Source organism: Kribbella sp. NPDC004536 (genome assembly GCF_042873835.1).
Taxonomy (GTDB): domain Bacteria; phylum Actinomycetota; class Actinomycetes; order Propionibacteriales; family Kribbellaceae; genus Kribbella.
Genome location: NZ_JBIALY010000001.1, coordinates 1,903,740 through 1,961,410, shown reverse-complemented (window position 1 = coordinate 1,961,410; position 57,671 = coordinate 1,903,740). Strand labels below are relative to the sequence as shown.

General features: G+C 67.7%; 50 protein-coding genes and 1 pseudogene (2 of these 51 cut by a window edge). 35 read left to right on the top strand and 16 right to left on the bottom strand.

Annotated features, from left to right (window positions below):
• From ACFYRU_RS09675 to ACFYRU_RS09645, 7 genes are all read left to right on the top strand, one after another.
• Positions 1-175 carry the final stretch of a FadR/GntR family transcriptional regulator gene (locus tag ACFYRU_RS09675; RefSeq protein WP_387655276.1) on the top strand. Its footprint begins 533 nt before the window's first position, so 175 of the gene's 708 nt are visible here — the last part of the coding sequence; its start codon lies beyond the left edge, outside the window; it ends in the stop codon at positions 173-175.
• 15 nt (positions 176-190) lie between these two features.
• Positions 191-1,462, top strand: coding sequence for an ABC transporter substrate-binding protein (locus ACFYRU_RS09670; protein ID WP_387655274.1), 1,272 nt, complete (start codon positions 191-193; stop codon positions 1,460-1,462).
• Entirely contained in the window at positions 1,459-2,334 is an 876-nt protein-coding gene (locus ACFYRU_RS09665) for a carbohydrate ABC transporter permease (RefSeq protein ID WP_387655271.1), read from the top strand. Before ACFYRU_RS09670 ends, ACFYRU_RS09665 begins: the two co-directional genes overlap by 4 nt.
• Positions 2,321-3,130, top strand: a complete 810-nt coding sequence (locus ACFYRU_RS09660; RefSeq protein WP_387655268.1) for a carbohydrate ABC transporter permease — start codon at positions 2,321-2,323, stop codon at positions 3,128-3,130. Before ACFYRU_RS09665 ends, ACFYRU_RS09660 begins: the two co-directional genes overlap by 14 nt.
• Before the next feature lie 94 nt (positions 3,131-3,224).
• Positions 3,225-4,019: an SDR family NAD(P)-dependent oxidoreductase gene (locus ACFYRU_RS09655; protein WP_387655265.1), complete on the top strand. Its 795-nt coding sequence runs from the start codon at positions 3,225-3,227 to the stop codon at positions 4,017-4,019.
• The gene (locus tag ACFYRU_RS09650; protein WP_387655263.1) at positions 4,016-5,230 is read left to right on the top strand and encodes an enolase C-terminal domain-like protein; all 1,215 of its coding nucleotides are present in this window, start codon (positions 4,016-4,018) and stop codon (positions 5,228-5,230) included. The genes ACFYRU_RS09655 and ACFYRU_RS09650 overlap by 4 nt, the downstream gene beginning before the upstream one ends.
• Positions 5,227-7,260 (top strand): hypothetical protein, encoded by a 2,034-nt coding sequence (locus tag ACFYRU_RS09645; protein WP_387655261.1) that lies wholly within the window; start codon positions 5,227-5,229, stop codon positions 7,258-7,260. The genes ACFYRU_RS09650 and ACFYRU_RS09645 overlap by 4 nt, the downstream gene beginning before the upstream one ends.
• A 3-nt stretch (positions 7,261-7,263) precedes the next feature.
• Here ACFYRU_RS09645 and ACFYRU_RS09640 read toward each other — a convergent pair whose 3' ends face one another.
• Entirely contained in the window at positions 7,264-7,932 is a 669-nt protein-coding gene (locus ACFYRU_RS09640; RefSeq protein ID WP_387655258.1) for a GntR family transcriptional regulator, read from the bottom strand.
• 173 nt (positions 7,933-8,105) lie between these two features.
• Between ACFYRU_RS09640 and ACFYRU_RS09635 the strand changes: the two genes are divergently transcribed.
• Positions 8,106-9,749, top strand: coding sequence for a phage tail tip lysozyme (locus tag ACFYRU_RS09635; RefSeq protein WP_387655255.1), 1,644 nt, complete (start codon positions 8,106-8,108; stop codon positions 9,747-9,749).
• An 18-nt stretch (positions 9,750-9,767) separates the two neighbouring features.
• Positions 9,768-10,382, top strand: a complete 615-nt coding sequence (locus ACFYRU_RS09630; RefSeq protein WP_387655253.1) for an S-layer protein — start codon at positions 9,768-9,770, stop codon at positions 10,380-10,382.
• Between the two features lie 340 nt (positions 10,383-10,722).
• Here the strand turns inward: ACFYRU_RS09630 and ACFYRU_RS09625 are convergent, their stop codons facing one another.
• Complete coding sequence (locus tag ACFYRU_RS09625) at positions 10,723-11,595, bottom strand: dimethylarginine dimethylaminohydrolase family protein (RefSeq protein ID WP_387655251.1); 873 nt, start codon at positions 11,593-11,595, stop codon at positions 10,723-10,725.
• A gap of 157 nt (positions 11,596-11,752) precedes the next feature.
• Here ACFYRU_RS09625 and hisC point away from each other — a divergent pair, with 157 nt between their 5' ends.
• The gene (hisC, locus tag ACFYRU_RS09620) at positions 11,753-12,832 is read left to right on the top strand and encodes a histidinol-phosphate transaminase (RefSeq protein WP_387655248.1); all 1,080 of its coding nucleotides are present in this window, start codon (positions 11,753-11,755) and stop codon (positions 12,830-12,832) included.
• Positions 12,833-13,217: 385 nt separating this feature from the next.
• On the opposite strand, the gene ACFYRU_RS09615 is transcribed toward hisC, so the two are convergent.
• The 3 genes from ACFYRU_RS09615 to ACFYRU_RS09605 form a co-directional block, all read right to left on the bottom strand.
• The gene (locus tag ACFYRU_RS09615; protein WP_387655245.1) at positions 13,218-14,102 is read right to left on the bottom strand and encodes a hypothetical protein; all 885 of its coding nucleotides are present in this window, start codon (positions 14,100-14,102) and stop codon (positions 13,218-13,220) included.
• Positions 14,103-14,586: 484 nt separating this feature from the next.
• Positions 14,587-15,189 (bottom strand): hypothetical protein, encoded by a 603-nt coding sequence (locus ACFYRU_RS09610; RefSeq protein WP_387655242.1) that lies wholly within the window; start codon positions 15,187-15,189, stop codon positions 14,587-14,589.
• A 414-nt stretch (positions 15,190-15,603) separates the two neighbouring features.
• A complete protein-coding gene (locus tag ACFYRU_RS09605) occupies positions 15,604-16,542 on the bottom strand; it encodes an EamA family transporter (RefSeq protein ID WP_387655239.1) in 939 nt (312 codons plus the stop codon).
• A gap of 535 nt (positions 16,543-17,077) precedes the next feature.
• On the opposite strand from ACFYRU_RS09605, the gene pdhA reads away from it, so the two are divergent.
• From pdhA to ACFYRU_RS09575, 6 genes and pseudogenes are all read left to right on the top strand, one after another.
• Positions 17,078-18,241: a pyruvate dehydrogenase (acetyl-transferring) E1 component subunit alpha gene (gene pdhA / locus ACFYRU_RS09600; protein ID WP_387655236.1), complete on the top strand. Its 1,164-nt coding sequence runs from the start codon at positions 17,078-17,080 to the stop codon at positions 18,239-18,241.
• A gap of 3 nt (positions 18,242-18,244) precedes the next feature.
• The gene (locus tag ACFYRU_RS09595; RefSeq protein ID WP_387655233.1) at positions 18,245-19,222 is read left to right on the top strand and encodes an alpha-ketoacid dehydrogenase subunit beta; all 978 of its coding nucleotides are present in this window, start codon (positions 18,245-18,247) and stop codon (positions 19,220-19,222) included.
• On the top strand, positions 19,222-20,577 hold the full coding sequence (locus ACFYRU_RS09590; protein WP_387655231.1) for a dihydrolipoamide acetyltransferase family protein: 1,356 nt from the start codon (positions 19,222-19,224) through the stop codon (positions 20,575-20,577). Before ACFYRU_RS09595 ends, ACFYRU_RS09590 begins: the two co-directional genes overlap by 1 nt.
• A 157-nt stretch (positions 20,578-20,734) precedes the next feature.
• Positions 20,735-20,890: pseudogene (locus tag ACFYRU_RS09585) on the top strand (MerR family DNA-binding transcriptional regulator); the annotation flags it as partial.
• A 157-nt stretch (positions 20,891-21,047) separates the two neighbouring features.
• Positions 21,048-21,407 (top strand): hypothetical protein, encoded by a 360-nt coding sequence (locus ACFYRU_RS09580; RefSeq protein WP_387658138.1) that lies wholly within the window; start codon positions 21,048-21,050, stop codon positions 21,405-21,407.
• 44 nt (positions 21,408-21,451) lie between these two features.
• Positions 21,452-22,282 (top strand): EamA family transporter, encoded by an 831-nt coding sequence (locus ACFYRU_RS09575; RefSeq protein WP_387655229.1) that lies wholly within the window; start codon positions 21,452-21,454, stop codon positions 22,280-22,282.
• Here the strand turns inward: ACFYRU_RS09575 and ACFYRU_RS09570 are convergent.
• From ACFYRU_RS09570 to ACFYRU_RS09560, 3 genes are all read right to left on the bottom strand, one after another.
• The gene (locus ACFYRU_RS09570) at positions 22,279-23,112 is read right to left on the bottom strand and encodes a carbon-nitrogen hydrolase family protein (RefSeq protein ID WP_387655226.1); all 834 of its coding nucleotides are present in this window, start codon (positions 23,110-23,112) and stop codon (positions 22,279-22,281) included. The two genes, ACFYRU_RS09575 and ACFYRU_RS09570, sit on opposite strands and share 4 nt — an antisense overlap.
• 180 nt (positions 23,113-23,292) lie before the next feature.
• Positions 23,293-24,042 (bottom strand): MBL fold metallo-hydrolase, encoded by a 750-nt coding sequence (locus tag ACFYRU_RS09565; protein ID WP_387655224.1) that lies wholly within the window; start codon positions 24,040-24,042, stop codon positions 23,293-23,295.
• Between the two features lie 311 nt (positions 24,043-24,353).
• Positions 24,354-25,742 (bottom strand): S8 family serine peptidase, encoded by a 1,389-nt coding sequence (locus ACFYRU_RS09560; protein WP_387655222.1) that lies wholly within the window; start codon positions 25,740-25,742, stop codon positions 24,354-24,356.
• 254 nt (positions 25,743-25,996) lie between these two features.
• Between ACFYRU_RS09560 and ACFYRU_RS09555 the strand changes: the two genes are divergently transcribed.
• The 4 genes from ACFYRU_RS09555 (at position 25,997) to ACFYRU_RS09540 (ending at position 29,893) form a co-directional block, all read left to right on the top strand.
• Positions 25,997-26,722, top strand: a complete 726-nt coding sequence (locus ACFYRU_RS09555; RefSeq protein ID WP_387655219.1) for a GntR family transcriptional regulator — start codon at positions 25,997-25,999, stop codon at positions 26,720-26,722.
• A complete protein-coding gene (locus ACFYRU_RS09550) occupies positions 26,719-28,035 on the top strand; it encodes a nitrate/nitrite transporter (protein ID WP_387655216.1) in 1,317 nt (438 codons plus the stop codon). The genes ACFYRU_RS09555 and ACFYRU_RS09550 overlap by 4 nt, the downstream gene beginning before the upstream one ends.
• Positions 28,036-28,109: 74 nt before the next feature.
• Positions 28,110-29,090, top strand: coding sequence for an ATP-binding cassette domain-containing protein (locus tag ACFYRU_RS09545; protein ID WP_387655213.1), 981 nt, complete (start codon positions 28,110-28,112; stop codon positions 29,088-29,090).
• Positions 29,087-29,893: an ABC transporter permease gene (locus ACFYRU_RS09540; protein WP_387655211.1), complete on the top strand. Its 807-nt coding sequence runs from the start codon at positions 29,087-29,089 to the stop codon at positions 29,891-29,893. The genes ACFYRU_RS09545 and ACFYRU_RS09540 overlap by 4 nt, the downstream gene beginning before the upstream one ends.
• A gap of 4 nt (positions 29,894-29,897) precedes the next feature.
• On the opposite strand, the gene ACFYRU_RS09535 is transcribed toward ACFYRU_RS09540, so the two are convergent.
• Positions 29,898-30,215: an ArsR/SmtB family transcription factor gene (locus tag ACFYRU_RS09535; protein WP_387655208.1), complete on the bottom strand. Its 318-nt coding sequence runs from the start codon at positions 30,213-30,215 to the stop codon at positions 29,898-29,900.
• Between the two features lie 71 nt (positions 30,216-30,286).
• Between ACFYRU_RS09535 and ACFYRU_RS09530 the strand changes: the two genes are divergently transcribed.
• The gene (locus tag ACFYRU_RS09530; RefSeq protein WP_387655205.1) at positions 30,287-31,438 is read left to right on the top strand and encodes an MFS transporter; all 1,152 of its coding nucleotides are present in this window, start codon (positions 30,287-30,289) and stop codon (positions 31,436-31,438) included.
• Here the strand turns inward: ACFYRU_RS09530 and ACFYRU_RS09525 are convergent.
• Positions 31,425-32,777, bottom strand: a complete 1,353-nt coding sequence (locus tag ACFYRU_RS09525; protein ID WP_387655202.1) for a serine hydrolase domain-containing protein — start codon at positions 32,775-32,777, stop codon at positions 31,425-31,427. The genes ACFYRU_RS09530 and ACFYRU_RS09525 overlap by 14 nt on opposite strands.
• 85 nt (positions 32,778-32,862) lie before the next feature.
• Between ACFYRU_RS09525 and ACFYRU_RS09520 the strand changes: the two genes are divergently transcribed.
• Positions 32,863-36,096: a BTAD domain-containing putative transcriptional regulator gene (locus tag ACFYRU_RS09520; RefSeq protein ID WP_387655200.1), complete on the top strand. Its 3,234-nt coding sequence runs from the start codon at positions 32,863-32,865 to the stop codon at positions 36,094-36,096.
• Here ACFYRU_RS09520 and ACFYRU_RS09515 read toward each other — a convergent pair.
• Positions 36,093-36,719: a TetR/AcrR family transcriptional regulator gene (locus ACFYRU_RS09515; RefSeq protein ID WP_387655197.1), complete on the bottom strand. Its 627-nt coding sequence runs from the start codon at positions 36,717-36,719 to the stop codon at positions 36,093-36,095. The genes ACFYRU_RS09520 and ACFYRU_RS09515 overlap by 4 nt on opposite strands.
• Before the next feature lie 71 nt (positions 36,720-36,790).
• Positions 36,791-37,312, bottom strand: coding sequence for a DinB family protein (locus ACFYRU_RS09510; protein WP_387655194.1), 522 nt, complete (start codon positions 37,310-37,312; stop codon positions 36,791-36,793).
• Positions 37,313-37,412: 100 nt separating this feature from the next.
• On the opposite strand from ACFYRU_RS09510, the gene ACFYRU_RS09505 reads away from it, so the two are divergent.
• Positions 37,413-38,096 (top strand): hypothetical protein, encoded by a 684-nt coding sequence (locus ACFYRU_RS09505; RefSeq protein ID WP_387655191.1) that lies wholly within the window; start codon positions 37,413-37,415, stop codon positions 38,094-38,096.
• 330 nt (positions 38,097-38,426) lie between these two features.
• Here the strand turns inward: ACFYRU_RS09505 and paaK are convergent, their stop codons facing one another.
• From paaK to paaI, 3 genes are read right to left on the bottom strand one after another with little or no spacing between them, the layout of a single operon-like run.
• Entirely contained in the window at positions 38,427-39,701 is a 1,275-nt protein-coding gene (gene paaK / locus ACFYRU_RS09500; RefSeq protein ID WP_387655189.1) for a phenylacetate--CoA ligase PaaK, read from the bottom strand.
• Positions 39,702-39,731: 30 nt separating this feature from the next.
• Positions 39,732-40,931 (bottom strand): 3-oxoadipyl-CoA thiolase, encoded by a 1,200-nt coding sequence (gene pcaF, locus ACFYRU_RS09495; RefSeq protein WP_387655188.1) that lies wholly within the window; start codon positions 40,929-40,931, stop codon positions 39,732-39,734.
• Entirely contained in the window at positions 40,928-41,350 is a 423-nt protein-coding gene (paaI, locus tag ACFYRU_RS09490) for a hydroxyphenylacetyl-CoA thioesterase PaaI (RefSeq protein WP_387655186.1), read from the bottom strand. Before paaI ends, pcaF begins: the two co-directional genes overlap by 4 nt.
• A 64-nt stretch (positions 41,351-41,414) precedes the next feature.
• Between paaI and paaN the strand changes: the two genes are divergently transcribed.
• The 6 genes from paaN (at position 41,415) to ACFYRU_RS09460 (ending at position 49,091) form a co-directional block, all read left to right on the top strand.
• On the top strand, positions 41,415-43,085 hold the full coding sequence (paaN, locus tag ACFYRU_RS09485) for a phenylacetic acid degradation protein PaaN (RefSeq protein ID WP_387655183.1): 1,671 nt from the start codon (positions 41,415-41,417) through the stop codon (positions 43,083-43,085).
• A 129-nt stretch (positions 43,086-43,214) separates the two neighbouring features.
• The gene (gene lanKC, locus ACFYRU_RS09480) at positions 43,215-45,764 is read left to right on the top strand and encodes a class III lanthionine synthetase LanKC (RefSeq protein ID WP_387655182.1); all 2,550 of its coding nucleotides are present in this window, start codon (positions 43,215-43,217) and stop codon (positions 45,762-45,764) included.
• Positions 45,765-46,051: 287 nt separating this feature from the next.
• Positions 46,052-47,419, top strand: coding sequence for a serine hydrolase domain-containing protein (locus tag ACFYRU_RS09475; protein ID WP_387655179.1), 1,368 nt, complete (start codon positions 46,052-46,054; stop codon positions 47,417-47,419).
• Positions 47,416-47,934 (top strand): flavin reductase family protein, encoded by a 519-nt coding sequence (locus ACFYRU_RS09470; RefSeq protein ID WP_387655176.1) that lies wholly within the window; start codon positions 47,416-47,418, stop codon positions 47,932-47,934. The genes ACFYRU_RS09475 and ACFYRU_RS09470 overlap by 4 nt, the downstream gene beginning before the upstream one ends.
• Positions 47,935-47,976: 42 nt before the next feature.
• Entirely contained in the window at positions 47,977-48,540 is a 564-nt protein-coding gene (locus ACFYRU_RS09465; protein ID WP_387655174.1) for a TetR/AcrR family transcriptional regulator, read from the top strand.
• Entirely contained in the window at positions 48,537-49,091 is a 555-nt protein-coding gene (locus ACFYRU_RS09460) for a hypothetical protein (protein WP_387655171.1), read from the top strand. The genes ACFYRU_RS09465 and ACFYRU_RS09460 overlap by 4 nt, the downstream gene beginning before the upstream one ends.
• Position 49,092: 1 nt before the next feature.
• Here the strand turns inward: ACFYRU_RS09460 and ACFYRU_RS09455 are convergent, their stop codons facing one another.
• Positions 49,093-50,172, bottom strand: coding sequence for a hypothetical protein (locus tag ACFYRU_RS09455; RefSeq protein ID WP_387655168.1), 1,080 nt, complete (start codon positions 50,170-50,172; stop codon positions 49,093-49,095).
• 96 nt (positions 50,173-50,268) lie between these two features.
• Between ACFYRU_RS09455 and ACFYRU_RS09450 the strand changes: the two genes are divergently transcribed.
• From ACFYRU_RS09450 to ACFYRU_RS09425, 6 genes are all read left to right on the top strand, one after another.
• Positions 50,269-51,300 carry a zinc-dependent alcohol dehydrogenase family protein gene (locus tag ACFYRU_RS09450; protein WP_387655166.1) on the top strand — a complete coding sequence of 344 codons (1,032 nt, stop codon included), beginning with the start codon at positions 50,269-50,271 and terminating at the stop codon, positions 51,298-51,300.
• A 222-nt stretch (positions 51,301-51,522) separates the two neighbouring features.
• Positions 51,523-52,770 carry an ABC transporter substrate-binding protein gene (locus ACFYRU_RS09445; RefSeq protein WP_387655163.1) on the top strand — a complete coding sequence of 416 codons (1,248 nt, stop codon included), beginning with the start codon at positions 51,523-51,525 and terminating at the stop codon, positions 52,768-52,770.
• Positions 52,771-52,807: 37 nt separating this feature from the next.
• Complete coding sequence (locus ACFYRU_RS09440) at positions 52,808-53,707, top strand: carbohydrate ABC transporter permease (protein WP_387655161.1); 900 nt, start codon at positions 52,808-52,810, stop codon at positions 53,705-53,707.
• Entirely contained in the window at positions 53,704-54,612 is a 909-nt protein-coding gene (locus ACFYRU_RS09435) for a carbohydrate ABC transporter permease (RefSeq protein WP_387655158.1), read from the top strand. The genes ACFYRU_RS09440 and ACFYRU_RS09435 overlap by 4 nt, the downstream gene beginning before the upstream one ends.
• A gap of 120 nt (positions 54,613-54,732) precedes the next feature.
• Positions 54,733-56,367: a hypothetical protein gene (locus ACFYRU_RS09430; RefSeq protein ID WP_387655155.1), complete on the top strand. Its 1,635-nt coding sequence runs from the start codon at positions 54,733-54,735 to the stop codon at positions 56,365-56,367.
• 56 nt (positions 56,368-56,423) lie between these two features.
• On the top strand, positions 56,424-57,671 hold the 5' portion of the coding sequence (locus ACFYRU_RS09425; protein WP_387655153.1) for an NHL domain-containing thioredoxin family protein. It continues 531 nt past the right edge of the window; only the first 1,248 of its 1,779 coding nucleotides appear in the window; it begins with the start codon at positions 56,424-56,426; its stop codon lies beyond the right edge, outside the window.

The window sequence follows — 57,671 nt, the reverse complement described above, 5'->3', positions numbered from 1 at the left end:
ACGGGAACAGCTGGAGATCCTGCACATCCACGGTGACCGCCAGGCTGACCTGGACGAACACCAGGCGATCTACGACGCGGTCCGGTCCGGTGACCCCGACCTGGCCGAACTCCTCACCCGCGAGCACCTGGACGGCGTTCTGGCCGTCATCAACGAACGATTTCAGCAACCCTGAGCTGAGAGGAACACCATGATTCACCGGAAAGCGCTGACCGCGTTGGCCGTCGCCGGAGTGCTGGCGCTGTCGGCCTGTGGTGGCGGCGCCAAGCCTGGCAAGGCGACCGAGGACAAGCCGGTCGACTCGCTGAAGTTCTACAACGACAAGGGCGGCTGGAAGGACGCGTTCACCCAGGTCGGCGCGGCCAGCAAGAAGGACATCGGCGTCGGCATGGAGCCGGTCGGGTACTCCGACTCGAACACGTACACCGCGTTCATCCGGTCCTCGTTCCGGACCAAGGAGAAGGCCGACCTGTTCACCTGGCACACGGGCAAGGAACTTCAGGATCTGGTGGACCAGAAGCTCGTTGCCGAGACCACGGACCAGTGGACCAAGGCGATTGCCGACGGCAACATCCCGGAGCAGCTCAAGCAGTACTTCACCTTCGACAACAAGCAGTACTGCGTGCCGCTGAACGCCGGGTACTGGGTGATGTACTACAACAAGGCCGTCTTCAAGAAAGCCGGTATCACCAAGACGCCGACCACCTGGGCCGAGCTGATGCAGGTCGCGGACAAGGTCAAGGCGAGCGGTGTGAAGCCGTTCTACCAGACCAACATCCTGTTCTCGTTCGTCTGGTTCGAGACGCTGCTGGCCGGGAAGGACCCGGACTTGTACGACGCGCTCGCCGCCGGCAAGGCGAAGTACACCGACCCCGGTGTGGTCGACGTGATGAACGAGTGGAAGAAGATGATCGACGCCGGGTACTTCAGCGACCCGGGCTCGAAGACCGAGCCGCAGGCGCAGCTGAAGAACGGTGACGTCGCGATGGAGAACTTCGGCACCTGGTTCAGCGGCAACCTGAACACGCTGAAGATGAAGGCCGGCACGGACTACGACTTCTTCGTCATCCCGAACGTGAGCGCTTCGTTGCCGAAGACCTCGATGATCTTCGAGACCGGGCCGGTCTGCTCGGCCGCTGCGTCCGACCACGGGTCGACGGTGCAGAAGTGGACCGACTGGTGGGTCACGCCGCAGGCGCAGACGGCGTGGGCGAACTCGCGTGGAGACCTGTCGTTCAACCCGAAGGCCGAGATCAAGGACCCGGGGCTGGCGACGCTCAACAAGGACGTCGGCGGCGACGGGTACCGGCTGATCAACCGGTGGTTCGAGGCGACGCCGGTGCCGGTGGCGAACAAGGCGCTCGAGGTGTTCGGTGCGTTCGTGACCAAGCCGGGTGACCCGATGCCGGGCCTGCAGAAGATCCAGGCCGAGGCGGACGCGTACTGGGCCAAGCAGAAGTGAAGGACCGTACCGGTGCGCGCGCGGCGCCGCTGTTCGGTCTGCCCGCGGTAGCTGTCGTAGCGCTGCTCCTGTACCTCCCGTTCCTGTGGACGACGTACGTCAGCTTCACCTCGTACGACGGACTCGCGTCACCGGTGTGGTCCGGGCTGGCCAACTACAAGGCGATGTTCAGCGACCCCGACCTGGTCGGGGCGCTGGTCAACACGCTGCTGTGGGTGGTCGGCATGATCACGCTGCCGGTAGCGCTCGGCCTGCTGGTGGCCGTACTGACGTACGGCCACAAGTGGGGCACGTGGTTGCGGCTGCCGTTCCTGCTGCCGTACGCGATCTCCGGTGTTGCTGTCGGCGTCATCTGGGGTTTCGTACTGCAGCCGGACGGCGCACTGGGTCAGGCACTCGGGTTCTTCGGGCTCCCGGGTGCCCACGCCGGCTGGCTGCAGTCAGGCCCCGGCAACACGATCATGATGATCATCGCCGTCACCTGGCAGGCCGCCGGCGTCAACGCCCTGCTCTTCGTAGTAGGCCTCCAGTCCATCCCAACGGAACCACTGGAAGCCGCCCGCCTCGACGGAGCCGACGGCTTCGCGTTGTTCCGCCACCATCTGTGGCCACAGCTCAGAGCCATCACCACAGTCGTCATCGGCCTCTCACTCGTCGGAAGCCTGAAAACCTTCGACGTCGTCTGGGTGATGACACAAGGCGGCCCAGGTACGTCGAGCGAAACCCTGGCGCTCTCCATGTACAAGGAGACCTTCGTCCTGAACGACTACGGCCAGGGCGCCGCGATCGCGCTCTTCCTGAGCCTGGTCACCTTCGCAGCCTCGATCCTGTACCTGCGCTACCAGCTGGGAGATGCCCGTGAGCAAGGTTAAGACGGGCGTGCTGCTGGTCCTGGGCCTGTTGTGGCTGGCGCCTGTTTATCTACTCGTCGTCAACGCGTCCAAGTCCGTCGACGGCTACGACGCCAAGACAGTGTGGAAGCCCGCCGGCTTCGACCTGTTCGCGAACTTCGGCGACGCGTGGAGCAAGGCGGCGCTCGGCGACACGTTGGTCTCGACCACGATGTACAGCGTGATCGCTCCGCTGCTCGCGGTCCTCGTCGGCGCGGCCGCCGGCTACGCGATCGTCGTACTCAAGTTGAAGCGCGGGTTCCTGTGGTTCGTGTTCGTCTTCGGCGGGACGATCTTCCCGCTGCAGATGATCCTGATGCCGCTGTTCTCCGGGTATGCGAACTCCGGGCTGTACGACACCCGGGTCGGGATGATCGTCGTGTACACCGCGATCAGCGTGCCGTTCTCGGCGTTCGTGATGCGGAACTTCTTCACCGGGATCGCGCGCAGCGTGTTCGAGGCCGCGGTGGTGGACGGCGGTGGGCTGTTCCGGATCTTCCGCAGCATCTACCTGCCGATGGCGGGCTCGGCGCTGGCCGCGATCTTCATCCTGCAGGCGACATTCGTCTGGAACGACCTGCTGCTCGGCCTCACCCTCAGCCAGTCCGACTCGGTCCGCCCGATCATGCCGGCCCTCACCGGCCTACAGAGCACGTACGGCGGCGCCGCCCTCCCAACGGTCCTCGCCGGCGGCCTGCTCGTATCGCTCCCCACCGTCGTCCTGTTCCTCGCCGCCCAACGCTTCTTCTCCCGGGGCCTCGCCCTGGGTCAGTTCTGATCTCCCTCGGAGGAAATATGCGAACCGCCACACCATCACAATCGCTCGAACGCCGCCCCGGCGAGCGCGCGCAGCGCGCGAACGGAGCATTGTGATGGCCCCGGGGTCCGCCACCTATGCAGCGGCCGCGGGCGACGGTCCGCGCACGGTCGTCGTCACAGGCGGTGCAGCCGGCATCGGCCGCGGCGCGGTCGAGCGCTTCCTGGCCGCTGGTGACCACGTCGTAGTGCTCGACCGCGACACCTCTTCCCTCTCGGTCCTGGGTGATCGGGTGACCGGCGTTCAGGTGGATGTTTCGGATCGGGCTGCGTTGGCAGCAGTTGCGGAAGAGATCGGTGAAGTCGACGCACTTGTTTGTGCGGCGGGCGTGCAACGGTACGGAACTGTTGTCGATACACCCTGGAACGTGTACGACGAAGTGATGGCGGTGAACGTCGGTGGGGTGTTCTTTGCTTGCCAGGCATTCGTTCCGCGGTTGAAGCGGGGCGGGAGTGTTGTGGTAGTCGCCTCGGTTCAGGCGTACGCCGCGCAGACGAGCGTTGCTGCGTACTCGATGGGGAAGGGCGCATTGCTCAGCCTCGTCCGCGCGATGGCCGTCGACCACGCCGCGGACGGTATCCGCGTGAACGCCGTCTGCCCGGGTTCCGTCGACACCCCGATGCTCCGTACGTCCGCCGCCCAGTTCGCCGGCGACCGTACGACCGACGAGGTCATCGCCGACTGGGGCCGGTCGCATCCCCTCGGCCGCGTCGCGACGCCGGAAGAAGTTGCCGAGGTCATCTACTTCCTGTCCTCCCCGGCCGCGTCGTTCGTCACCGGGGCCGACGTGAAGGTCGACGGCGGCCTGACCGCGGGGCTCCCCGTCGTACTGCCGGAGGGCCGGAAGTGAAGATCGTCGACGTACGCGCGACCACGGTGACAATGCCGTTGGAGGCGCCGCTGCGACACAGCAACGGGGCGCACTGGGGACGTTTCGTACGGACCGTCGTGGAGGTCGAGGCCGACAACGGGCTGATCGGCCTGGGCGAGATGGGTGGCGGCGGGCAGAGCGCCGAGGCCGCGGTCGCCGGGTTGAAGGAGTACCTGGTCGGGCACGACCCGGCCCGGACCGAGGCGCTGCGCTGGATGCTCGCGAACCCGACCGCGAGCCTGTACAACAACCGCACTCAGTTGCTCGCGGCAATCGAATTCGCCTGCTTGGACCTGCAGGGTCGCGAGCTCGGCGTACCCGTGCACGCGCTGCTCGGCGGCAAGGTGCGCGACCGCGTACCGTTCGCCAGCTACCTGTTCTTCCGGCATCCTGCTGAGGACGGCACCGGCGAGATCCGCACCGCCGAGCAGTTGGTGGCGCACGCCCGGGAGCTGGTCGACGAGCACGGGTTCAGCGTGCACAAGCTGAAGGGCGGCGTGTTCCCGCCGGACTACGAGCGCGAGTGTTTCCGTGCGCTCGCCGAGGCGTTCCCGGGGCATCGCGTCCGGTTCGACCCGAACGGCGCATTCGGTGTCGAGGAGGCGATCCGGTTCGCGCGCGGCATCGAGGACCTCGACAACGACTACCTCGAGGACCCGACGTGGGGCCTGAACGGGATGCGCCGGGTCCGCGAGAACACCCGGATCCCGCTCGCCACCAACACGGTCGTGGTGAACTTCGAGCAGCTCGCGGTGAACGTCCTCGACCCCGCCGTCGACGTGATCCTGCTGGACACCACGTTCTGGGGCGGGATCCGCCCGTGTATCAAGGCGGCCGGCGTCTGCGAGACGTTCCAGCTCGGCGTCGCCGTGCACTCGTCGGGCGAGCTCGGCATCCAGCTCGCGACGATGCTGCACCTCGGCGCGGTGGTACCGAACCTGTCGTTCGCCGCGGACGCGCACTACCACCACCTGCGCGACGACATCATTGCCGGCGGCAAGCTTCCGTACGTCGGCGGCACGATCGCGGTACCGGACGCGCCCGGCCTCGGCGTCGAGCTGGACCGCGACAAGCTGGCCGAGTACGCCGAACTGTTCCGCGAACTCGGGCCCTACCCGTACGACCGCGATCCGGCCCGCCCGGACTGGTACCCGCTGCTACCGAACACCGATTGGGCAGACCCGTCATGACGATTCCGCGTTCCGCCGACCTGGCGAGCGACGTCCTCACGCACACGTACGACGACATGTTCAACCCGCCCGGGCTGACCAACTTCCTCGGCACCGCCCAGGTCGACCACGACGTGGTCGCGATCCGGAGCGTGAACTTCCCGCCGTACTCGCACGGCGACACGATCACCGCCCAGCTGTACGTCGACGGCCGCCTGGCCCGCTCCCACGGCGGCACCGTGGACGTCGTCTGGCGCCCCGACCAGGTGGTCCGTTCCACCACGATCGCCGACCTGCACATCCGCACCACCACAGCCTGCGCCCCCGGCAGACCGGCTGTCGTCGTCCAACTGGACATTGCTGGCCAACCGGGGCGGTCTGTTCGACTAGGGCTTTCGCTGGCAAGTACCGCGACCCGCTCCTCCTCCGGGTGGTTGCGCCCGGAGCCGCCGTCGGAGCCGAACACACTGCGGTTTGTCGAGAATCGGGTTGTCGGCACCGGGGAGTCCGAATCAGCCGTGAGCATGCAAGGTCTCGACGTTCCCAGCACTGTGGACAGGGGGATGCTCGAAGCCACCGTGCTGTTGGACGGGGCGGGGCAGGGGCGGCTGTCGTACGTGCATGTGCTGGGCGGCACGGTGGAGGAGGCCGCGGAGCACTTCGACGTGTGCGTGGCCGACGTACCAGCCGTGATCTCGGTCGCGGAGAGCATGTGGGACGTGGCGATCGCGGACGCCTTCGACCCGTCGAGCGAAGGCTTCAGCGGGTCCTTGCCGGTGCTGGAGACGTCCAACGAGGCGCTGCGGAAGCTGTACTGGTGGGGTGTGCTCGGCGTGATCTGGTTCCGCCGTGACAACCCCGCGAGCGTGCTCGGGCGCACGTACGACACGTTGATGCCGCGGTACTGGCAGACCACGACGTTCATCTGGGACTACAGCCTGTCGTCGCTGACCCATGCCCTGCTCGACCCGGAGCCGATGCGTAAGCACATCGAGCACTGGATCGACCTGGACATCCACAAGCACTTCGGCACGGAGTGGTTGACCGGGGGGCCGGTCGGCTACTGGTACTCGGTCAACGACTTCGCCATGACCCGTCTGGTACGCGACTACGTACGTTTCACCGGCGACGATGCGTTCCTGGACGCTGCTGTCGGCCCGAAGGCTGTGGGGGAGCATGTACACGACTGGGCGACCGCTTGGCGTGGACTGCGTGGTGAGCACGCGCTTGCGGACTACGGCGGCATCGACAACCTGCTCGAGTGTGTGAGCAGCTACGTGCACGAGGTGGCCAGCTTCAACGCCGCAAACGTGTGGTGCATGAGGGTGGCGGCTGAGATCGCGGATCGGTCGGGTGACGCGGACCGCGCGGCTCTGCTGCGTAAGGAAGCGTCTGCGCAGGCAGGGCATGTCAACGAGCTCTACGTGGATGGCAAGGGCTTCTGGAACGCGCGGCAACCGGACGGCACGCTCGTACCGGTGCGGCACTGCTACGACTTCAACATCATCGGTACGACGATCCCGGACGACCTGTCCGAGTCGCAGTGCGCGGAGATGGTCACGTTCTTCCAGGAAGAGCTGCAGACACCCACGTGGATGCGTGCACTCTCGCCGTCCGATGCAGACGCCGCGTACAGCGTCCGCCCGGACCACCAGTGGAACGGTGCATACCCGGCATGGCCGGCCGACGCAGGGCGCGCGCTGTTCGCACTCGGGCGCGGCGACGTACTGCTGGACTGGCTACCCGGTCTGGCGAAGACCGCGAACCAAGGGCCATGCGGTCAGGCGCACTTCGTCGAGGAGGCGCAGCCCGCGATGGCAGGGGGCGCGGCGAAGGCGCCGTCGCAGTTCCCGTACCTCATCGACTGGTCCTGCTCGTCGTCCGGCGCGTGGGTCAGCCTGGTCCTCGAGGGCATCTTCGGCATCGAGGTAGCCCTCGACGGAACCGTCAGCGCGAACCCACAGGTAGCCGCCCTGGACCCCAACGCCCGCCTCACCGGCCTCCGCGTCGGCTCCCGCACCTACGACGTGACCGCAGACGGCCTGGCCTGACGATCAGCTCGGCGGCATGGCGATGGCTTCGAGGAGCGATTCCTCGGCGCCGGCGAGGTGCCGCCGGAGCTCCGCGACGCACTCGTCCAGCTCACCGCGCTCCAGCAGCCGGATGAGCTTGCGGTGGGAGGCGACCTGCTGACGCGCGTCCTGCCGCAGCGCGTCCACCCGGGCCAGCGCCAGGCGGGCCTCACCGGTGACCGCGTCGGCGGTCGCGATCAGCCGTTCGCTGCCGGTGAGCGCGACCAGGCTGCGGTGGATGGCCAGATGCGTCTCGGTCAACGCCTCGGGATCGGCGCCGTCCTTGGCGGTGGCGGCGAACACCCGCATCGCCTCCCGGACCCGCTCCCGGGCCGCCTCGTCGGCGTCGTACCAGGCACGGATCCCGGCGGACTCCAGTACGAACCGGGCCCGGCAGATGTCCGCCACCGCCTCGGGGTGCAGGATCGCGACGCTGACCCCCTTGTTCGGCTCCCGGACCGCGAGTCCCTCGGTGACGAGCATCGTCATCGCCTCACGGATCGTGCTCCGCGCGACGCCCAGCGCCTCGGCCAGTGGATGCTCGCGGAGCGGCGTACCCGGCTCCAGGTCACCCGCGAACATGGCGGCACGCAGGGCGTCGACCACCCGGTCCACCGTGGTCGAGCGGTCCACCCGCAGCCGTTCGTACATGGGAGGATTCTCGTCCAGACCCGGTCGGTTGTCGCGCCCGCCCCGCCCGGCCCCGCCGAGCCTGTGGATAACTCCCGACACGATGACCCGGTTTTCGGGCACCATTTTCCTCAAGTGGCCGCCCCTTCCGTCGACCGGCGCGGAAGTCCACTCGAGACAGCGAGGAGCAGACCGTGGATGCGAAGAAACTGCTGCCGCTCCTCTTGTCGCCGGCAGTTCTGATCTTCGCGCTGATGCTCGCCATGCTGTTCCTGATGGGCTCGTGCATGAACATCAACGCGCAGGCGGCGTCGTGCGCGATATCCCCGGCGAACGGCGCGGACCAGGCCTCGTTCGCCTGGCCGACCGACAAGCACGAGATCTCCCAGGACTGGTCGGACCCCGACCCGGACACCGGCGACAGCCACTCCGGCATGGACTTCAAGGTCGACGAGGGCAGCAAGGTCTACGCGGTTGCCGACGGCACCGTCACCTCCGTGGCGAACAAAGAGATCGTGCTCAAGCTCGAGGATGCGGTCGAGGCGCACTACAAGTACCTCAAGGACATCAGCGTCACCGACGGCCAGAAGGTCAAGAAGGGCGACCCGATCGCCACCTCGGGTTCCGGCGACGAGGACCCGCCAGGTCTGACCGGCGCGCACATCCATCTCGAGATCTGGATCGACGAGGACGGCAACGGCCACCTCAAGAACCATCACATCGAATCCAAGGACAACCCGTTCGTCGTCCACGACACCGGGGACGCCGGAAACGCCTGCAGTTGTCCGGCCGGTGACCTGTCGGGTGCGAACAACCAGCAGAAGGCCTTCAACTACTTCGTCTCCCAGGGATACTCCAAGGAGCAGGCGGCCGGCATCGTCGGCAACATGATCGCCGAGTCCGGTGTCGAGCCGCAGGTGCTCAACGGGACCCCGGTCTCCCAGGTCACCACGCCTGCTCAGGCAGTCGGGATCTCCAAGGCCTGGGGTCTGGTGCAGTGGTACCCCGGCTCGAAGATGATCAACCCGGCGCGGAGTGCCGGCGCCGACGACACGACGATCGGAAGCCTGGCGTTCCAGCTCGATTTCGTGCACAAACAGCTTCTGGGCCAGGGCCCGCTTCCGGAGAAAGCTGCGGGTGACGCGCTCAAGGCGGCCACAACAGTCGAGGACGCGGCCTTCCAGTTCGCGTACAAGTTCGAGCGGTTCAGCACCTCCACGACCGACCCGGAGTACGACAAACGCCGTGCGAACGCCCGGCATGTGCTGGAGACGTTCGGCGGCGGGGCGCCGGCCGGCGACCCGAAGGCGCCGACGGCCGACCCGTGCGGTGCCGGCAGCGGGAACATCGCAGAGGTCGCGAAGAACCTCGCCTGGCCGCAAGGGCCGCACGACCACTGGAGTGTCGAGGCGAGCGCGGCCAAGCCGGAGTACGTCGCCGCGATGGCGAAGTACAACGACGGCCCCAACGGTGAGACTCCGTACAGTGACTGTGGCCGCTTCGTCGCGACCGTGCTGCACATGAGCGGCGCCGACCCGAAGTTCCCGAACGTGTCCACCTCGGTCCAGAAGCAGTACATGCTGGACCACCCGGAGATCTACGACCACTGGGACACGACACCGCCGGGCGGGATGCAGAAGGGTGACATCCTGAACGGGCCGGGCCACACCTACCTGTACGTCGGCCCGTGGGGCGACGGCAACGGGTGGAACTCGGCGGCCGCGTCGCTCGGCCAGCACGTCCCCACCGGCGACAACCTGTACAACGTCGGCCCGGACGGGTTCTGGGTGTTCCGGGTCAAGGGCGGGACCACGCCGACCACGACGCCGAAGAGCTGAGCAAGGACGGGATGAGCAATGCTTGACGAGAACCGCGGACTGCTGAGGTTCGGCGCCGTCGTACTGGTGATGGTCCTCGTGGTGGTCGGCGGCGTCCTGCTGTTCCGCGGCGGCTCGGACACGAAGCTCACCGTGACGTCGATCCCGAGCGACCTCACGCTGCGGCTGGACGGGCACGAGATCCCGGCGAACGGCCAGGTCAAGGTCAAGTCCGGCAGGCACACGCTGGAAGGCTCACGTCGCGGGTTCCAGAGCTACACCCAGACGGTGGACATCTCCGGCAAGGGGCTCGACTACAGGATGTACCTGTACGCCAACAGCGCCGAGGGCCGCGAGTGGGCGCAGAAGAACCCGAAGCAGGAGCTGGAGCTGGAGCGCGAGGCCGGCAAGCACTACGACGAGATGGTCGCCCGCCTGCGCGCCAAGTACCCGGTGATGGCGTACCTCCCGTACGTCGGCGACGGCTTCGAAGCCACCCAGGCCCCGTCCAAGTCCGACCCCAAGAACCCCGAAGCCATCTCCCTGGCCATCGAGGTCTACGGCCCCCAAGGCCGAACCAAAGCCCTCGAATGGATCCACGCCTACGGCTGGGACCTAGCCACCCTCGACATCATCTGGACCACCGGCAAATAACCTCGCCGCAAGTCCACCGCTCACCCACACCCGCCACCGGCCCCGCTCGCCCTGGCGCCCGCCGCACCCTCACCCGCCCCCAGCCACCCGCAGCTGCGCCATTCGTCCGCTGGCAGGTTGTTTCACCGCTGGCGCGTTGCAACGCTCCAGCAGACAGCTAAGCCGCCAGTCGAACGCTTGCCCGGCCCCCCGGCCACCGCACCGCGCCGTGACGCCGCGCCGCACCGCGCGGCGTGTCCGACCGCTGTGCACTGCCCGTGCGCGACGGGGCAGGTGCTTCCGCCAAGGGCGTCGTGCGCCGGGTGCCGCGTACCGACTTGGCTGGTGATCGGGAGTGGAGTCAGGCGGGGAGGATGAGGTCTCCGCCTGGGGTGGTGATGGTGGCCAGGGGGAAGTCCAGGGGGTTGGTGAGGCAGCGGGCTGAGCCGCCGCCCTTGTGGAACTCGGAGAGGTCGAGGACGACCACCCGGAGGCCGAGCGCGCTCAGGATCTCGTGCAGGCGGGCCGAGCAGGCCGGCATGATGATCGTCTCGCCGACCACGATCGAGTTCGCGGAGAAGGCGAACGCCTCCTCGTCGGTGAGCACGATCGGGTCCGGCACGATCCCGGACAGTTCCGCCTGGCTCGCGGCGTCGAACGCCGGCGGGTAGACCATCGCGTGGGTGCTGTCCACCGGGCAGAACGGCAGGTCGAGGTGGTACATCCCCTCGTGCGCGATCCGCAGCCCGCGGACGCGGATGTTCCACCCGGTCGCCAGGTGCTTGAGCGCCTCCTCGTCGGTACGCGGCCCGTACCCGACGACCAGGCTGTCGCCGAACACGAACGCGTCCCCGGACTCGAAGTGCGGCCCGACACCCTCGCCGCCGACCCGGTCCAGCCGGAACCCGTGCCCGGTGAACCAGTCCGCCGCGCTCAGCGACTCCTTCCGGCGCGGCTCGAACCGCATGTGCGAGAGCATCGCGCGACCGTCCGCGGCGGCCAGGCCGAGGTTCATCGCGTACACCATGTCCGGCGAGTCGGCGCGCTGCTCGAGTACCTCGACCTCGCCGCCGGCGTCCACGATCGCCTGCCGCAGCGACTCCCACTGCTTGAGCGTCAGCGCCGGGTCCGGCTGGTCCTGCGTCGACATGTACGGGTTGATCACGTAGTCGATCCGGAAGTGGTCCGGCCGGACCATCAGATAGCGACGACCCCACTCCAGCGGCTGCCCCATGAACACCCTCCCTGACCGTTGAGATCCTGATTGCAAGATCCCCTGATTGTCCGACAATCAGTCAGTTTGAGGCCAGCCGTACCCGGAGTCAAACGGTGTGCCCGAGGTCGCTCCGGGGAGGGTGGTTCCGGGGTGGTGTAAGGACTAACCTGCGGGCATGACCCCTGACAACGAGGTTCGCTTTCGCGCCTGCCTGGACGACGTCGCGGCTTACAAGCCGGGCCGCCCGCCGGAGCGCTCGGACGGGCGTCCGACGTACAAGCTGTCCAGCAACGAGAACCCGTACCCGCCGCTCCCGGGCGTCCTGGCCGCCGCGACCGAGGCCGCCGCGCAGATGAACCGGTACCCGGACATGGGCGCGGTCGACCTGCTCGAGGCGCTCTCGGACCGGTTCGGCGTACCGGTGAGCGATCTCGCGGTCGGTACCGGGTCGGTCGCGCTGCTCTACCACCTGCTGCAGGCGACGGTCGCGGACGGTGACGAGGTCGTGTACGCGTGGCGTTCGTTCGAGGCGTACCCGATCGCGGTCCAGCTGACCGGCGCCACCTCGGTCCAGGTCCCGCTGACCGCGGACGCCCGGCACGACTTCAAGGCGATGGAGGCGGCGATCACCGACCGTACGAAGGTTGTGCTGGTCTGTACGCCGAACAACCCGACCGGCCCGGTGGTACGACGCGACGAGCTGATCGCGTTCCTCGACGCCGTACCGTCCAACGTGCTGGTCGTGGTGGACGAGGCGTACCGCGAGTTCGTCCGGGATACCGACGTCGTCGACGGCGTCGAGCTGTACCGCGACCGGCCGAACGTGCTGGTACTGCGAACCTTCTCGAAGGCGTACGGCCTCGCCGGGTTCCGCGTCGGGTACGCGATCGGTCACCCGGAGGTCGTCGGCGCGATCCGCAAGTGCGCGCTGCCGTTCGGCGTCAGCTACGTCGCCCAGGCGGCCGCGATCGCGTCCCTCGCCGTCGAGGACGAACTCCTCGAACGCGTCGACGCCCTGGTCGAGGAGCGCCGGCGGGTAGTCGGCGAACTGGAGGCCGCCGGCTGGACCGTCCCGGAGACGCAAACCAACTTCGTCTGGCTCGACCTCGGCGACGACACCCTCAAGTTCGCCGAAGCCGTCCAAGCCGAAGGCGTCTCCGTCCGCCCCTTCCCCGGCGACGGCGTCCGAGTAACCATCGGCGAACCCGAAGCCAACAACCTCTTCCTGAACGTCGCCCGCACCTGGCACCACTAGACGAACTTCCTTCCCCCGCGCGCTACGCGACCGCTAACCTCGTCGCTCCGCTCCTCACCGCGGTCGCTCCGCGCGCTCCCACCCACCCGTGCCTTGCGGGCTGCCGCCCGCGTATTGCCGGCTGCCGCCGGCGTCCTGCGAGCTGCCGCTCGCGTCTGACTGCATGGCGCGCGCCCGCGGGTGAGCGGGGAGGTGGTGTCTAAGCGTTCGTGGTCGTGCCGCGCGGGCGGCTTGCTTCTACCCACCCCGTGAGGCGCTCGCCGTTGGCAAATGCCGCGGACGCGACGGCGACCATGGCCGCAGCTACTACGACCCCGTGGGAAGTCTGGTCCCGCAACCTGTCAAGTCAACAGGGTGGCCATAGTGGTTGGTCCCGGCACGGGCTTCATCGCGTCAGCAGCGACCTCAACTCGCCGCCTACCAAGCGCATAAGTTCAAGGATCTCGTCGGTTGGATGTCCTTGATGCACGACGAAACTGTGGGTCGACTCAGCCAGAGCGATGGCGGCTGCCGCAATCCATAGGTGGGCTGTCTCCAGGTCGATCCGCACTGGCATGACCAGGTCTGCGAGAGGCGTATCGGGAGACAACTCATCAGGGTGGAAATGCATGATCTGGCCGTAGTCGTGATCGTGCAGCACCGACGATGCCAGTCGATACAGTGCCAGGTCATAGTGGGATTCGCTGGCACCGACGAGCGCCCGAACCATCATCATCTCAGCTGGATGCCGTCCGATGGATCGCTTCGCTACTCGACCGTGTCTTCGCCCGCCGATGACCAGTAAGGGCTCACCGAGCTGTCCGGCGAGCGCCTCGAAACGCTGAACCTGATCCTCCAGCCGGACCCTCTGTTCGTGCCCATCCGCGTAGAAGTTCGCTTCCTCCACGAGCGACTCCAGGCGCAGATTTGCCCAACGGCGAACTCGTTCAGCGGCATCGATAGTCGAGTCAGTGAGATATGAGCTCCTGGCCGCGGCGACGATCGCCGGCCGTATCAATGCGATGATGCTGAAGACAGCCTTCTCTACCACGACCAACTCGGCGATGCCTCGCATCATGTCTGCGCTGAGCATGAGCGATCGTGCGGCCTTCAGTGTCACCTGCAGGCCAAGCTCTGAGTGGTCCTCGAGGGTGAACTCCCCTCGCCGGAAGTCGCGCCAGGTGTTGGAGCCTTCTGCAAACGCAGCCGGCCTCTTCGCATACGACTCGGTGGCTTCAACTACGTCCAGCAGGTACTCACGGACCTCCGCGAACGATCGCAACTCTCCCACGGCGACACTCTATGTAGTCCAGTACCGCAGGAGACCGTGCTGGACTCCTGCCGACGGAACGAGCTCGAGGGAGGTGTCGTTCCTGACGAGGCGGGCGAGTCGTCGAGGCCGTTCGCCTGGACGGATGTTCCCGGTCCGCGCCGCGGCATGCCGATCGGGCCAGGGCGTGCGGACCTGCCAGTCGTTCGCGGGCAGCGGCCCGCGAGTCGCCGGCGGCAGCCGGCAATGCCCGGCGCCAGCCGGAAAGATCTCCGGCGGCAGCCGGAAGGTTCCCGGCGATAGCCGGAAGTTCATGTTCCGGGCGCCAGCCCCGGGGGAGGGTGGGAGGCCGCGTAGCACGCGTTGGGGGTCTGTTCCCACACAAAGATGCGGCGCCGGGAGGAGTGAGGCTTGCTCCCGGCGCCGCGGTGGTGCTGGTGTTGCGCCGAATCAGTCAACCCACCGAGGTGGCTGGTTCGGGTCCTGCATCACTGACCAGGGAGGGTCAGTTGTTCTGCTCGTTGCTCTGCTCGCAGGTCTTGAGCGAGTCGACGGAGTTGCCGTCGTTGTCCAGACCGAGGATGCCGGTCGGGTTCGTCAGCGGCACGGTGCCGCCGATGCCCGTGGCGTCGATCTCGTTGTGGCAGACCTGCCACGGACCGACCTTGTTGTCGGAGACGGACACGACGCCGTTGCCGTCGGCCTTGTACCACTTGCGGTTCTGCTCGTTGCTCTGCTCGCAGGTCTTGACGGCGGTGATGCTGTTGCCGTCGTTGCCCCAGCCAACGATGCCGGTGATGTCCTCAGCCGGCACGGTGCCGCCGATGCCGGTACCGGCACCGAAGTTGTGGCAGGCCTGGACCGCACCGAGGTCGTTGCGGTCGATGGCGACCAGGGAGCCGTCCTTCTTGACGCCCCACCAGCGGGAGTGGCCCGCGTCGTAGGCGCCGCCCTGCTGCGAGACGGCCGAAACCGTGTCAGCGAGGCCGGTGTCCTGGGCCTTCTTCTGGGCGTCGTCGAGCATGTTGGCGCCCGCGAAGCTCGCGACACCAAGGGTGGCAACGGTCGCCGCCGCAGCTGCGATGACGATCTTGCGAGTTACCTGCATTTTGCCAGGTTTCCTTTCGGGTTTGACGGATTCGTCTTAGTGGTAACGACGCCTGGCAAACCTGGTTACAACCTTTTTCGTCAACTATCTTCTGGGTTGAGATACCTGATCAAACAGCAATATTCGCGAGCGCAAGTTGAGACAGAAGCCCCCGTAACCAGCGCGTATGTGCGTCGTTGAGTCAGCGCGGGTGACGGATGGCCCGGTGAATCTGAGGATTGTTTCGGTGGGCTCGGTGGCTGCCGAATTGGCAATAGCACGATTCGTCGGAACAATTTGGAACCATTGCCGGAGTTTCGTGCCGTGTTTTTTCGGGGCAGGGCGCGACCGGCAGCCAGGCCCGCTGCCGCGCGCATCGGCAGCGGTGGGAGACCCGGGTCCGCAAGGGCTCGGGTCTTTCCTTTTCCACCGCTGTTACCGGCGGCGGCGCTCCGAGCTGACGACAAGCGCCACGCCGACGATGATCACCGCGCCGCCGAGCAGGATCTGCCAGGTCAGGCTCTCGTTCAGGATCAGCCACCCGAGGAACACCGCGACCGCCGGGTTCACGTACGCGTACGTCCCGACCAGCGAGATCGGCGCGTTCGCGAGCAGGTACGAGTACGCCGTGTACGCCAGCAGCGACCCGAACACGACCAGGTACGCCAGTCCGATCCACCCGCTGCCGTGGATCCGGTCGAGGTGCAGCCGCCCCGGTTCGCCCCGTAGTACGCCCAGCAGCACCATCGCCGTACCGCCGAAGACCATCTCGTAGAGCGCCGTCACCAGCGGGTCCCGCGGCAGGCCGAGCCGCGGCGCGTACCGCGAGCCGGTCGCCCAGCAGATCGTGCCGACTACCAGGATCGCCACGGACAGCGGTTTCGCACTCGTGTTGCCGCCTGACAGCGACAGCAGCGCCGCGCCGCCGAACCCGATCAGCACCCCGGCCCACGTCAACGCTCGCGGCCGTTCGCCGCCGCCGACCCGCAACAGCATCAGCCACAGCGGTACGGCGGCCACCAGCAGCGCCGCGAGACCCGACGGTACGGTCTGCTCCGCCACGGCGACCGCGCCGTTGCCGAAGGCAAGGAGCATGATGCCGACCGCGGCCGCTCCGACGGCTTCCCGGCGGGTGATCCGCAGCCGCCGCCACCCCGACTTGAGCGCGAGCCCGGCGGCCATCAGTACGGCGGCCGTCAGGAAGCGGGAGGCCATCCCGAGCATCGGCGGGATCTCGGCCTCGACCACGACCCGGATCGCCAGGTATGTCGAACCCCAGACGACGTACACCACTGCGAGCGCCGTCCAGATCATCGCGCCGGAGGCCGGCCGGGAACCGGTCTCGACCACTCCGGCCGGGGCGGCAGCCGCCATCTGTGACCCTCCTCGAGCGTGTCAGGGGTGTCCTACAAGAACGATAATTACGCTAGAACCCGCCGTGCCGCCGCGCAAGCGATATCCGGCCAGCAATCCGCCGTTTCCAGCCAGTCCACGTCCATGACGGAGATAACACTCCCGGTGACGGAGATCGTGAGGGAGCCGACTTCGAGGGGGTCCGGCTCGGGAAACTTCGCTGATCGAGACCTACTTGTGACGCATTTCGTCGGCACGCTCAGAATCTGTAATATGAGCGTGCCGATAGGACCAGTGGTTGGACTGGTGTCTCACCGCAGGACCGTTTTCGGTACCGCCGTACCCGCCGGAGTCCAGACAGTTAGCGGATCAGGCACCTGGTCGGTACGGTGTCCGGCAAGATGGGAGTGAGACCGGTGAGGAGGTCCACTGCCAGCAGTGCATCAACCCCTGGAATCACGCGGACCAGCCTTGAAAGCCTCATCCGGCGCAACGGGCCGGCCCCCGTGCAACGTTGCGGTCGCGGCGATCCCGCGCTCGAACCCGAGGAGTGCATGTGAGTGAGTCGGTGCCGGGCCCTGCCCCGGAAGTGTTCGCGCCCCACGAGGCGCCGGTCAGTCCGCCCCAGGCCTCCGAAGAGGTCGAGTTCGTCCAGCTCCTGACGCCCGAAGGCGAGCGCGTCGAGCACCCGGACTACTCGTTCGACCTCGACGACGAGACGATCAAGGGCTTCTACCGGGACATGGTCCTGGTTCGCCGGATCGACGCCGAGGCGACCGCCCTGCAGCGCCAGGGTGAGCTCGGCCTGTGGGCGTCCCTGCTCGGCCAGGAGGCCGCGCAGATCGGCTCCGGGCGGGCCCTGAACAAGAAGGACATGGTCTTCCCGACGTACCGGGAACACGGTGTCGCGTTCTGTCAGGGGGTCAACCCGCTGAACCTGCTCGGTCTGTTCCGCGGCGTCGACCAGGGCGCCTGGGACCCGAAGGACAACAACTTCCACCTGTACACGATCGTGATCGGCGCCCAGACGCTGCACGCGACCGGGTACGCGATGGGCCAGCAGCGCGACCACGCGATCGGCGACGCCGACAACGGCGAGGCCACGATCGCGTACTTCGGCGACGGCGCCAGCAGCCAGGGCGACGTGAACGAGGCGTTCATCTGGGCCTCGGTGTTCAACGCCCCGGTCGTCTTCTTCTGCCAGAACAACCAGTGGGCGATCTCGGAGCCGATCGACCGGCAGACCCGGATCCCGCTGTACCAGCGCGCGGCGGGCTTCGGCTTCCCCGGCGTCCGCGTCGACGGCAACGACGTACTCGCGACGTACGCCGTGACCCAGCAGGCGCTGAAGCGCGCCCGCGAGGGCAGCGGACCGACGCTGATCGAGGCGTACACGTACCGGATGGGCGCGCACACGACCTCCGACGACCCGACGAAGTACCGCCTCAACGAGGACCTGGAGCACTGGAAGCTCAAGGACCCGATCGAGCGCGTGCACGCGTACCTCGCCCGGCACGCCGGGATCGACCACGACTTCTTCGACGAGATCGACGCCGAGGCCGACAAGGTCGCCGCGGAACTCCGGGCCGGCTGCCTGGCGCTCCCGGAGCCGCAGATGACGGACTTCTTCCAGCACGTGTACGTCGACGAGACGCCGCAGCTGGCCGAGCAGCGTGACCAGTACGTCGCGTACGCCGCTTCGTTCGAAGGCGAGGGCTGAGCGATGACCAAGATCACTCTCGGCAAGGCCATCAACGCCGGCCTCCGGGCCGCGATGGAGAAGGACCCGAAGGTCGTCGTGATGGGCGAGGACATCGGCAAGCTCGGCGGCGTCTTCCGGGTCACCGAAGGGCTGCAGAAGGACTTCGGCGAGGACCGGGTGATCGACACCCCGCTGGCCGAGTCCGGCATCATCGGCACCGCGGTCGGCCTCGCGCTGCGCGGGTACCGCCCGGTCTGCGAGATCCAGTTCGACGGCTTCGTGTTCCCGGCGTACGACCAGATCATCAACCAGGTCGCGAAGATGCACTACCGGTCGATGGGCAAGATCCGGATGCCGATCGTGATCCGGATCCCGTACGGCGGCGGCATCGGCGCGGTCGAGCACCACTCGGAGTCGCCGGAGACGCTGTTCGCGCACGTACCGGGGCTCAAGGTGATCTCCTGCGGCGACCCGGTCGACGCGTACTGGATGATCCAGCAGGCGATCGAGTCCGACGACCCGGTGGTGTTCTTCGAGCCCAAGCGGCGGTACCACGAGAAGGCCGAGCTGGACGAGGCCACGCCGCCGACGCTGCCGCTGCACAAGGCGAAGGTGGTCCGTGAGGGTACGGACGCGACGCTGCTCTGTTACGGGCCGATGGTGAAGACGTGTCTGCAGGCCGCGGAGGCTGCGGTCGAGGACGGCCGGAACCTGGAGGTCATCGACCTTCGGACGATCGCGCCGTTCGACCTGGCGACGATCTTCGCGTCGGTTCGCAAGACGCGGCGCGCTGTTGTCGTGCACGAGGCGCCGTACTCGTTCGGCCCGGGGTCGGAGATCGCGGCTCGGGTCACCGAGGAGTGCTTCTACCACCTCGAGGCGCCGGTGCTGCGCGTCACCGGGTACGACACGCCGTACCCGCCGTCGCGGATGGAGGACGAGTACCTGCCGGACCTGGACCGCGTTCTGGACGGCGTCGACCGGGTGATGGGGTACTGATGGGCATCCAGCAGTTCCGCCTCCCCGACGTCGGTGAAGGTCTCGTCGAGGCCGAGATCGTCAGCTGGAAGGTCAAGCCCGGCGACACCGTCAAGCTGAACGACACCGTCGTCGAGATCGAAACCGCGAAGTCGCTGGTCGAACTCCCGGTCCCGTTCGCCGGCGTGGTCACCGACCTGCTGGTGCCGGAGGGTGAGACCGTGCCGGTCGGTACGCCGATCATCTCGGTCCGGACCGAAGCCGCCGGCGACGAACCACTCGCCGACGACATGGTCCCGTCGATCCCCGAGCCGGAAGAATCCGGCGGCCGTACGGCGGTCCTGGTCGGCTACGGCCCCAAAACCACCGAAGCCAAACGCCGCCAACGCAAACCGGGTCCAGGCTCAGCCGCACCGGCCCAGGCTCCTGAGGCGGCTCCGGCTGTCCAACCGCCTGCGCCCGCCGTCGTACCAGCACCTGCTGCGGTTGCGGGCGGGCACGTACTGGCGAAGCCGCCGGTGCGGAAGTTGGCGAAGGATCTGGGGATTGATCTGGGTGCGGTTGCGCCGACCGGTCTGGGTGGTGTGATCACCCGGGCGGACGTCGAGGCGTACGTCGCAGCGCCAACTGCCCCGATGGTTGAAGAACTGCCTGCTTACCAGCCCGTACCGAGCGCACAGGGTGATACGCGGGTGCCGCTGAAGGGTGTGCAGAAGGTGATGGCGCAGGCGATGGTTGCCAGCGCGTTCACCGCGCCGCACGTCACCGAGTGGATCACCGTCGACGTCAGCGCCACCATGGAGCTCGTCGAGCGGCTGAAGAACGACAAGGCGTTCCGGGACCTCCGGGTCTCGCCGTTGCTGATCGTCGCGAAGGCCGTCACGCTGGCGGCTCGTCGTACCCCGATCATCAACGCCGCCTGGGACGAGCCGGCCCAGGAGATCGTGTACAAGGGCGCGGTCAACCTCGGCATCGCCGCGGCCACCCCGCGCGGGCTGATCGTCCCGAACATCAAGGGCGCGGACTCGCTCACCCTCCCGGACCTGTGCCGGGCGCTCAACGACCTGGTCGCCACCGCCCGCGAGGGCAAGACGCAACCGGCGGACCAGGCGGGCGGTTCGTTCACGATCACCAACGTCGGCGTATTCGGCGTCGACGCCGGTACGCCGATCATCAACCCGGGCGAGGCCGCGATCCTCGCGTTCGGCGCGGTCCGGAAGCAGCCGTGGGTGGTGGACGACGAGATCGTTCCGCGCTGGATCACCACGCTCGCGCTGTCCTTCGACCACCGCCTGATCGACGGCGAGAAGGGTTCGATCTTCCTCGCCGACGTCGCGAGCATCCTCGAGGACCCCGCCCGCGCACTGATGTTCTGACGTTTCGCGAAGGGCCGGGCGTGGTCGCCCGGCCCTTTGTCGTGTCAGGCGGACCGCCACCACTCACCAACTGCCTCCACAGCCCCTACCCGCCCCTACCCTCCGCTGCGCGCCGCTTGTTGACCTCAAGCGCTTGAAGTGTGTGACCGTGGCTGGCATGACGGTTTTCACCATCCAGGAGGTCGCTCGGCGCAGCGGGCTGAGCGAGCCGACGCTGCGGTACTACGAGGACGTCGGCCTGGTCGGCCCGATCGACCGGGACGCGCAGAGCGGACACCGCCGGTACCAGAACGCGGACGTCGACGTACTCGAAGCACTCGCCTGCCTGCGCGCGGTCGGCGTCGGCATCGGCGACATGCGTACGTACCTGGCCAACCGCGCCCACCGAACTGGTCGTCGTCAACCCAACCGCGATCTTCGGCCCAACCCTGACCACCGACCTGCGCTCCTCGACCCACCTGATCAAGATGATGCTCGACGGCACCATGGCGGTCGTACCACGCGCCCGCTTCGGAGTGGTCGACGTACGCGACGTAGCCGACCTCCACGTCCGCGCCATGACCACACCCGATGCCGCCGGCAACCGCTTCCTTGCTGTAAGCAACGATCCGGCGACCAGCTTCCTCGAGCTCGCCCAACTCCTGCACGACAACCTTGGTGCGACGACTCCCACAGAGGAAGCCTCCGGCCCCGACCTCCCACGCCCAACCATCCACAACAACCGAGCCCGGACGATGTTGGGCTGGCACCCCCGCCCCCTGGAAACCACCATCCTCGAAACCGCCCGAAGCCTCCGCGACCTGGCCCTCCTACCCCCAGGCATCCTCTGACCGCCACCGCCAACCCGCGGGTGGGGTGGTGAGAGGGTGGCGGGGTGGTGGTGATCTTGGTGGTGCTTGGGGCGGCGGTTCTGCATGCGACGTGGAATGCGATGGCGCACGGCGCGCCGGATCGAGTTGCTGGGCTGGCACTCTTCGAACTGGCAGCCGGCGTCATCGGTCTCGTTGCCGTACTGCTCATGGGTCTGCCGCCGGCCGATACGTGGTGGTACATCATCGCGTCTGCGCTTCTCCACCTCGCGTATCTCGGCGGCCTGTTGGCGTCGTACCAACTGGGGCAGTTCAGCCAGATGTACCCGTTGGCCCGCGGTACGTCGCCGTGGGTCGTGGCGGTGGTCTCGATCGTCGTACTCCACCAGCACCTGGCCGTACTCGAACTGGCCGGCGTACTGCTCGTCTCAGCCGGCCTGATCGCGCTCGTCTTCATCGGCCGCCCCGGTCGCGGCCAGCTCCCGGCGATCTTCGCCGCGATCGTCACCGGCCTGATGATCGCGTCGTACACGGTCGTCGACGGTGTCGCCGTACACAAGATGCCCGTGGCAACATACATGGGCTGGGTCTTCATGCTCCAAGGCTTCGCCGTCCCGCTCGCCGTCCTGCTCTGGCGCGGCCCGCAGACGTTCAACCTCCCACGCTCGGCAATCCTCTCCGGCCTGGCCGGCGGCGTGGTGTCGATGGTCGCGTACGGCCTGGTCCTCTGGGCCCAAACCCGAGGCAGTCTGGCCGCAATCGCCGCCCTCCGAGAAACCAGCATCATCTTCGGCGCGATCATCGGTGCCCTCTTCTTCCACGAACGCTTCGGCCCCAAACGAGCCACCGCCGCCGCAGTCGTCGTCGCCGGCATCGTCCTGATCACCACGGGTTAGAAGCACGTACGGTCGACGCTCCGTGGATCGTCGACCTTCCGCCTGCGGTAGATCTCGCCCTCGAGAGCGGCCTCCCGCCACGGCCGAGCTCGTTCGAACCACATCTCGAAGTCGGATCGATCCAGGTCGGCGAACACCAGCCCCTCGCCGCCGTCGAGTTGCGCGACGTAGCGGCCGTCCGGACCGATGACGCCGGAGTTCATCAGGTGGGCGGTCTGCGAAGGCAGGGCCATGGCGACCCAGTACGTGTTGATCGACGCGAACGCGCGGGCCTTGACCTCGAAGACCTCGTCGACGGGATAAGCGGAGAGCAGTACGCAGTCGACACCGAGTTCGTGGTACTGCGAGAACAGGTCCGGGAAGTTGATCTCGATACAGATCGCCGCACCGAAGCGGAACCCGTCGACCTCGAACACGACCGGCTCGAACCCGGGACTGTAGAAGCTGGTGATTTCGGTGTGCGAGCAGAACCGCTTGTCGTAACGGTCGACGATCGTTCCGCTGTCGGAGATCACGTACAGACTGTTGTGCGGGCGATGCGGCGCGGTCAGGGGATGGGCCGAACCCAGTACGGCCCAGATGCCGAGCTGGGCGGCGAGCGCGGCGATCTGCTGGAGTTCGTCGCGTACGGCCGGCCAGTCGACGTCGTCCCAGTCGTTGACCTGTTCCTTGGCGTACCCGGAGAGAAAGCCTTCCGGGAACTGCAGCAGGCGGGTTTCTTGTGCGGCGGCCTCGCGCATCAGGCGGCGTACCGTACGGCCGTTGTGCCGTACGTCGGCGGTGGCCGTGGTCTGAGCGACCGCGATCCGAAGAGCTGGCGTGCTGGTCATTGTCGTCCCTCGTGCCTCGGCGCACGGTTTCTCAGCAACCACGCCCGAAGCATTCGGACCGACGACAACGACCTGAGACCAAGGTCCCTTTGCCTTCATCACACGCCGTGCTGAGAACGGCGACCGAAGGTTAGGCGCAGGCCACGCCGCCACACATCGTGCCTGCTACTCCGTCCGCCGTCAATCAAGCAAGGCCTTCAGGTTCCGCTGGTGAGGGCCGGCCATCCATTCCTGCTCCATCCGTACGTCGACCGGCTCCTGCCCACGCCGCAGCGCCTCGAGGTACGCCCGATCCGCGGCAAGCCGCGCCGCCGCCTCAGCACCGTTCGCCACAGCCCCGTGTCCCGGCACCACGACGTCGACGTGCTTTACGGCTTCCTCGAGCCGATCGAGCGCCGCCTCGTAGGTATCCAGTTGCCCGTCCTGCTCCGGATCGAGCATCGGAATCAGTACGTCGGACAACATGTCCCCGGCCAGCAGCACTCCACGATCCGCGAGCAGAACCGCAGCATGTCCAACCGCATGCCCGTCATGCTCGATCAACTCGCCCGGCACAGGCCCACCATCCGCCGGCAACGGACTGACCAGCGCAACCAACTCAACCGGCACATCCTCCGCAGTCTCCACAGCCATAGCCCGCGCCTCCTCCCGACCCTCGCTGGCTACCCGCACACACCCAGCAGTCCCGTACCGCGGCACATCCCCGAACCGCGAATGCCACAACAAATGATCAAAATGCGGATGCGTGGAAAACCCACCAACCACCGCAACCCCAAGCCGCTCCACCTCATCAGCCAGCGCGCTCAACTCAGCCCCAGTAATCCCCGGATCAACAAGCACCAACCCGTCATCCCCACGTACGACAGTCGAACTACTCCAAACCCACCCACTCTGCCGAACCCAAACCCCATCACCCACCTGCTTCAACATCCATCCACTGTGTCAGCTCCCCAGACCCGGCACGACCCCTTCGCTCCCTCAGCGTCTGCCGGGCGATGGACTGGTGAGATAGCTGGACAACCTTCGACGACGAACGCCGTCGCCAAATGGGGATGACTTGGTGGGGTAGGACGGCACCTGGTAGTTCTTCCTTTGCCGGCACCCCACTTGTTAGTTCTTCCCTTAGCCAGTGCCTCGCCTGGCAGTCCTTGGGCAGTGCAGCACCTGTCAGTTCTTGTTCGTACTAGTTCTTGAGGGTGAGTGGGGGTCCCGGGCGGTGGACCCCCACTCGGCTTGGGGGGTTAGCGGGTTACTGCGTCGAGGGCGTCGGCTATTCCTTCGCCGTAGAAGGAGTTGTTGGCGGTGGTGCCGGTGCAGCGGGGGTCGGGGGTGGTGGGGCAGGCGGTGTCGTCGGCCTCGGTCTGGAGGGCTCGTTCGATGTCGCGGGGGCCCCACCAGGGGTGGGTGGACTTCATCAGGGCGGTGATGCCGGTGACGTGGGGTGAGGCCATGGAGGTGCCGCTGAGTTTGGCGTAGCCTCCGGGGACGGTGGACAGGACCGAGCTGCCGGGTGCGGCGACGTCGATCTTTCCGAGGCCGAAGTTGGAGAAGCCGCTGCGGGCGCGGGTCTGCGTCGTGCTGGCGACGGTGATGACGCCGGGCAGTTCGGTCGGCATGTCGAGGCAGCCGTTGTCGATGGTCCGGGTGACCGGCGTGGCCTGGTCGTCGGGGCTGCCGCTGTCGGTCGTCTTGTGCGCGAGGTCGTAGTTCGAGTTACCGGCGGCAGCGACCGAGAGAGTGCCCTGGTCCGTGGCCCAGGCGTACGCGCGCCGTACGGCTTCCTGCACCGCGCCCTGGTCGCCGTTGTCGTTGCACCAGAACTCCCACGGGTCGATGAAGTAGCTGTGGTTCGTCACGGCCATGTGGTGTTCGGCGGCCCAGACGATCCCGCAGATCGAGTACTCGGGGTAGATGAAGCCGGCGTCGTTGACGACCTTGACCGAGGCGATCCGTACTCCCGGCGCGACGCCGACGATGCCGATGCCGTTGCGGGCCGCGGCGACGATGCCGGCCACGTGGGTGCCGTGGATGCTGGTCGTCGGCCGCCATCCGCCGGGCGTGGTGTCCGGTACGCCGTTGTTCACGCAGTTGACCGAGTCAGCGGCGTCGAAGTTCGGCGCGAGGTCGGGGTGGGTGTCGTCGACACCACTGTCGTTGATGCCGACCAGTACGTTGCGTGATCCGTCGGTGACGGCGTGCGCCTGATCGGCCTTGATCTGCTGCATGTCCCACTGCTCGCCCTCGCGCGGATCGGCCACCGGGGTCGCGGCGGTCTCGTCGGCGGAGCTGAGGCCGCCGGCACCTTCGGTGACGGCGACGGTCCGAGTGGCGCCGACCGACTGGACCTCGCGGGCGTTGTGCACGCTGCGGAGGTCGATCTTGAAGTCCGGGTTGGTGGACTGTGCGATGACGACGCCGAGTTGCTCGTACGAGACAAGCACCTTCCCGCCCGCGTCCTTGACGGCTTCCTCGGTCTTGCGGACGTGTCCGGGCGTGGCCTTGGTGTTGACCACGTAGTTCATCAGCGGGCCCGCGGCGTGCGCGTCGGTCGTCGCGCCGAGCGACACGCAGACCAGCGCGGCGGCGGACAGGCCGGCGGCCAGCCGGCGGGGACGGGGGAGTCGGGACACGAGGCCTCCTCAGGGGCAGGGCACGGACGGACGGGTCCGGGTAACCCGAGACTCTAGGCCGGATTGCGGGAAGACGGAGTTCTTCATCCACAACACAGGGGAAACCCTGCATGCAGCGGCCAGATCACGCTCAGTTGCCCACACGCTGTGGATCCACCTGTGGATAACTTGGGGAATAACTCGCTTCGACAGTGGATTACCTGTGCATGTAAGATAGATACAACAGAGATACGAGTCGTATGGGTGGGAGTGCAGTGACAGGCGGGGACGCGGCGAACGACGCGTTGGTATTGGGTGACGAGACCGCGGAGATCGCGCGGGTGGTGGTCGAGGCGGCGCCGGGGGTGGACAAGATCCCCGCGGCCGAGCGTGTGTACGCGTACGTGAAGGCCGCCATCCTGGACCGGACGTACCCAGGTGGCGAGCTGCTCACCGAGGGTGAGCTGGCGACCGCGGTCGGTGTTTCCCGTACGCCGGTCCGCGAGGCCCTGCTCCGGCTCGAGGAATCCGGGCTGGTCAAGCTCTACCCGAAGAAGGGCGCCCTCGTCCTGCCGGTGCTGCCGCAGGAGATCGAGGACGTGCTCGAGGCCCGCGAGCTGATCGAGACGCATGCAGCCGCCAAGGTCTGGCCGCGCCGCAAACAGCTGATCGAGGCGCTGACCGAGCGCGTCGACGAGATGCGCGCGCACCGCAAGGCCGGCGACGCGAAGAGCTTCCTGGAGGCCGACCGGGCCTTCCACGAGGCGATCGTCGATGCCGCAGGCAACCAAATCCTGGCCAAGCTCTACAACAGCCTCCGGGACCGTCAGGTCCGGATGGGTGTGCCCGGGATCGAGGTCCAGCCGGCCCGGATGGACAAGTCGATCACCGCGCACCAGGAGATGATCGAGGCACTCGGCGGTAACAGCGTGAAGCGCTTCCGTGAGCTCGTCATCGCCCACATCGAGACCGCCGCGACGGATCTGCGGGGCACGCGGTGAACGAACTTCGCTACCCCCTGGGCGGACGGCGTGCCTGGGCAGTGTGGGCCATTGCTGTCCTCACGTACCTCGTCACCGTCCTGCACCGCGGCTCCATGAGCGTGGCCGGCCTACAGGCCGCAGAACGCTTCCACATCTCCGCATCGGCACTGGCGAGCTTCACCGTCGTCCAGTTGACGGTGTACGCCGCCATGCAGGTCCCCGTCGGCGTACTACTCGACCGGTACGGCTCCAAGCGCCTCCTGATCGCTGCGTCCGCTCTGCTGTTCGTAGCGCAGTCCGCGTTTAGCATGGTCAACTCGTACCCCGCCGCGCTCGCAGCCCGAGCAGTACTAGGTGTCGGTGACGCGCTGGTGTTCATCAGCGTGCTGCGCGTGGTCATGTCCTGGTTCCCCGCGCTACGTCAGCCAGTGATGTCGCAGGCGACAGGAATGCTCGGTGGGCTCGGCGCGATCATGTCGACAGTCCCGATGGCTGCGGCGTTCCATGCGTTCGGCTGGACGCCCACGTTCGCCGCTGCATCCGTACTGAGCCTGGTGACCGGCGTACTAGTACTACTGCTCGTCAAGAACACCCCGTACGACGAACCGCTCCGCCGCGCCAAGCAGCCGCTCCATGAGGTCAAGAAGAACCTGCGCCGCGCCTGGAACGAACCGGGCACACGGCTCGGTCTGTGGACGCACTTCACCACAAGCTTCTCCGGCAGTACGTTCGGCCTGCTCTGGGGCTACCCGTTCCTCGTACAGGGACAGGGGGTCGCCCCAACGACCGCTGCGGCCATGCTGATCATCCCCGTACTGGCAGGCCTCTGCTACGGACCCCTGGTCGGTCGGTACGCCGCCAAGTTCCCGTTCTACCGCTCATGGATCGTGCTGGCGGTCATCGCGGGCTCTGTAGTGATGTGGACCGTCGTACTGCTGTGGCCGGGCCGTGCACCGATGCCCGTACTGCTGGCACTCATCGTCGTACAAGCCGCCGGCGGCCCGGGTTCGATGCTCGGACTCGACTACGCCCGTACGTTCAACCCCGCCACGCGGTTCGGTGCCGCGAACGGGATGGTCAACACCGGCGGGTTCATCGCGACGCTGCTCTGCATCGGAATGGTCGGCGTACTGCTGGACGCTTCCTCCGGCGGCGCTCCGCAGGCGATCGGTGACTTCAAGTTCGCGCTGGCCTTCCAGTACGTACTGTGGGCGATCGGCACGCGGCAGATCCTCAAGTACCGGCGCAGGGCACGCGGCAACCTCGCGCGCTACAACCCCGAGGCGTACCAAGCCCTGCTGGCGAACCAGATCGTCCCGCTGAAGGGCTGAGACAGCGGCGTGCCAGGCCCGTGCCAGCACGCCAGGAGACGGTAGTCCCAGCACATCAAGCTGGGAGGAACCCCATGACCACAACGAACCAGGTCGCCATCGAGGCGGTCGGTCTGGTCAAGAAATATGGCAGTACAACGGCGCTTGCCGGCGTCGACCTGACCGTGCCGACGGGTACGGTCCTCGGGGTCCTCGGCCCGAACGGCGCCGGCAAGACGACCGCCGTCCGCATCCTCGGCACGCTGCTCCGGCCGGACGCCGGGCACGCGACCGTCGGCGGGCACGACGTGGTCCGCGAGGCCGGGAAGGTCCGCGGCATCATCGGCCTGACCGGGCAGTACGCGTCGGTCGACGAGGACATGTCCGGTCGCCGCAACCTGATCATGATCGGCCGGTTGCTCGGGTACTCCCGGCCGCAGGCGCGGAGCAAGGCGGACGAACTGCTGGAGCGGTTCGAGCTGACCGACGCCGGCGACCGGACCGCGAAGACGTACTCCGGCGGTATGCGCCGAAGGCTCGACCTGGCCGCGAGCCTGGTCGGCAACCCGAGCATCCTGTACCTGGACGAGCCCACCACCGGCCTCGACCCGCACGCCCGCAACGGCGTCTGGGAGACGGTCCGGAACCTGGTCCTCGACGGTACGACGGTGCTGCTCACGACGCAGTACCTCGAAGAGGCCGACGCGCTGGCCGACTCGATCGTGGTGTTCGACAAGGGCGCCGTGGTCGCGAACGGGCGACCCGCGGAGCTGAAGGCCCAAGCCGGCCGGCAGTCCCTCGACGTACGCCCGGCTGAGCCGTCGCACATCGAGCGGGTCGCCGCGATCGTCGCCGAATCCGTCGGTACCCGGCCGACCGTCGACGTGGTGAACGCCCTCGTCAGCGTGCCGGTCACGGACGGTTCGTCGATGCCGGTCGTCGTACGGCGGCTGGACGAGGCCGGGATCGCGGTGACCGAGTTGTCGCTGCGGCTGCCCAGCCTGGACGAGGTGTTCCTGGCGCTGACCGGTCACACCACCGAAGAGCCGAAGATCCTGGAAGGAGCGGGCCGATGACCACCGCGACACTTGAAGTACCCGTGCATCGGTCGCGGCCGTTCGCCTGGGTGCAGCAGAGCCTGACGCTGGCCTGGCGCAACATCATCCGGATCAAGCAGAACCCCGAAGCCCTGGCGGACGTGACGTTCCAGCCGATCATCTTCCTGGCGTTGTTCCTGTTCGTGTTCGGCGGGGCGATCTCGCAGGGTGGCGGCTGGCGCGGGTACCTGCCGACGCTGCTGCCGGGCCTGCTGGTGCAGACCGTCGTGTTCGCGACGATGGGTACCGGGGTCGGCCTGAACGACGACTTCGCGAAGGGCGTCTTCGACCGGTTCCGCAGCCTCCCGATCGCCCGGATCTCGCCGCTGATCGGCGCGGTGCTCGGCGACGCCGTCCGGTACTCGCTGTCGATCGTGATCCTGATGGCGAGCGGTTTCGTGCTCGGCTTCCGGTTCCACAACGGGGTCGGCTACGGCCTGCTGGCGATGCTGATCGTGCTGCTGTTCGCGCTGTCGATGTGCTGGATCTGGGTGTGGCTCGGCCTGACCCTGAAGACCGCGCAAGGCGTGCAGGGCGTCGCGTTCCTGGTGATGTTCCCGCTCACCTTCGGCAGCAACATCTTCGTACCGGCCTCGACCCTGCCCGGCTTCCTGCAAGCCTTCGTCAAGGTCAGCCCGATCACCTACCTGGTGGACACCGAACGGGCCTTGATGGGCGGCGGCGCCCTCCAGAAGCCACTCCTGATCACCCTCGCCTGGATGGTCGGCCTGGTCGCAGTCTTCGCCCCCCTGGCAATCCGCGCCTACCGCCGCCGTACCTGAGGAATCAGCTCGCCTTCACCAGTTCGAGCAGGCCAGGGAAGCGTCGGTCGAGGTCGTCGACGCGGACCTGGCTGCGGCGCTCCAGGCCGTACTGCCGCTGCCGGGTCACGCCCGCCTCGCGGAGCACCTTGAAGTGATGCGTGAGCGTCGACTTCGGCCGGTCGAACCCGAACCAGCCGCAGGTGTGGTCGAACGCGTCCGACTCGAGCAGCAGCCGGCGCACGATCTCCATCCGCAGCGGATCGCTCAACGCCGCGAACACCTGCTCCAACTGGATCTCGTCCACCGCGGGCTCCGGCAGCGGCTCCGGCAACGAAGACATCTCATCCTCCTAAGTACGACTTTCATCGTACTACGTGCTAAGTTCGAAAAAAGTCGTACTTAGGAGGAGTCGTGACTCGTTGGGTGTGGTTGGCGGCCTGGCCGGTTGCCGCGGTCTTCGTACTGTCGAACGCCGCGACGCCGTTGTACGTCGTCTGGCAGCGGGACATCGGCTTCTCGAAAGGCACGCTGACCGTGGTCTTCGCGTGCTACATCGTCGGTCTGCTCGGCTCGCTGCTGATCTCGGGCGTCGTCTCCGACCGGGTCGGGCGCAAGCTCGTCCTGCTGCCTGCACTAGGGCTCGCACTGGCCGCGTGTGCCGTCTTCGCCGCGGCGACCAGTGTCGTGATGCTGATGCTGGCGCGGTTGCTCACCGGTGTCGCGGTCGGCGCAGTCGTCTCGGCCGGGATGGCCGCGGTGACCGACGTCGGCCGGAACCACAAGGTCCTGGCCGCACTGCTCGCGTCCTGCGCGATGGTCCTCGGCGCGGGTACCGGCCCGCTCCTGGCCGGGGTTCTCTCCGAGACCCTGCCCGGTCCGACGGTCACGGTGTTCGTCGTGGAAGCGGTGCTGGTCGCGTCCGCGGTCGTCGTTGTACTGCGGCTGCCGATCGAGCGTCCGCCGTACCGTTCGGGCGCGTGGATCCGCGTGCCCGGCGTGCCGTACGGAGTCGGCCGGCGGCTGCTGATGGGGATCGCGGTGTTCGCGCCGGGCATCACCGGGACCTCGTTCGTGCTGTCGCTCGGACCTTCGCTGCTGTCAGGTCTGCTCGGTACGACGAGCCGGATCGTCGCAGGCGCTGTGGCGTTCACGATGTTCCTGACCGCGACCGGGGTGCAGTTCGCCGTCCGGCGGTTGCCGCGTCGGCGGATCCTCCTGCTCGGAGCGGTCGGTACGAGTCTCGGCATGATCGCGCTGATCGTAGCCGTGCACGCGTCCTCCGTGACCGCGTTGGTCGCCGCGGCGCTACTGGCGGGTGCCGGTCAGGGACTGGGACAGTTGGGTGGTTTGTCGCTGCTCAACTCGTCGGTTCCGCCGGAACGGCTGGCCGAGGCGAACGCCGCGCTGAACGTCGGCGGCTACATTCCCGCCGGCCTGCTCCCGGTCTCGGCAGGGTACCTCACGGACGCGGTCGGGCTGACCACCGGCACGACCGCGTTCGCCTCGGTGTTGCTGGCGTTCGCGGTGGCCGGTGGTCTGACCGTTGCCGTCAGCCGGGGTTGATCTCTGCGAAGGACAGCGGTTCGCGGGTGCAGAGGTAGGTTGCCCAGTGCAACTTTGTGGGGTGGCCGGCTGGGTCGCGGGTGATCGTCAGCAGCTCCCCGGTCTCGCGGCCGGAGACGGTTCGGTATGTGTCTTCGGAGACGCGTTCGAAGACGGCCGGGGACTGGTATTCGGCGGCTGCGGGGGACTTAGCCTCGAGTACGCCCTGCTTCACCGAGAAGACGAACGGGGAGCCCTCGGTGAACCACGTGCCGAGTACGCCGGACAGTTCCTCGGGCACTGACGTACCCGGGACCCAGGCCTCCGGCGGCAGCGGGTCGTCCTCCAGGACCTTGATGATCAGGTCGGTCGCCAGCGCGCTCGGGGCCGGTGACGAGGTGGCGCCGAACAGCGCGATTCCCGCCGTACCGGAGGAGCGGTCGACGAACGTCGAGGTGATGTGGCCAGGCATGCCGCCGTCGTGGCCGACGAACAGCCGGTCACCGCGGCGCAGCAGCATGAACCCGAGCCCGAAGGCGAGCTGCCAACGGTCCACGTCGGCCATGATCTGCACCTGGCACATCTCTTCCAGGGTGTCCTTCGACAGCACCTCGTCGACCGGGTCCGCGACGAACATCGCCCACTTGGCCAGGTCGGCGGCCGTCGATGCCAGCCCGCCGCAGGCGTCCATCGCGCCGATGTCCAGCAACGGCTCACGCACCGGTACGTCGGAGAACGGCGGTACGTAGTACCCGGTCTGCGCCGGGCCGCCGTCCATCCCGACCGTCGTGCGCCGCATCTCCAGCGGGTCGAGGATCCGCGCCTTCACCGAGTCGTACCAGGACCGGCCGTCCAGCCGCGCGACGATCTCGCCGAGCAGCGAGAAGACGAGGTTCGAGTAGTGGAACTTGTGGTGCGGCTTGCCGATCCGCTCGGCCGCGTTCCAGCCCGGGACGAGCTCTTCGCGGGACGGGAACTTCATCAGGTCCCACACGTCGCCGACCGGCTCACGCTGCATGCCGCTGGCGTGGCTGAGCATCTGCCGAACGGTGATGCCCTCGTGCTTGCTGTCGGGGATCAGGCGCTCGATCGGGTCGTCCAGGCTGAGCTTGCCCTCGTCGCGCAGTGCCATGATCGCGACCGCGGTCAGCGTCTTGCTCTGCGACGCGATCAGGAACTGCGAATCGGCCGTTGGCGGTACGCCGGGACTATCCAGATCCGCCGATCCGGCCCCGTAGGACCAGGCCAGCGTCCCGGCGCGGGCGACAGCGCCCACCACGCCGGGCACTCGGCCCTTGGACTGACGTTCACTGACGATTCGGGAGAGCGCGAGCTGTGTCTGCGCGGCGATTTCAGTCACGAACCCCGACCTTAAGCCGCCGGATGACAAAAGGCACGGGTGTTTGGTCGGCAGGATGTGCGAGGCTGGTGGAGTGCGCATAGCGGTGCTTGGGCCTCTCGCGATGTGGGCGGCCGACGGGACTCCGCTCGACATCCGCGGCGTACGTCTGCGTGGGCTGCTCGCGCGGCTGGCACTGAGCGCGGGACGGCCGGTCAGTGTGGAGACGCTGGTCGACGGTCTGTGGGGCAGCGAGGCGCCCAGCGCGAACGCACTGCAGTCGCTGGTGTCGCGGCTCCGGGCGAGTCTGCCGGCCACCGAATCGAGCATCTCGGTCCAGTCCGGCCCGGCCGGTTACACGCTGACGATCGGTCCGGACTGCGTCGACGCCCTCCAGTTCGAGGAACTCGTACGGCGGGGTCGGGCGCTGCTCACGTCCGACCCGGAGCAGGCGCACGTACTGCTCACGCAGGCCGACAAGCTCTGGCGTGGTGAGGCGCTGACCGACCTGCGGGACATCCCGTTCGCAGCGGTCGAGGCGGACCGCCTGACCGAGCTGCGAATGGCCGGCGCGGAGGACCTCGCGGAGGCGGCCGTCAGCTGCGGCCAGGCCCGCGACCGGATCGCCGACCTCGAACACCTCGCCGCAACGCATCCGCTCCGCGAACGCGTCCACGAGCTGCTCATTCGCGCCCTGTACGCCGACGGCCGCCAGGCGGAGGCGCTGACGGCGTACGAACGTATCCGGACCACCCTGGCCGACGAGCTCGGTGCCGACCCGGGAAGTCGGCTGCGAGACCTGCACGTCTCCGTACTACGTGGTGACGCGGTCGACCCAACCCCGAAGAGCACTGCCATTCCGGCTCCGGCCCCGTCGGCACCGCGTAGCAACCTGCGGGCTCCGCTGACGAGCTTTGTGGGGCGCCGTGACGACGTGGCCGAGCTCAAACGGCTGCTGAGCAACGGGACCCGCCTGGTCACCATGGTCGGCCCAGGCGGCGCCGGCAAGACCAGACTGGCCACCGAGACCGGCAGGACTCTCGTCGATCAGTCCGGCGACGGCATCTGGTTCGTGGAGCTGGCACCACTGGGTGACGCAGCAGATGTAGCACCCGCGGTCCTTTCCACACTCGGCGCAAGTGAGTTCGTAGACCTGGCACCGGCGCGCTTTGCGCCCAAGCACATCCCCACGAGCCGTGCGGCGACACAGCGGCTCGTAGAGGTGATCGGCGACCGCCGCATCCTGTTGGTGTTCGACAACTGCGAGCACCTCGTCCAGGAGGTCGCAGGGCTTGTCGACTCGTTGCTGGCGTCCTGCCCGCGGCTACGGGTGCTGACGACCAGCCGTGAGCCGTTGAGCATTCCTGGTGAACACCTGCACCCCGTTGGACCGCTAGGGCTGCCGCCAGAAGACACCGTGCCCGACGACTACCCGGCGATGCAGCTGTTCGTCGACCGTGCTCGCGCAGTACGCCCTGACTTCCAGCTGACCGACGCCAACCGCCAGGCGGTCGCGGAGATCTGCCGGCGGCTCGACGGCATGCCCCTGGCGATCGAGCTGGCCGCAGCGCGTCTGCGGGCACTCACGCCGCCGCAGATCGTGGACCGGCTGGCCGACCGCTTCCGGCTGCTCACCAGCGGTTCACGCACGGCCCTGCCGCGCCACCAGACCCTGCGGGCCGTAGTCGAGTGGAGCTGGGACCTGCTGGACCCGGACGAGCAGGCGGTCGCCCGACGGCTGTCCTTGTTCTCCGGCGGCGCCACCCTCGACGCGGCCGAGCAGATCTGCAGCGACGCGACGATCCCCGCGGAATCCGTGCTGGGCGTGCTCGCATCGCTTGTCGACAAGTCGCTCGTCGAAGCCGCTGCCGACGAAAGGTCCGTGCGGTACCGGATGCTCGAGACGGTCCGCGCGTACGGCGCCGAGCAGCTGAACGCGTCCGGTGAGTACGACCGCTTCCGCCGGGCGCACACGGCGTACTTCAGCCGGATGCTCCGCAAGGCGCGGCCGAAACTGCGGACCGGCGAGCAGATCGAGTGGATCGCCCGGCTGACCGCCGACAACGAGAACCTGATCGACGCGCTCCGGACCGCGATCGACACCCGCTCCGCGCGGATCGCCGTCCAGATGGTCGCCGTTCTCGGTGAGTACTGGACGATGAGCGGCCGCCCGGCCGAGGCCGTCAACTGGATGCAGGCCGCACTCGCCGTACCGGGTCCGACCGTGCCGCTGGACAAGGCCGAGGCGCTGTACCTGCTCGCGCTCGGGCGGATGTCGACCAGCGAGGACGCCGCCAAGTCGTTCCAGCAGGCGATCCGCGGTCTCGCCACGGTGCGCTGGATGACCCGCAAGCACCGGATCCTCGTCGACTCCGGCATCGGGCTGTTCACGAACGCGGTCTGGGCCGCGATCCGCCGGGACAAGGCGACATGTTTCGCCGAGCTGGAGGCGGCGGGCCGGCACGAGGATCCCTGGATCCGGAACATGGGCGTGATGACGAGCGCGATGTTCCGCGAGAACGAGGGCGAGGTCGACGAGATGGCGGCCAACCTCGCGGTCGCGCTGGCCGGCTTCCGCGAGCTCGGCGACCGGTTCGGTACGTCGATGGCGCTGCGCGGGCTGGCCGGCTACCAGGCCAACAGCGGGGATCACGCCGCCGCACTGGAGTCGCTGGTCGAGGCGCTCCGGCTGATCGAGGAACTCGGTACGACCGAAGGCGTCGCCCAACTGCTCGGCAGTTGTGCGATGAGCCGGGTCGAGCTCGAGGACTACGACGGCGCCCGCGCGGACCTGGAGCGGGCGCTCCGGCTGTCCGAGGAGACGGGTTCGCGCGGCGGCGAGGCGATGTCGTACATGGGTCTGTCCAAGGTCGAGTTCCGGCTCGGCCGGGTTGACGAGGCGCGTGAGCTCGCGGAGCGCGCCTACGCGACGCTCGACCTCGAGGCCGAGCGGATGGCGCCGCACGGCCAGGCCGTGATGCTCGGACACCTGAGCCGGGTCTACGCGGCCATCGGCGACGTCGCGAAGGCTCAGGACTTCGCCCGGCAGGCGATCGGACTCGCGCTCGGCACCGAGGACATGCCGATCGCGGCGGCCGTCGTCGAGATCGGCCTGCACGCCGACCTGCTGACCAGCAGGCCCGAGGAGATCGCGCGGCTGCTCGGTCTGACCTCCACGCTGCGGGGCCTGCGGACGATCCCGGACGCCGATGTCCAGCGGCTCGTCGACGAACTCCGCGATGCCCTGGGCAACGAAGCGTACGAGGCGACGTACGCGGTCGGCGCCGCCGTACCGCGCGACGAAGCGCTCGCCGAGATCCGCAAACGCTACGTCGACTAGGCCGTTATCAGCTGGACGGCAAGCTCCCGTAGCGAGTTCTGGACCTTCTGTTCCGGGGGCCGCGGGTCGGCCAGCATCCAGTCGTGGACGACCGCGTTCACCGCGCCGAAGAACGCGAGCGCGAGGAACCGGAAGTCCTTGCGCTTGATCTCGCCGCGTTCGACCGCGGTGTCGCCGAGGTCGCGGACGTTGCCGATCAGCAGTTCCCGGAACGCCTTGCGCTGCTCCTCGACCGCCGGGCTGGTGCCGACCACTTCGACGAACGAGATCCGGGCCCGCCGGAGGTCGGTCATGATGGTCCGCAGGTACGAGTCGACGGCCGCGGCGATCCGCTCCCGGACCGGCTTGTCGGCGGTCCGGCGGAGCGCGTCCCCGGTACTGCGGACGGCCAGCTCGATCACCTGCGCATGCACCGCGAGCAGTACGGCTTCCTTGTTCTGGAACTCGTGGTAGAAGTGCCGGGTGGACACTTTCGCCTGTGTACACAGGCGTTCCACGGATGTCGCCGGATATCCTTCGGTCCCGAAGAGTTCGAGCGCGGCAGCCAGCAGCCGTTCCCGGCGCGCGGCCTTCCACTCCTCGACTGACCGCCCGGAATAACGGCGTACGGAGGGTTCCCTCATCACACCTCTTGTCGCTACCCCGTGCCAGATGCCGGACATCCTATCCACCCCTCGGCGCAGGCGTAACCGGGTTACTCGACCTTGGTATATCCCTTCGTACCGTCGAGGAGTTCGCGGATGATGTCGAGGTGGCCGACGTGGCGGGCGGTCTCCTCGATCATGTGGCACAGGACGTACCGCAAAGAAGCTGCCTTGTCAGCGGGTTGGCCTACTTCGACGGTCTCCAGCGGCAGGTCGGCGATGGTGGCGTTGGAGCGCCGGCACTCCTCGTCGTACTCGTCCAGCAGTTGCGCGAGCGGTACGTCGTCGACGAACATCTCGGCGTCGACGTGCGCGCCCTCGACCCACGGCGTCTGCCCGGTGTCCGGGACGCCGGCGACCCCCAGCTGGAACCACGAGTACTCGACCCAGCGCAGGTGCGCGACCAGGCCGGCCGGGGTCATCAGCGGTGAGGTGGGTACGACGTTGCGGTGGGCATCCGCCTCGGTCAGGCCGGTGCACTTCATCCGTACGAACGAACGCTGCAGGTCGAGCCATCCGGTCAGTTGGGTGCGTTCGTCGGCGGTCAGCGGTGGGCGTTCTACGTCGGTCATGGACTACTTCTAGGGCGTGGTTCCGCCCGGAGCAACCCAATTCGGCCGGTGAGGTGGCATGCTCGTCGCGTCGGCGACCGCCTTTGGTGAGGGGTGAGACGTGGATCCGCGGTTCGACCTGCCCTTGTACACGCGCGCCGAGGTCGCGCTCCACCTCGGGCTGCCGGCCACCACGCTCGGCGACTGGCTGCGGTCCGGTGCACTGGAGGCGCGCAGTGGGGGACGTGGCGAGCCGACGATCACGTTCGCCGGGCTGGTGGAGACGCACATGCTGCGGCATCTGCGCCGTACCGGGCTGTCCCTGCACGCGATCGGCGAGGCCGCGGTCGCGCTCCGCTCGCGGGCCGGCCGCCGGTATCCGCTGGCCTGGTCCGGGCTGGCCCACGACGGCCGTGACCTGCTGGTCGAGATCGCCGCCGAGGGCCGCGAGCCGGGCTGGGAACGGATCCGCGACAGCCAGGGCGGCTTCCCCGGCGTCCTGCGCCGCGGCTCGGCCGCGATCGGCTGGTCCGACGACGGGTACGCCGGAACGCTGCGGCTGGTGATCTACCACGACATCGACGTGATCGTGGACCCCGAACGCGCGTACGGGCGCCCGTTGGTCGACGATGTGCCGGTCGAGGACGTCATCGACGAGGTCCGCACCGGCGCCTCCTACCGCGACATCGCCACCAAGTTCAACCTCGAGGACTTCGAGGTCGAAGCCCTCGTCCGCCCGCACATCCGCCCACCCGCCTTCCGCAAACCCCACCCCCGCGACCCGCAGGCCGAAGCACTGCTGTGACGTAAGAACGGGTAGTGGTCGGCACCCACCGCCCCAACGCCCGCGGCGCCGCCCAACGGCCGGCGGGGCGGGAGCAGGGGGGAGCGGCGCGGCGGAGCGGAGCGGCGGGGCGGAGGGGCGGGGCGGCGCGGCGGGGCGGAGCGGTGGGGCGGAGCGGCGGGCGGAGCGGGGCAGAGCGGCGGGCGGAGCGGCGGGGCGGCGCGGCGGAGCGGCGGGGTGGGGCGGAGCGGGGCAGAGCGGCGGGCGGAGCGGCGGGGCGGCGCGGCGGGGTGGGGCGGAGCGGCGGGGTGGGGGAGCGGGCGGCACCAGTACCCGTTCTTCGGTACGCCTCTACCGGTTGTCGCGGATGCGTTTGGCTTTGCCCAGGGAGCGTTCGAGGGCGTGGGGGGCTACTACCTCGACGGTGGCGGTGACGCCTACTCGGTCCTTGATGCGGCGGGACAGGGTGGTGGCGGCGGTGGTGCGGTCCGCGAGGTCGGGGGCGGCTTCGACCTGGACGGTGAGTTCGTCGAGGCGGTGCGGGCGGGTGAGGACGCAGAGGTAGTGCGGGGTGAGGCCCTCGACCAGCAGGATCTGTTCCTCGATCTGGGTGGGGAAGACGTTCACACCACGGACGATCATCATGTCGTCGGTCCGGCCGGTGATCTTCTCCATCCGGCGCATCCCGGGACGCGCGGTGCCGGGCAGCAGCCGGGTCAGGTCGCGGGTGCGGTAGCGCAGTACCGGGAACGCTTCCTTCGTCAGTGTGGTGAAGACCAGTTCGCCCTCGGAGCCGTCGGGGAGTACCTCGCCGGTGACCGGGTCGATGATCTCCGGGTAGAAGTGGTCCTCCCAGATGTGCAGGCCGTCCTTGGTCTCGACGCATTCCTGCGCGACACCCGGGCCCATCACCTCGGACAGCCCGTAGATGTCGACGGCGTGGATCCCGGTCCGGTCCTCCACCTCGGTACGCATCGCCTCGGTCCACGGCTCGGCACCGAAGATCCCGATCCGCAGCGAGGTGTCCCGCGGATCGAGGCCCCGGCTTTCCAGTTCGTCGACGATCGACAGGAAGTACGACGGGGTCACCATGATGATCCGCGCGCCGAAGTCACGCAGCAGATCCACCTGCCGCTCGGTCATACCGCCGGAGACCGGTACGACGGTGCACCCGAGCCGCTCGGCGCCGTAATGCGCACCCAGCCCGCCCGTGAACAGCCCGTACCCATAAGCGACGTGGCAAACGTCCCCCGCACGCCCACCAGCGGCCCGGATCGACCGCGCCATCAGATCGGCCCAGTTGTCCAGATCCCGCCGCGTGTACCCAACCACAGTCGGCCGCCCGGTCGTACCCGAAGACGCATGCACGCGCACCACCTCAGTTCGAGGCACCGCAAACATCCCGAACGGGTAGTTGTCCCGCAAGTCCTTCTTGGCCGTGAACGGCAGCCGCGAGAGATCCGCCAGCGACTGCAGATCGCCGGGCTTGAAGTCGATCGCATCCAACGCGGCACGATAGTGCGGCACGTTCTCGTACGCCCGTCGTGCGGTTGCCTGCAGCAACGACAGCTGGCGCGACCGGAGTTCGTCGACGGACAGCTGTTCGCCGGCGTCTCGCAACTCCACAGGACAAGCCTCACCGAGCATGGATGACTCCTAGGGACGGGTGAGCAGCGTCGCGATGCCCTGGCCGACGCCGATACACATGGTGGCCAGCGCGTACCGGGCGTCGCGGTGGCGAAGCTCGAGTGCGGCCGTGAGCGCGAGCCGGGCGCCGGACATCCCCAGCGGGTGGCCGAGCGCGATGGCGCCGCCGTTCGGGTTGACGTGCTCGGCGTCGTCGGGCAGCCCGAGTTCCCGCAGTACGGCGAGCGACTGCGACGCGAAGGCCTCGTTCAACTCGATCACCTCGATGTCGGACAACGCGACACCGGTCCGCTCGAGCAGCTTCCGGGTCGCGGGCGCCGGCCCGATCCCCATGATCCGCGGCGGCACCCCAGTGGCAGCGGTCCCGACAACCCGAGCAATCGGCGTGACCCCGTACCGCTCCACGGCCTCCCCGCTCATCACCAGCAAAGCCGCCGCCCCGTCATTCACCCCCGAGGCGTTCCCAGCCGTGACGGTTCCAGGCGATCGGAACGGAGTCTTCAACCCAGCAAGAGCTTCGAGCGACGTCTCCCGCGGATGCTCGTCGGCGTCAACGGTCGTCACCGAACGCTTCCCGGGTACGTCGACAGAGACGATCTCCTCCGCCAACCGTCCATTGGCCTGCGCCTTGGCGGCCCGCTGCTGCGACCGCAACGCGAACAGATCCTGATCCGCACGCGAGATCGAGAACTCAGCAGCAACGTTCTCCGCGGTCTCGGGCATCGAGTCGATCCCGTACTGCGACTTCAGCACGGGATTCACGAACCGCCACCCGATCGTGGTGTCGAACACCTCCACCTGCCGGGAGAAGGCGGTCGTTGCCTTAGGCATCACGAACGGCGCCCGCGACATCGACTCCACGCCACCGGCGACCACGATGTCGTTGTCTCCGGCAATGATCGAGCGAGCCGCGTACGCCACCGCGTCCAGCCCGGACCCGCACAGCCGGTTGATCGTCGTACCGGGCACGGAGTCGGGCAGACCCGCGAGCAGTACCGCCATCCGCGCGACGTTCCGGTTGTCCTCGCCGGCCTGGTTCGCGCAGCCGAGGATCACGTCGTCGATCCGCGCCGGGTCGAGCGCGGTCCGGTTCAGCAACGACGAGATCACGTGCGCGGCCAGGTCGTCGGGCCGGACCGCCGACAGCGCACCGCCGTACCGCCCGATCGGGGTCCGGACGCCGTCCACCAAGAACGCCTCGCGGGTCATGCTTCCTCCGAAACAATCGTTCCTTGCAGTTGCCGGCTGCGGCCGCGGAACTCGGCGATCACCTCGTCGCCGCGGGTGACCGTGATGTCGTAGATCCCGTTCCGGCCGAAGGTCGTTCGCTCCGAAGCCGAAGCGACCAGTACGTCGCCGCGCCGCGCCGGTGCGACGAAGACGATGTCGCAGGCCTGCGCGACGGTGACCCGGTTGCGCGAGTTGCACGCGAACGCGAACGCGGAGTCGGCCAGACTGAACACGAATCCACCATGCGCGATCCCGTGCCCGTTGACCATGTCCGCGCGTACCGTCATCTCCAGCCGCGCGGTCCCCTCGCCGACGTCGACGAGCTTCATCCCGAGCCCGGCGCTGGCGGTGTCCTCCGCCCACATCGCCGCCGCGACCCGAGCCGCCAAGTCACTCACAGGCCACCTCAAAGTCTTGTGACACCCTGGTACCAGTTGCGCCATTGACTGTAACATCGCAGTCATGACCACGGACCTGCTCTCCTCCCACCGTGAGCGCCTCGACGGCGCACTGAAGGCGATCCACGACCGCGGCTACCACTCGGCGTTCCCCGAGTCGCCGAGCCCCCGGGTGTACGGCGAGACCGCGGCCGCCGACGGCAAGGCGGCCTTCGAGGCCCATCTGGGTACGGCGTACGCGCTCGACATCCCCGGTGCGCGCGGCACGGTCGTGACCGAGCAGTCGCCGTACGGGATCGCGATGGACGTCGCGTACCCGCGGGTGGTCGAGGACGGCCTGGACGAGCTGCTCGCCGCCGCCCAGCAGGGCCTCGCGGACTGGCGGCGGGCCGGGATCGACGGGCGGACCGGGGTCACGCTGGAGATCCTCGACCGGCTGCACAAGCGGGTGTTCGAGCTCGCGAACGCGGTCCAGCACACCAGCGGCCAGGCGTTCGTGATGGCGTTCCAGGCCGGCGGCGCGCACGCGCTGGACCGGGCGCTGGAGGCGGTCGCGTACGCGTACGAGGAGATGAACCGCTACCCGGCGACCGCGACCTGGGAGAAGCCCGCGAAGGGCGACCCGATCCGGATGGAGAAGACGTTCACCGTCACCGGCCGCGGCGTCGCCCTGGTGATCGGCTGCAACACGTTCCCGACCTGGAACTCGTGGCCCGGCCTGTTCGCGTCGCTGGTCACCGGCAACGCCGTCGTGGTGAAGCCGCACCCGCTCGCGGTCCTGCCGCTGGCGATCACTGTCGAGGTCTGCCGCGAGGTGCTCGCCGAGGCCGGCTTCGACCCGAACCTGGTCACCCTGGCGACCGAACGCGCGGGTGACGGCCTGGCCAAGCCGCTGGCCCAGCGCCCCGAGGTGAAGTTGATCGACTTCACCGGCGGCAGCGAGTTCGGCGAATGGCTCGAGCAGAACGCGACGCAGGCGACCGTCTTCACCGAGAAGGCCGGCGTGAACGCGGTCATCGTCGACTCCACCGACTCCTTCAAGGCGCTCTGCAACAACCTCGCTTTCACCCTGAGCCTGTACTCGGGCCAGATGTGCACCACCACCCAGAACCTCTTCGTCCCCGCCGGTGGGATCGAGACCGACGAGGGCCACAAGTCCTTCGAGGAGGTCGGCGCCGCGCTCGCCACCTCGATCGGCAAGCTGCTCGGGGACGACGCCCGCGCGGTCGAGATCCTCGGCGGCATCGTCAACCAGGCCGTGATCAGCCGTCTCGAGCTCGCCCCGGAGTACGGCGAGGTCGTCCTGGAGTCCCGCGCGATCCAGCACCCGGCCTTCCCGGACGCGGTCGTCCGTACGCCGCTGCTGGTCGCGATCGACTCCGACGACGCCGACGTGTACCGGCGGGAGTGCTTCGGCCCGGTGTCGTTCCTGGTGAAGACGGCCGACACCGCGCAGTCGATCGAGCTGTTCCGGTCCACCGTGACCGAGGGTGGCGCGATGACCGCGGGGATCTACTCGACCGACCCGAAGATCCTCGACGAGGCCCGGGACGCGGCTCTCGACGCCGGCGTCGCCCTGTCCGAGAACCTGACCGGCCCGGTGTTCGTGAATCAATCGGCTGCTTTCAGCGATTTCCACGGCACCGGGGCCAATCCGGCGGCCAACGCGACATACACCGACGGCGCATACGTTGCGAGTCGCTTCCGCGTCATTCAGTCCAGACGCCATATCTGACCTGCGCGCGCTCTGCGCGTCAGAGGCGAATCAGCTGTGTCTCAGCAGGTGCCCCGAGGATAAGGCCCGCACCGTGGCCTAGATCCTGGGAGTGACAAACGACAATGCTGGTTCTGTGTGGGGTCCGGCATGGATAATCGGTACGCCGACTATTGCATGGTCGACCGAATCTTTTATGACTCGCCCGCTCGTCGGGTCGAGGTAACGGGATTCAGGGCGGCTGCTGAGCCGTTGCCGCGCAGTTGGATGTCCAGGACCGTGCGCGACTGGATTGTCTACGAGCCCAAAGGCCTTACGCTGCCGCGGCAGGGCTGGAAGATTCACGTCTCAGCATGTCTGGACAATGCGGAGAACGTACTGGAGATCGTCTGGTCATACTGCATTTCCCGGGGTATCGCGTTCAAGCATCTGCGCGATGCCGATGCATTGCACGTGAACAACTCCAAGAGTGCGAACCGAGCTGCGAGCGGCAAGTTTGTCACCATCTACCCGGAGGACGAAGAGAGTCTTCGGTGGATCCTGGAAGAACTTGGGCGCCGACTGGAGGGCCAGCCCGGCCCGTACATTCTCAGCGATCTCCGCTGGGGGACAGGTCCGCTTTATGTCCGTTACGGCGGCTTTGTCGCGGAGTTCGAGACGTTCGACCTAGGCGTCCCGGAGCCCGCGATCCGGCGCCCGGGCGGACAGCTGGTTCCGGATCGACGCAAGCCGAGCTTCAGCCTTCCCGACTGGGTGGAGCTGCCTGGCTTTCTCCTCCCGCACCTCGACGCTCGCAAGGCTCGCGTCGACCTGCCGTACCGCATTGAGGAAGCGCTGCAGTTCTCCAACAGCGGTGGGGTCTACGTCGGCGTTCATCACGAGACCGGGGAAAGAGTCGTGCTGAAGGAGGCGAGACCTCACGCCGGGCTGGACAGGGCCGGCGTCGACGCGGTCGGCCGCCTGGAGCGTGAGCGTTCGATCCTCGAGCATCTCCGCGACTTGAGCTGCGTGCCGTCGGTGCGCGACTACCTTGTTGCCGGAGATCACCATTTCCTGGTGCTCGAACACATCGAGGGTCAGCCGCTCAACAAGCTGCACGGTGCCAGACTCCCACTCAACGGCCGTTCCACCGACGAACGGTCGCTGGCGGATTACACGAAGTGGGCTCGGCAGATCATTGCGGACGTCGAGCACAACATGTCCATGTTGTGGCAGAACGGCGTCGTGTTCGGTGACCTGCACACGAACAACATCATGGTGCGCCCTGATGGGCGGACCGTGATTCTGGACTTCGAAACGGCAAGCTTCCTCGATGAGAACCATCGGCCGGCGTTGGCGACACCCGGTTTTGCCGCCCCAGCCGATCGCCGCGGAGTCGACCGGGACGTCTACGCGCTCGCCTGCCTCCGGCTGGCGATGTTCCTGCCGCTGACCACGCTGATCCCGCTCGACCCGGAGAAGGCAGCAGAACTCGCTGCCGAGATCGGACGGACATATCCGATTCCACCGCGCTACTTCGACGAGGCGATCAGCCGAATTGTCGGCCGGCCGATCCAAACCGATTTCGACCCGGGGCGCGCGCATCCGAGCCGGGCACTTCGCGACATGAAGTGGCAGCAGGCGAGCCGCAGTATGGTCGGCGCGATTCTGGCAAGCGCGACTCCCGGGCGTGACGACCGTCTGTTTCCAGGCGACATCGAACAGTTCAGCTCTGGTGGACTCAACATCGCCCACGGCGCGGCCGGTGTCCTGTACGCAGTGTCAGCAGCAACTGGCGATAGCGATCCAGCGCATGAACGGTGGCTCCTCGACCGGGCGTTCGCAGATCCCGACGCAAAGCCGGGCTTCTACGATGGCCTGCACGGGGTGGCATACGTACTCGAGTACCTTGGCTACCGCGATGAGGCATTGTCGCTGATCGAGAAATGCACTCCGGAGCAATGGCAACACCTCGGAACGGACCTTTCAGGTGGGCTCGCGGGTATTGGGTTGAACCTGCTCCACTTCGGCAGGTTGACGGGCGATCCAGCCATCCTTGCTGCGGCATCCCAGGTCGGTTCTGCGATCGCGTCGCGGGTCGGTAGTTCGACCCAAGTCGGTCTGATGCACGGATCAAGCGGCGTCGCACTGTTCTTTGTCAGACTTTTCGAGCAGACCGGAGGCGGCGGCTATTTGGAGCTCGCCGCATCCGCGATTGATCAGGACTTGCAGCGCTGCATCACGGCGGGCGACGGATCCTTGCAGGTCGACGATGGATGGCGAACCTTGCCGTATCTGGCCGGCGGCAGCGTCGGTATTGGCCTTGTGCTTCAAGAGTTCCTGAAGCAGCGACCGAACGAGCGCTATTCGGATGCCTTGGACCAGATCGCACTCGGTGCGCAATCGGAATATTATGCACAACCGGGATTGTTCAACGGCCGCGCGGGAATGTTGCTGTTCCATGCCGGTCTGCGTTCTTCGAAGAATGCGATCCCGTCTCCGCAATCGGTCAAGCAAGCTCGCCGGCTTTCCTGGCATGCCGTCGATTACAACGGCCGGATGGCCTTTCCGGGCGAGCATCTGCACCGACTGTCGATGGATCTGGCGACCGGAACAGCGGGGGTTTTGCTGGCACTGGCCGCTGTTACCGGCCGCCCGGGCGCATCGCTTCCCTTTTTGTCCCCTCGGACGGCAGTTGAGGCTCCGGCATCGCACCGGTGATGGCCGGTCTGCTCTGACAAGAGGAGGTGAAACACCATGGCACTTCTCGACCTTCAGGAGCTTGAGGTCACCGACCGCGAGTCCACTCGATTCCTGAGCTACATGAGCTGGTACCCGTGCACTGGTATGTGAGTTAGCTGAGCCAGAGGCTGGTCCCGAGGGGCGCGCGGTTGCGTGTGGGGCCAGCCTCTGTTCATGGTGATACACACGGTGCTGAGTTGCTCCTGAAGCGGCGTTGGCAGACCCTGATGCGGAAGCTTCATCCGCCGACCGTCCAGGAGACAGCCGTGACGCAGAATCTGACCGAGGTACTCGCCTACTACGACAGCTGGCTGGCGTTCAACCAGCGCTACCAGCGGGTCCCGGGCGTTCAGGCCGCGGTCTATGCCGGGGACGGCGTCGTGTTCTCCAAGGCTTACGGCCGTGCCGACGTGGAGAACGACGTGCCGCTGACCGACCAGCACCTGTTCCGGATCGCGTCGCATTCGAAGACGTTCACCGGGACCGCTGTGTTCCAGTTGGTCGAGCAGGGCCGGCTGCGGCTGGACGACAAGGCGGCGCAGCACGTCACCGAGATCGTCGGTACGCCGGCCGGTGAGCGGACCGTCCGCGAACTGCTCGCGCACGCCGGTGGCATCACCCGGGACAGCGGCGACGCCGACTGGTGGCAGCTGGCGACGGCGTTCCCGGACCGCGACCAGCTCCTGGCCGTACTGCGGAACGACACGTCCGCGGTGATCCCGGAGAACGAGCGGTTCAAGTACTCGAACATCGGCTACGGCCTGCTCGGGCTCGTTGTCGAGGCGGCCAGCGGTCTGTCGTACAACGAGTACGTCCAGAGCGCGATCGTGGACAAGCTCGGGTTGGCCGGGCTCGGTCCGGAGCTGGACCCGAAGCGGCTCTCGGAGTACGCCGCCGGCTACAGCGCGCTGGCGTACGCCGACACCCGCGTACCGATCGAGCATGTGGACACCCGCGCGCTGGCTTCGGCGACCGGGTTCTTCGGTAACGCCCACGACCTGGTCACGTACTTCTCCGCGCACCTGCCCGGCGACGACCGGCTGCTGTCGGACAAGTCGAAGCGCGAGATGCAGCACCCGCTGTGGACGACCGGCAGCGACGAGAAGGCGCGGTACGGCCTCGGCATGGCGGTCACCAAGGTCGGCGACCGGGAGGTCTTCGGACACGGCGGTGGGTACCCGGGCCACATCACCCGTACGCTCGTCGACCCGGAGCAGCGCATCGTCGTGTCGGTGCTGACGAACGCGATCGACGGCCCGGCCTCCCAGCTGGCCGAGGGCCTGTTCCGGCTGCTCGACCTCGCCGCCTCGAAGGACCGCGGCGACCAGGACCTGACCCGCTTCACCGGCCGGTTCGCGAACCTGTGGGGCATCACGGACTTCGTCGTACTGGGCGGCCGGCTCTACGCCACCGACCCGTCCGGCCCGAACCCGGCCGACGAGCCCCAGCCGCTCGAGGTCGAAGGCGACGTCGTCCGGGTCTCCGGCGGCAACGGCTACGGCTCGTACGGCGAGGCGTACCAGTTCACGTTCGACCCGAGCGGTGCGGTGACGGAGGTCCGCGGTTCCAGTGGCCTGACCTCGTACCCGCTCGACCGGTTCAGCCTGCCGGAGCGGGTTACCGTGGCGCAGTGACGATTCACGGTGATCACCCGTTCCTCCCGCCCGAGTCCGAGCGGAGCCCGGTACGGCGGTTCCGCGGGCGGCTGCCGTCGCCGGTCGGCTTGTGGACGACGGCGTACGAGGGGAAGCGGGCCGGGCTCACCGTGTCGTCGATGCTGGTCGCGGACGGCGAGCCCGGGTACGTGATCGGGATGCTCGACCCGGACTCGGACCTGTGGGAAACGTTGCGCGAGGCAAGGACCGCGGTGGTGTCGCTGCTCGGCGAACCGCACCGCCAGCTGGCCGACGCGTTCGGGTACGTGGCGCCGGCTCCGGGCGGGCCGTTCCGGCTGATCGACTGGACGGACACCGACTGGGGACCGGCGCCGGTCGGCGTCTCCACCTGGGCCGGCTGCACGCTGGTCGATCCGGACCCGCCCGAGGTCGGCTGGGGCCTGCAGATCCAGCTCGAGATCGTGCACGTCGAGTTCGGCGTGGACGACGTACCGGCCCTGGTCCACCGGCGGGGGCGCTACGCCTCGATCTAATCCGGTTGACGACGGCTGGCTAATGCCATTAGCCTCTGGGCTATGGTTGTTAAAGGGTCGCTGACGCCTGCTGCCGTGGTCGAGGTGGCGCTGGGCATCGTCGACGAGCACGGGCCGGACGGCCTCACGCTCGCCGCCGTCGCACAGGGCTGTGGGGTCGCCACGCCGTCGCTGTACAAGCACGTGGCGAACCTCGGTGAGCTGAAGGCACTCGTCGGGGTCCGGGTGCTGGAGGACATGACCGAGCAGTTCACCGCCGCCGTCCTGGGCATGGGCGGCGACGAGGCCGTCGTCGCGCTCATGCACGCCTATCGCGCCTACGTCGCCGCGCAGCCGAAGCGGTACGCCGCAATGCCGATGGACCCGCTGCACGACCCGGTGCAGGAGGCGGCAGGGAAGAAGCTGGTCGGCGTCATGTACGCCACGCTGCGCGGTTACGGGCTCGAGGGCCCGGCCGCGGTGCATGCCACCCGGCGTCTGCGGGTGCTCGTCCACGGCTTCGCGTCCATCGAGTCGGCAGGCGGCTTCGGCCTGCCCGAGGACCTCGACGAGACCTACGACCAAATCGTCCGGATGTATCTCGCCAGCCTGAGGAACGAATCATGAGGATCCCGCTGTCCGTCGCAGGAGTTCTGTTCCTGCTCTACCCCGCCCTCCGCCCGTGGGAGGACGAGTCGACCACGTCCGGCGCCGCCGCCGCGATGGGCGCCACCGCCTGGGTCGTCGCCCACCTGTGCGCGATGATCGGGTTCATCCTGGTCGCGGTCGCGTTGCTGAACGTCAACCGCACGGCGGCGATCGTGTTCTGGATCGGCGCCGGCCTGACGCTGCCGTACTACGGCGCCGAGGACTTCGGCCTGCACGCGATGGCGCACCAGCCGAACATCCTCGACCTGGCCGAGGACGTGCGCTACAACCCGTTCGCGATGACGATGTTCGGCGTCGGCCTGCTGACCATGGCCGCGGGCGCGATCATCGTCGCGGTCCGGCAGCGCACCGTACCGGCGATCCTGTTCGCGGTCGGGTTCGGCCTGTTCCTGCCCCAGTTCTTCGGCCCGCCCGCCCTGCGCATCGGTCACGGCGTACTGCTCGCCGCCGCCTGCGTCTGGCTCGCCTGGACCGCGAAGCGGGTCGAGAAGATCCCCGTTCCGGCCTGATCTAGTTGGCGCACCGCAACTCGAGAATGCCGAACAAAGAGTTGCTGGTGCCCACCAGGGAAAACTGTTCGGAGGCTGAGCTCTCTCCTGCGGGAACAGGTAGCGGCGTGGCGAGGGAGAGACCGAGATTGTCGTCCTTCGCCAGCCGAACGGTCGTCGGCTGCTGGCCCTTGGCAGTCATCGTGATGTCGGTTGGGCCGCCCGGCGCGTGGTTAGAGGTATTCGCTCGCATCGCGACGCAACCGAGCGTGTTCGGGAAGATGTACGCACCTCCCGTTTGCACGTCCTGCTGAAGGTAGAAGGCACTGCGGCGAGGATCTTCCGCGGCGGAAGGGAATGTGAAGGTTCCGTCTCCGCCGGCGAGAGCTGGCTCGGTGAATGCGCCGCGCCAGACGTAGTGGGCGAACAGTTTGGCTGGGGTGATGCCGGGGCCGTACGGGTATGCCTGGCCGATGACCAGGCGGTAGTAGGACTGCGATCCCGGCCTGGTTGCGTCGATCGTCACCTTGCCTCCGCTGACCGTCCTGGCGGTGGCGATCGTCACCCACGCCTTGGCGGCGGAGTACTGCTGCAGGTACACCGGCGTGTTCACCGCAGGGGCTGGAAGCGCGTGACCCGTGGCGCGGAGAACCCCGTTGTTGGCGTCCGTCGTGCTGATGGAGTCGAGGCTCAGGTATCGGCTGGTGTAGGGGTAGCGGACCGGGCTGTACGCGGCTCGGTACCTGGATGTCCCAGCGAAATAGGTGCGGTAGTCATACGCCGAGAGCTGCCTGACTGAGAACGCGTAGGTCCCAGTGGCGCTCGTGCGGACGTGACTGACTGTCGCGAAGCGGTTCTTCCCATGCGCTGATCGCTGCAGATAAACGGCTACGCCGCGCAGCTTCGTCGAGGTTCCCGTGCGCCAGACGGTGCCGGTCAACTTGATCACGGAGTTGTACACGCCGGACTTCGGCGCGACCAGCGAGACGGAAGTGCGGATCGATCCTGCCGCGCTCGCCGGCTGGGAAGCTCCCGGCAGGACCAAGCCTGCCACTGCCGCGGCAACCGCAACCCCGCCTGCGATCAGGCCTCGTACTCTCATGACACTCCACCCCACAGATCCTTGACACTGCCTGCCGGCAGCCAGGGTCGCCGATACCCCTGAAAATGCGCTGAAGTGGTCCTTTAGTGTGGGTTCATGCGAGCCACGGTGATTCACGGAGCGTTCGACGTACGGCTGGAAGAGCGGCCGGATCCGAAGATCGACGGGCCGGGGGACGCGGTGGTCAAGGTCGTTGCCTCGTGCATCTGTGGCTCCGACCTCTGGCCGTACCGCGGGGAGAACCCGGTGAAGCAGCCGCGGCCGATCGGGCACGAGTTCGTCGGCATCGTCGAGGAGATCGGGTCCGAGGTCCGCACGGTGCGGCCCGGCGACTTCGTGATCGCGCCGTTCGTGGTCAGCGACGGCACCTGCCCGCACTGCCTCGCCGGGTACCAGACCGCCTGCCAGAACCTGGTCGGCTACGGCAGCGCGAAGGCGGACGGCGGGCAGGGGGAGTACGTGAAGCTCCCGTACGCCGACGGCACCTTGGTCGCGACGCCCGAGGTGCCGGACGACTCACTTGTACCGTCGCTCCTCACGCTGTCCGACGTGATGGGTACCGGGTGGCACGCGGCGCGATCGGCGCGGGTGAAGGCCGGTGACACGGTCGTTGTCGTCGGTGACGGTGCGGTCGGGCTCTGCGGCGTACTCGCGGCCTCCCGGATGGGGGCGGCCCGGGTCGTTGCCCTGTCGCGGCATGAGCCTCGGCAGAAGCTGGCGGCGGAGTTCGGTGCCACGGACATCATTTCCGAACGCGGCGACGCGGCGCGGGACGCCGTACTCGAGCTGACCGGCGGGGTCGGCGCTGATGCCGTCCTCGAATGCGTCGGTACGGAGCAGTCGATGACGACCGCGTTCGAGGTCGCGCGGGCCGGCGCGACGGTCGGATTCGTCGGCGTACCGCACGGGGTCGAGGTGCCGATCGGGACCATGTTCGGCCGGAACGTCGGGCTGAACGGCGGCGCCGCGCCGTGCCGGGCGTACCTGCCGGACCTGATGGCCGACGTACTGGCCGGGGAGATCGATCCGGGCCAGGTGTTCGACTCGGAGATCCCGCTCGCGGACGTTGCCGAAGGGTACGCCGCGATGCACGAACGCCGCGCGATCAAGGTCCTGCTGCGCCCCTGAAACTGTGCGCAGTCGCGGTGTTCGAACACCGGATGTGCGCGCTCTCACACTGTCAAGGTGCGCGGGGTCACGGCTGCGCAACGCGCCTGCGCGGAACGTTGACACTCGCGAGTAACCGTTCGAGAGTTGGGCCGTCAAGGGGGCATCGTTGTCACAGGCGGCTCCATCAACGTTGATCGGAGAGTAAACATGCGTGGTGGTCTGAGTAAGACCCTGGCGCTAGTGGGTGCAGCGGGTCTGCTCGCGGTGAGCGCCTGCGGGAACAGCGACAACAGTGGCAGTGGCGGCAACTCGTCGGCGAGCAAGGATGTCACTGTCTTCACCTGGTGGGCAGCTGGTGGCGAGAAGGCCGGTCTGGACGGCCTCGTGTCGGTGTTCGGTACCGAGTGCAAGGACTACAAGTTCGTCAACTCCGCCGTCGCCGGTGGCGCGGGCTCGAACGCCAAGCAGGTGCTGGCGAACGACCTGCAGGCCGGCAAGCCGCCGTCCACGTTCCAGGCGCACGCCGGTGCCGAACTGAAGGACTACATCAACGCCGGCCAGGTCGACGACGTCACCCAGCTGTACAAGGACTACGGGCTGGACAAGGCGTTCCCGCAGAACCTGATCGACAACCTGACCGTGGACGGCAAGATCTACTCGATCCCGGCGAACATCCACCGGGCGAACGTGGTCTGGGCGAACCCGACGGTGCTGAAGAAGGCGAACATCGACGCCACCAAGGCTCCGGCGAACGTCGACGCCTGGATCGCCGACCTGACCAAGCTGAAGGCCGCCGGAGTGGCTGCACCGCTGGCGATCTCCAAGGGCTTCGCGCAGGAGATGCTGGTCGAGGCCGTGCTGCTCGGCGAGCTCGGTGCGGACAAGTTCAAGGGCCTGTGGGACGGCAAGACCGACTGGGCCGGTGGCGACGTGACCGCGGCGCTGAACAAGTACAAGACGCTGCTGACCTTCACCAACACCGACCGCGAGGCGATCGACTGGCCGGACGCGCTGGGCTACGTGAACACCGGCAAGGCCGGCTACACGCTGATGGGTGACTGGGTCGCCGCGCAGCAGCTGTCGGACAAGATCCCGGACTCGGCGTACACGTACTGGCCTGCGCCGGGGACCTCGCAGGACTTCCAGTTCCTCGCCGACTCGTTCACGCTGCCGACCAACGGTGCGGACCCCGACGGTGCGAAGTGCTGGCTGAAGGTCGTCGGTTCGGCCGAGGGCCAGAAGGCGTTCAACACCAAGAAGGGCTCGATCCCGGCCCGTTCGGACGCCGACCCGGCCGACTACCCGAAGTACCAGCAGAGCGCGATGGCGGACTGGAAGAAGGACACGATCGTCCCGTCCTGCGCCCACGGTGCGGCGTGCACGGCCGGTCAGAACAACGACATCCTGTCGGCGTTGAGCCAGTTCAGCGGCAGCCCGGATGTCGGGAAGCTGCAGTCCGCGCTCGGTACCGCGATGAAGACGAGCTGATGCACGGCGAGTTGACTACCGAGTTGGAGGACTGAGCGTGCACGGAAGAATTCGCACCTGGGGACCTGGAGCCCTGGTGCTGCTGCCGACTGTGCTGTTGCTCGGGTACTTCGTGTACGGGCTGATCGCATGGTCCTTCAACACCTCGCTGACGAACCGGCACACCGCCCGCAAGGGCCCCGCGTCGTACGTCGGGTTCGAGAACTACGGCAACCTGTTCAGTGAGGACCGGTTCCTCAACTCGCTGAAGAACCTCGGCGTGCTCACGGTGGCGTTCATCGTGGGCACGCTGGTGTTCGGCCTGCTGTGGGCACTCCTGCTGGAGAAGGGCGTGCCCGGCGAGTCGATCTTCCGGTCGATCTACCTGTTCCCGATGGCGATCTCGATGATCGCCTCGGGCGTGGTCTGGGGCTGGTTGCTGAACCCGTCCCAGGGCGCCGACGCGCGCGGGCTGAACCGGTTGTTCGAGATTCTCCATCTGCATTTCCTGGAGAATCCGTGGTGGACCGGCGGCAGTAGATGGACGACGATGGCGTCCATCGCGCTGCCCGCGGTCTGGCAGATGTCGGGGTACATCATGGCGCTGTTCCTCGCCGGGTTCCGGGGCATCCCGCCGGAGCTGCGGGAGGCGGCGCGGGTCGACGGCGCGTCGGAGTTCAAGCTGTACCGGCACGTCCTGTTCCCGCAGCTGTCGCCGATCGCGCTGTCCGCGCTGATCATCCTCGGCCACATCTCGCTGAAGCTGTTCGACCTCATCTACGCGATCACCGGGCCGAACCAGTTCCGTACCGAGGTGCCGGCCATCCTGATGTGGAACACGTTGCTCCGCAGCGACATGGCAAAGGCCGCCGCGATCGGCATCGTGATGCTCGCGGTGGTCGCCGTACTCGTCATCCCGTACCTCGCGTGGACCGTCCGGCAGGAGAACGAGCAATGAGCGCCGATACCGCGTCGCCTACCGGGACTGCCGCGGCGGCGATCCGACGGAAGCCGTCGAAGAGCCGCGGGGTCATCGCGGACGGCTCGACCCGCCGCAGCCGGACGGTGCGTTACGTCCTGCTCCTGCTGTTCCTGCTGTTCGTACTGATCCCGGTGTACGTCGTGCTGATCACGAGCTTCAAGAACTCAACCGACACCACCGCCGCCCGGCAGTGGTCGTTGCCGCAGGTGTGGACGCTGGATCCGTGGCGCAACGCCTGGACCGTGCTGCAGCCGTACATGATCCGGTCGCTGTCGCTGGCGATCCCGGCCGCGATCATCTCGTCGCTGATCGGGTCCGTGAACGGGTTCGTGCTGGCCCGCTGGCGGTTCCCGGGCGCGAACCTCGTGTTCGCGTTCATCCTGTTCGGCATGTTCATCCCGTACCAGGCGGTGATGCTGCCGCTGCGGGTCACGTTCACCGACCTGAACGTCACCCGGGGCATCCCGACGCTGATCATCGCGCACTGCATCTACGGCATCCCGATCTGCACGCTGATCTTCCGGAACTACTACGCCACGATCGTGCCGAACGAGATCATCGAGTCGGCCCGGGTGGACGGCGCCGGGCTGGTCCAGACGTACGCGCGGATCATCCTGCCGATCTCGATCTCCGGGTTCGTGGTGACGCTGATCTGGCAGTTCACCTCGGTCTGGAACGACTTCCTGTTCGCGTTGTTCCTGACCCAGCAGAACAACGGCCCGGTGACGCTCGGCCTGGCGGCACTGGCCGGCGGTCAGAAGGTCGACTACGCCGCCTCGATGGCGGGCGCGCTGATCACGTCGTTCCCGACGCTGATCGTCTACATCCTGCTCGGGCGCTGGTTCATCGGCGGCCTGATGGCAGGTGCGCTGAAAGGCTGATTCCCGGACGACTCCTGACGGCCCGTGCACTGCCGAGCACGGGCCGTCGTTGTTCGAGTTGTCCACAGGGCGCGCGGTGGGGACTGCGGGGGAGTGGGCGCGGGCGGTAATCTCACGGAGGTGACCAAGTCTCCGAGTGGACGGGACGGACGGCGCAGCCACTTGCGGCTCGTCGGCTCCGAGCCCGACGAGCCCTACGCGCCGCCGGTGGGTGTCGATGTCGACACCACGCCGAGCGTCGCTGTGCTGGAGACCCTGCTGGAAACGCTCACTCTCGACCTGGCCGCGGTGCCGGCCGCGCTGCACCCGGTGATCGCCGAGGCGTCCGTGGCCCGCTCGGCGGCGATGCTCGCGGACCAGTTGTGGCCGGCCGGGCGCCCGGACGAGATCGGTGAGGTCGAGCGGTTCTTCTGGGCCGACGCAGCCCGCGTTCTCGGTGAACGCCGTGATCTGGAGTCCTTCGTGCTGCTGACCAGCCTGGCCCGGACCGTCGGTCCGGCCGGCCGGTTGCCGTTGCAGCGCGCCCACGTGTCCCGGCTGCGGACCCAGGACGAGGTGCCGGAGTGGGTGACCCGGATCGCCGGGTTCCGGCTGACCAGCGCGATCGTCTCCGAGGACATCACCGGCGACGGCCTCAGCGTCGTACTGGACTACGACGACGAGCAGCACCCGCACACGCTGGTGGTGTTCGTCGACAACAACCTCGGCGGGATCATCAAGGACGTGTTCGTCGGCCCGCCGGTGGATCGCGTCCTGGACGCGTACCAGCGCGGCGGCCGGGTGACCATCCGGACCGTGCGGCCGCCGATCGCGGCCGGGATCATCCTGCAGGCGCTCGGCGAGACCCGGGACTACGACGATCCGCCGGTCAGCGAGGACTTCGAGTTCTTCACCGGCCTGCTGGTGAACCGGCTGACCCAGATGCCGGAGCGCCCGGTCCGCCCGCCGATGCGGCCGCTGCTGTCCCCGCGGCAGCGCGAGCACCTGGTCGAGGACTTCCTCGAGTCGCAGCAGGCCGTTGGCCTGCCCGACGATGCGGCGGACATCGTCCGGCTCTGGATCGACCACGCGGTCGACCACACCGTCGGCGGCCCGCTGCGGGTCAGCGGCGTACTCGTCGAGCTCTTCCTGGCGCACTGGCTGCCCCGGAAGGTGCTTGCCGACAGCACCTACTTCGACGCGGTGCCGGTCGTGGTGAAGGCCTGGCTCGAGTTCGCCGGCGAACAGGCCAACCTGCCGCTGGACACGATCGAGGAGGCGGTCGACGCCGTCGACGTCTGGCAGCCCGCGCTGGAGGCCGCCGCGATGATCGACCCGGTCGGCTCGAAGCCCGGCGAACGGGTCTTCCTCGACGACGCGACCAACGACCTGGAAGACGCTTACCGCGCGCTGGCCGGACTGGGATCACCACCCCAACCCGACCTCGAAGGTCTCGACAACCACCAGGCCGCAACCCTGTCGGTCCTGGCCCCGCACGCCTGGCTGATGGCCGGCGAAACGCTGGGCACGGCGTACGCCCCCGACGCCTTCGACATCGCCGAACGCCTGGTCCGCGACGCCCCCGACCTGCTCGCCAAGGCCCGCCTCTCCACCTGGCCCCGAGCCATCGTCTGGCTGATCGCCCACCGCCACCGCCTGGTCGGCCCCGGCGAACCCCTCACCCCCTACACCCTCGCCACCGACCTCTCCTCCTCCCCCGCCACCCTCCGCAAAACCGCCAAACTCCTCACCGACACCCTGATCCTGCCCCGCTGATCCCGGCGATCGGGCCCGCGCAGGCTGCTGTTGAGCGGCGGCGGACAATAGGGGGTATGCATGTGCGTGCGCCTGAGTTGCGGGGTCGTGGCTGGTTGAACACCGGCGGGCGGGAGTTGGCGTTGGCCGACTTCCGGGGACGCTTTTTGTTGCTCGATTTTTGGACGTTTTGTTGTATCAACTGTCTGCATGTGCTGGATGAGTTGCGGCCGTTGGAGGAGAAGTACGGCGATGCGTTGGTGATTGTGGGGGTGCATTCGCCGAAGTTCGCGCATGAGGGGGAGGAGGCGGCGGTTCGGGCCGCTGTCGAGCGGTACGAGGTGGGGCATCCGGTGCTGGACGATCCGGAGTTGGTGACCTGGCAGAACTACACGGCGCGGGCGTGGCCGACGTTGGTGCTGGTGGATCCGAACGGGTACATCGTCGCGCAGTACTCGGGCGAGGGGCACCTGCACGCGTTGGATGCGCTGCTGTCCGAGTTGGTGGTCGAGCACGAGGCAGCGGGTACGTTGACGCGCGGCAAGTCGCCGTACGTCGCACCTGTTGCCGAGCCGACCGACCTGCGGTTCCCGGCGAAGGTGGTTGCGCTGGACAACGGGTTCCTGGTCGCGGACGCGGGCAACCACAGCATCGTCGAGCTGGCCGCTGACGCGACGACCGTCGTACGGCGGATCGGGACCGGCGAGCGTGGTTTCGTGGACGGCGGCGACTCCGAGGCGCGGTTCTCCGAGCCGAACGGACTGGTGTTGCTCCCGGACGACGTCGCGGCGAGGACCGGGTACGACCTGGTCGTCGCGGACACGGTCAACCACGCGCTCCGTGGTGTCCACCTGCAGAGCGGCGAGGTGACGACGCTCGTCGGTACGGGCAAGCAGTGGATGGACGGGGACGGCACCGACGTCCTCAGTTCGCCTTGGGACGTCGCCTGGTGGGGCGGCAAGGTGTGGATCGCGATGGCCGGCGTGCACCAGTTGTGGACGTTCGACCCGTTCAGCGGGGAAACGTCGGTTGCGGCCGGTACGACGAACGAGGGGTTGAAGGACGGTCCGCTCGGCGAGGCGTGGTTCGCGCAGACGAGCGGGCTTGCAGCGGACGGGGAGCGGCTGTGGCTGGCCGACTCGGAGATCTCCGCGCTTCGATGGGTCGACACCTCTGTCCATACAGCTGTCGGGACCGGTCTGTTCGACTTCGGGCTGCGGGACGGGAAGGCGAGCGAGGCGTTGCTGCAGCATCCGCTCGGCGTGACCGTGCTGCCGGACGGGTCGGTGGCGATCGCCGATACGTACAACGGCGCCGTTCGGCGG

What these genes read in the sequence shown, in the direction of transcription:
- ACFYRU_RS09670 (WP_387655274.1), top strand. Translation starts at nt 191, where the DNA reads ATGATTCACCGGAAAGCGCTGACCGCGTTGGCCGTCGCCGGAGTGCTG.
- ACFYRU_RS09655 (WP_387655265.1), top strand. Translation starts at nt 3,225, where the DNA reads ATGGCCCCGGGGTCCGCCACCTATGCAGCGGCCGCGGGCGACGGTCCG.
- ACFYRU_RS09645 (WP_387655261.1), top strand. Translation starts at nt 5,227, where the DNA reads ATGACGATTCCGCGTTCCGCCGACCTGGCGAGCGACGTCCTCACGCAC.
- ACFYRU_RS09640 (WP_387655258.1), bottom strand. Translation starts at nt 7,932, where the DNA reads ATGTACGAACGGCTGCGGGTGGACCGCTCGACCACGGTGGACCGGGTG.
- ACFYRU_RS09630 (WP_387655253.1), top strand. Translation starts at nt 9,768, where the DNA reads ATGCTTGACGAGAACCGCGGACTGCTGAGGTTCGGCGCCGTCGTACTG.
- ACFYRU_RS09625 (WP_387655251.1), bottom strand. Translation starts at nt 11,595, where the DNA reads ATGGGGCAGCCGCTGGAGTGGGGTCGTCGCTATCTGATGGTCCGGCCG.
- hisC (WP_387655248.1), top strand. Translation starts at nt 11,753, where the DNA reads ATGACCCCTGACAACGAGGTTCGCTTTCGCGCCTGCCTGGACGACGTC.
- ACFYRU_RS09610 (WP_387655242.1), bottom strand. Translation starts at nt 15,189, where the DNA reads ATGCAGGTAACTCGCAAGATCGTCATCGCAGCTGCGGCGGCGACCGTT.
- ACFYRU_RS09605 (WP_387655239.1), bottom strand. Translation starts at nt 16,542, where the DNA reads ATGGCGGCTGCCGCCCCGGCCGGAGTGGTCGAGACCGGTTCCCGGCCG.
- ACFYRU_RS09595 (WP_387655233.1), top strand. Translation starts at nt 18,245, where the DNA reads ATGACCAAGATCACTCTCGGCAAGGCCATCAACGCCGGCCTCCGGGCC.
- ACFYRU_RS09590 (WP_387655231.1), top strand. Translation starts at nt 19,222, where the DNA reads ATGGGCATCCAGCAGTTCCGCCTCCCCGACGTCGGTGAAGGTCTCGTC.
- ACFYRU_RS09580 (WP_387658138.1), top strand. Translation starts at nt 21,048, where the DNA reads ATGCTCGACGGCACCATGGCGGTCGTACCACGCGCCCGCTTCGGAGTG.
- ACFYRU_RS09570 (WP_387655226.1), bottom strand. Translation starts at nt 23,112, where the DNA reads ATGACCAGCACGCCAGCTCTTCGGATCGCGGTCGCTCAGACCACGGCC.
- ACFYRU_RS09565 (WP_387655224.1), bottom strand. Translation starts at nt 24,042, where the DNA reads ATGTTGAAGCAGGTGGGTGATGGGGTTTGGGTTCGGCAGAGTGGGTGG.
- ACFYRU_RS09545 (WP_387655213.1), top strand. Translation starts at nt 28,110, where the DNA reads ATGACCACAACGAACCAGGTCGCCATCGAGGCGGTCGGTCTGGTCAAG.
- ACFYRU_RS09540 (WP_387655211.1), top strand. Translation starts at nt 29,087, where the DNA reads ATGACCACCGCGACACTTGAAGTACCCGTGCATCGGTCGCGGCCGTTC.
- ACFYRU_RS09535 (WP_387655208.1), bottom strand. Translation starts at nt 30,215, where the DNA reads ATGTCTTCGTTGCCGGAGCCGCTGCCGGAGCCCGCGGTGGACGAGATC.
- ACFYRU_RS09515 (WP_387655197.1), bottom strand. Translation starts at nt 36,719, where the DNA reads ATGAGGGAACCCTCCGTACGCCGTTATTCCGGGCGGTCAGTCGAGGAG.
- ACFYRU_RS09510 (WP_387655194.1), bottom strand. Translation starts at nt 37,312, where the DNA reads ATGACCGACGTAGAACGCCCACCGCTGACCGCCGACGAACGCACCCAA.
- pcaF (WP_387655188.1), bottom strand. Translation starts at nt 40,931, where the DNA reads ATGACCCGCGAGGCGTTCTTGGTGGACGGCGTCCGGACCCCGATCGGG.
- paaN (WP_387655183.1), top strand. Translation starts at nt 41,415, where the DNA reads ATGACCACGGACCTGCTCTCCTCCCACCGTGAGCGCCTCGACGGCGCA.
- lanKC (WP_387655182.1), top strand. Translation starts at nt 43,215, where the DNA reads ATGGATAATCGGTACGCCGACTATTGCATGGTCGACCGAATCTTTTAT.
- ACFYRU_RS09465 (WP_387655174.1), top strand. Translation starts at nt 47,977, where the DNA reads ATGGTTGTTAAAGGGTCGCTGACGCCTGCTGCCGTGGTCGAGGTGGCG.
- ACFYRU_RS09460 (WP_387655171.1), top strand. Translation starts at nt 48,537, where the DNA reads ATGAGGATCCCGCTGTCCGTCGCAGGAGTTCTGTTCCTGCTCTACCCC.
- ACFYRU_RS09455 (WP_387655168.1), bottom strand. Translation starts at nt 50,172, where the DNA reads ATGAGAGTACGAGGCCTGATCGCAGGCGGGGTTGCGGTTGCCGCGGCA.
- ACFYRU_RS09450 (WP_387655166.1), top strand. Translation starts at nt 50,269, where the DNA reads ATGCGAGCCACGGTGATTCACGGAGCGTTCGACGTACGGCTGGAAGAG.
- ACFYRU_RS09435 (WP_387655158.1), top strand. Translation starts at nt 53,704, where the DNA reads ATGAGCGCCGATACCGCGTCGCCTACCGGGACTGCCGCGGCGGCGATC.